This window comes from Actinophytocola sp. (assembly GCF_050699935.1).
Taxonomy (GTDB): Bacteria; Actinomycetota; Actinomycetes; order Mycobacteriales; family Pseudonocardiaceae; genus Actinophytocola.
In genome coordinates this window covers 1-57026 of record NZ_JBOHGB010000030.1, presented here as the reverse complement: position 1 = coordinate 57026, position 57026 = coordinate 1, and the positions used below count along the sequence as shown (strand labels likewise).

General features: G+C 70.8%; 54 protein-coding genes and 1 tRNA gene. 25 read left to right on the top strand and 30 right to left on the bottom strand.

What is annotated here, in order from left to right; genetic code table 11:
* Positions 1-147: 147 nt before the first annotated feature.
* Positions 148-903, bottom strand: a complete 756-nt coding sequence (locus ACRDTB_RS13240; RefSeq protein WP_431430461.1) for a DUF4097 family beta strand repeat-containing protein — start codon at positions 901-903, stop codon at positions 148-150.
* Between the two features lie 186 nt (positions 904-1089).
* Here ACRDTB_RS13240 and ACRDTB_RS13235 point away from each other — a divergent pair, with 186 nt between their 5' ends.
* A complete protein-coding gene (locus ACRDTB_RS13235; RefSeq protein WP_431430460.1) occupies positions 1090-2274 on the top strand; it encodes an MFS transporter in 1185 nt (394 codons plus the stop codon).
* On the opposite strand, the gene dcd is transcribed toward ACRDTB_RS13235, so the two are convergent.
* Positions 2243-2824 (bottom strand): dCTP deaminase, encoded by a 582-nt coding sequence (gene dcd / locus ACRDTB_RS13230; RefSeq protein WP_431430459.1) that lies wholly within the window; start codon positions 2822-2824, stop codon positions 2243-2245. The genes ACRDTB_RS13235 and dcd overlap by 32 nt on opposite strands.
* A 57-nt stretch (positions 2825-2881) precedes the next feature.
* Between dcd and ACRDTB_RS13225 the strand changes: the two genes are divergently transcribed.
* A tRNA-Gly gene (locus ACRDTB_RS13225) sits at positions 2882-2952 on the top strand.
* Positions 2953-3774: 822 nt separating this feature from the next.
* On the opposite strand, the gene ACRDTB_RS13220 is transcribed toward ACRDTB_RS13225, so the two are convergent.
* Positions 3775-4233: a DUF4304 domain-containing protein gene (locus tag ACRDTB_RS13220; RefSeq protein WP_431430458.1), complete on the bottom strand. Its 459-nt coding sequence runs from the start codon at positions 4231-4233 to the stop codon at positions 3775-3777.
* A 140-nt stretch (positions 4234-4373) separates the two neighbouring features.
* Between ACRDTB_RS13220 and ACRDTB_RS13215 the strand changes: the two genes are divergently transcribed.
* From ACRDTB_RS13215 to ACRDTB_RS13205, 3 genes are all read left to right on the top strand, one after another.
* The gene (locus tag ACRDTB_RS13215; RefSeq protein WP_431430456.1) at positions 4374-5084 is read left to right on the top strand and encodes a response regulator transcription factor; all 711 of its coding nucleotides are present in this window, start codon (positions 4374-4376) and stop codon (positions 5082-5084) included.
* Positions 5085-5228: 144 nt separating this feature from the next.
* On the top strand, positions 5229-7061 hold the full coding sequence (locus ACRDTB_RS13210) for an acyl-CoA dehydrogenase (RefSeq protein ID WP_431430455.1): 1833 nt from the start codon (positions 5229-5231) through the stop codon (positions 7059-7061).
* 68 nt (positions 7062-7129) lie between these two features.
* Entirely contained in the window at positions 7130-7408 is a 279-nt protein-coding gene (locus tag ACRDTB_RS13205) for a GlsB/YeaQ/YmgE family stress response membrane protein (RefSeq protein WP_431430454.1), read from the top strand.
* 49 nt (positions 7409-7457) lie between these two features.
* Here ACRDTB_RS13205 and ACRDTB_RS13200 read toward each other — a convergent pair whose 3' ends face one another.
* A complete protein-coding gene (locus ACRDTB_RS13200) occupies positions 7458-9305 on the bottom strand; it encodes a VanW family protein (RefSeq protein ID WP_431430453.1) in 1848 nt (615 codons plus the stop codon).
* 15 nt (positions 9306-9320) lie between these two features.
* Positions 9321-9614, bottom strand: a complete 294-nt coding sequence (locus ACRDTB_RS13195; protein WP_431430465.1) for a GroES family chaperonin — start codon at positions 9612-9614, stop codon at positions 9321-9323.
* 468 nt (positions 9615-10082) lie between these two features.
* Here ACRDTB_RS13195 and ACRDTB_RS13190 point away from each other — a divergent pair, with 468 nt between their 5' ends.
* Positions 10083-10448 carry a YciI family protein gene (locus ACRDTB_RS13190; RefSeq protein WP_431430451.1) on the top strand — a complete coding sequence of 122 codons (366 nt, stop codon included), beginning with the start codon at positions 10083-10085 and terminating at the stop codon, positions 10446-10448.
* A 266-nt stretch (positions 10449-10714) separates the two neighbouring features.
* Here the strand turns inward: ACRDTB_RS13190 and ACRDTB_RS13185 are convergent, their stop codons facing one another.
* From ACRDTB_RS13185 to ACRDTB_RS13150, 8 genes are all read right to left on the bottom strand, one after another.
* Positions 10715-12931, bottom strand: a complete 2217-nt coding sequence (locus ACRDTB_RS13185) for a hypothetical protein (RefSeq protein WP_431430450.1) — start codon at positions 12929-12931, stop codon at positions 10715-10717.
* Positions 12932-13046: 115 nt separating this feature from the next.
* Positions 13047-13829 (bottom strand): amino acid ABC transporter ATP-binding protein, encoded by a 783-nt coding sequence (locus ACRDTB_RS13180; RefSeq protein WP_431430448.1) that lies wholly within the window; start codon positions 13827-13829, stop codon positions 13047-13049.
* Positions 13826-14785 carry an amino acid ABC transporter permease gene (locus ACRDTB_RS13175; protein WP_431430447.1) on the bottom strand — a complete coding sequence of 320 codons (960 nt, stop codon included), beginning with the start codon at positions 14783-14785 and terminating at the stop codon, positions 13826-13828. The genes ACRDTB_RS13180 and ACRDTB_RS13175 overlap by 4 nt, the downstream gene beginning before the upstream one ends.
* A 3-nt stretch (positions 14786-14788) precedes the next feature.
* Positions 14789-15775, bottom strand: a complete 987-nt coding sequence (locus tag ACRDTB_RS13170; protein ID WP_431430446.1) for an ABC transporter substrate-binding protein — start codon at positions 15773-15775, stop codon at positions 14789-14791.
* A 78-nt stretch (positions 15776-15853) separates the two neighbouring features.
* Positions 15854-17002: an MFS transporter gene (locus tag ACRDTB_RS13165; RefSeq protein WP_431430444.1), complete on the bottom strand. Its 1149-nt coding sequence runs from the start codon at positions 17000-17002 to the stop codon at positions 15854-15856.
* A 265-nt stretch (positions 17003-17267) separates the two neighbouring features.
* Entirely contained in the window at positions 17268-17786 is a 519-nt protein-coding gene (locus tag ACRDTB_RS13160) for a hypothetical protein (protein ID WP_431430443.1), read from the bottom strand.
* Between the two features lie 348 nt (positions 17787-18134).
* Positions 18135-19568: a M20/M25/M40 family metallo-hydrolase gene (locus ACRDTB_RS13155; RefSeq protein ID WP_431430464.1), complete on the bottom strand. Its 1434-nt coding sequence runs from the start codon at positions 19566-19568 to the stop codon at positions 18135-18137.
* Positions 19569-19596: 28 nt separating this feature from the next.
* A complete protein-coding gene (locus ACRDTB_RS13150; RefSeq protein ID WP_431430442.1) occupies positions 19597-19791 on the bottom strand; it encodes a hypothetical protein in 195 nt (64 codons plus the stop codon).
* A 445-nt stretch (positions 19792-20236) separates the two neighbouring features.
* On the opposite strand from ACRDTB_RS13150, the gene pdhA reads away from it, so the two are divergent.
* From pdhA to ACRDTB_RS13135, 3 genes are read left to right on the top strand one after another with little or no spacing between them, the layout of a single operon-like run.
* Positions 20237-21460, top strand: coding sequence for a pyruvate dehydrogenase (acetyl-transferring) E1 component subunit alpha (gene pdhA / locus ACRDTB_RS13145; protein ID WP_431430440.1), 1224 nt, complete (start codon positions 20237-20239; stop codon positions 21458-21460).
* A complete protein-coding gene (locus ACRDTB_RS13140) occupies positions 21460-22488 on the top strand; it encodes an alpha-ketoacid dehydrogenase subunit beta (RefSeq protein ID WP_431430439.1) in 1029 nt (342 codons plus the stop codon). The genes pdhA and ACRDTB_RS13140 overlap by 1 nt, the downstream gene beginning before the upstream one ends.
* 3 nt (positions 22489-22491) lie before the next feature.
* Positions 22492-23838 (top strand): dihydrolipoamide acetyltransferase family protein, encoded by a 1347-nt coding sequence (locus tag ACRDTB_RS13135; protein WP_431430438.1) that lies wholly within the window; start codon positions 22492-22494, stop codon positions 23836-23838.
* Between the two features lie 41 nt (positions 23839-23879).
* On the opposite strand, the gene ACRDTB_RS13130 is transcribed toward ACRDTB_RS13135, so the two are convergent.
* Complete coding sequence (locus ACRDTB_RS13130) at positions 23880-24485, bottom strand: SCP2 sterol-binding domain-containing protein (RefSeq protein ID WP_431430436.1); 606 nt, start codon at positions 24483-24485, stop codon at positions 23880-23882.
* Between the two features lie 73 nt (positions 24486-24558).
* Between ACRDTB_RS13130 and ACRDTB_RS13125 the strand changes: the two genes are divergently transcribed.
* On the top strand, positions 24559-25197 hold the full coding sequence (locus tag ACRDTB_RS13125; protein WP_431430435.1) for a TetR/AcrR family transcriptional regulator: 639 nt from the start codon (positions 24559-24561) through the stop codon (positions 25195-25197).
* On the opposite strand, the gene ACRDTB_RS13120 is transcribed toward ACRDTB_RS13125, so the two are convergent.
* The 4 genes from ACRDTB_RS13120 to ACRDTB_RS13105 form a co-directional block, all read right to left on the bottom strand.
* On the bottom strand, positions 25194-25559 hold the full coding sequence (locus ACRDTB_RS13120; RefSeq protein ID WP_431430434.1) for a VOC family protein: 366 nt from the start codon (positions 25557-25559) through the stop codon (positions 25194-25196). The two genes, ACRDTB_RS13125 and ACRDTB_RS13120, sit on opposite strands and share 4 nt — an antisense overlap.
* Positions 25560-25634: 75 nt before the next feature.
* Positions 25635-26339: a helix-turn-helix transcriptional regulator gene (locus ACRDTB_RS13115; RefSeq protein ID WP_431430433.1), complete on the bottom strand. Its 705-nt coding sequence runs from the start codon at positions 26337-26339 to the stop codon at positions 25635-25637.
* A 48-nt stretch (positions 26340-26387) separates the two neighbouring features.
* Entirely contained in the window at positions 26388-27239 is an 852-nt protein-coding gene (locus tag ACRDTB_RS13110; protein ID WP_431430432.1) for a MaoC family dehydratase, read from the bottom strand.
* Between the two features lies 1 nt (position 27240).
* The gene (locus ACRDTB_RS13105) at positions 27241-28620 is read right to left on the bottom strand and encodes a 3-oxoacyl-ACP reductase (protein ID WP_431430431.1); all 1380 of its coding nucleotides are present in this window, start codon (positions 28618-28620) and stop codon (positions 27241-27243) included.
* Positions 28621-28719: 99 nt separating this feature from the next.
* On the opposite strand from ACRDTB_RS13105, the gene ACRDTB_RS13100 reads away from it, so the two are divergent.
* The 5 genes from ACRDTB_RS13100 to ACRDTB_RS13080 all read left to right on the top strand — a co-directional run bounded on the left by ACRDTB_RS13100 (position 28720) and on the right by ACRDTB_RS13080 (position 33623).
* Positions 28720-29997 carry an acetyl-CoA C-acetyltransferase gene (locus ACRDTB_RS13100; RefSeq protein WP_431430429.1) on the top strand — a complete coding sequence of 426 codons (1278 nt, stop codon included), beginning with the start codon at positions 28720-28722 and terminating at the stop codon, positions 29995-29997.
* 284 nt (positions 29998-30281) lie between these two features.
* On the top strand, positions 30282-31478 hold the full coding sequence (locus ACRDTB_RS13095; RefSeq protein WP_431430428.1) for an AAA family ATPase: 1197 nt from the start codon (positions 30282-30284) through the stop codon (positions 31476-31478).
* 232 nt (positions 31479-31710) lie between these two features.
* Entirely contained in the window at positions 31711-31851 is a 141-nt protein-coding gene (locus ACRDTB_RS13090) for a hypothetical protein (protein ID WP_431430427.1), read from the top strand.
* Positions 31852-32103: 252 nt separating this feature from the next.
* Positions 32104-32697, top strand: a complete 594-nt coding sequence (locus tag ACRDTB_RS13085) for a hypothetical protein (RefSeq protein WP_431430426.1) — start codon at positions 32104-32106, stop codon at positions 32695-32697.
* Positions 32697-33623 (top strand): bifunctional helix-turn-helix transcriptional regulator/GNAT family N-acetyltransferase, encoded by a 927-nt coding sequence (locus tag ACRDTB_RS13080; RefSeq protein ID WP_431430425.1) that lies wholly within the window; start codon positions 32697-32699, stop codon positions 33621-33623. Before ACRDTB_RS13085 ends, ACRDTB_RS13080 begins: the two co-directional genes overlap by 1 nt.
* 17 nt (positions 33624-33640) lie before the next feature.
* On the opposite strand, the gene ACRDTB_RS13075 is transcribed toward ACRDTB_RS13080, so the two are convergent.
* Positions 33641-34219: a peroxidase-related enzyme gene (locus tag ACRDTB_RS13075; protein ID WP_431430424.1), complete on the bottom strand. Its 579-nt coding sequence runs from the start codon at positions 34217-34219 to the stop codon at positions 33641-33643.
* A 282-nt stretch (positions 34220-34501) separates the two neighbouring features.
* Here ACRDTB_RS13075 and ACRDTB_RS13070 point away from each other — a divergent pair, with 282 nt between their 5' ends.
* On the top strand, positions 34502-34858 hold the full coding sequence (locus ACRDTB_RS13070) for a YciI family protein (RefSeq protein ID WP_431430423.1): 357 nt from the start codon (positions 34502-34504) through the stop codon (positions 34856-34858).
* A complete protein-coding gene (locus ACRDTB_RS13065) occupies positions 34858-36162 on the top strand; it encodes an RNA polymerase sigma factor (RefSeq protein WP_431430422.1) in 1305 nt (434 codons plus the stop codon). Before ACRDTB_RS13070 ends, ACRDTB_RS13065 begins: the two co-directional genes overlap by 1 nt.
* Before the next feature lie 165 nt (positions 36163-36327).
* Here ACRDTB_RS13065 and ACRDTB_RS13060 read toward each other — a convergent pair whose 3' ends face one another.
* From ACRDTB_RS13060 to ACRDTB_RS13025, 8 genes are all read right to left on the bottom strand, one after another.
* Complete coding sequence (locus tag ACRDTB_RS13060) at positions 36328-36561, bottom strand: hypothetical protein (RefSeq protein ID WP_431430420.1); 234 nt, start codon at positions 36559-36561, stop codon at positions 36328-36330.
* Between the two features lie 127 nt (positions 36562-36688).
* Entirely contained in the window at positions 36689-38512 is a 1824-nt protein-coding gene (locus tag ACRDTB_RS13055) for a phosphoenolpyruvate carboxykinase (GTP) (protein WP_431430419.1), read from the bottom strand.
* A gap of 311 nt (positions 38513-38823) precedes the next feature.
* Positions 38824-39624 carry a hypothetical protein gene (locus tag ACRDTB_RS13050; RefSeq protein ID WP_431430418.1) on the bottom strand — a complete coding sequence of 267 codons (801 nt, stop codon included), beginning with the start codon at positions 39622-39624 and terminating at the stop codon, positions 38824-38826.
* 85 nt (positions 39625-39709) lie between these two features.
* On the bottom strand, positions 39710-41572 hold the full coding sequence (locus ACRDTB_RS13045) for a dynamin family protein (RefSeq protein ID WP_431430417.1): 1863 nt from the start codon (positions 41570-41572) through the stop codon (positions 39710-39712).
* Positions 41569-42102: a nucleotide exchange factor GrpE gene (gene grpE / locus ACRDTB_RS13040; protein ID WP_431430416.1), complete on the bottom strand. Its 534-nt coding sequence runs from the start codon at positions 42100-42102 to the stop codon at positions 41569-41571. Before grpE ends, ACRDTB_RS13045 begins: the two co-directional genes overlap by 4 nt.
* A 9-nt stretch (positions 42103-42111) precedes the next feature.
* Positions 42112-43698 carry a dynamin family protein gene (locus ACRDTB_RS13035; protein ID WP_431430415.1) on the bottom strand — a complete coding sequence of 529 codons (1587 nt, stop codon included), beginning with the start codon at positions 43696-43698 and terminating at the stop codon, positions 42112-42114.
* A gap of 34 nt (positions 43699-43732) precedes the next feature.
* Entirely contained in the window at positions 43733-44173 is a 441-nt protein-coding gene (locus tag ACRDTB_RS13030; protein WP_431430414.1) for a GntR family transcriptional regulator, read from the bottom strand.
* A complete protein-coding gene (locus ACRDTB_RS13025; protein WP_431430413.1) occupies positions 44170-45111 on the bottom strand; it encodes a hypothetical protein in 942 nt (313 codons plus the stop codon). The genes ACRDTB_RS13030 and ACRDTB_RS13025 overlap by 4 nt, the downstream gene beginning before the upstream one ends.
* Before the next feature lie 144 nt (positions 45112-45255).
* On the opposite strand from ACRDTB_RS13025, the gene ACRDTB_RS13020 reads away from it, so the two are divergent.
* From ACRDTB_RS13020 to ACRDTB_RS12985, 8 genes are all read left to right on the top strand, one after another.
* Positions 45256-46413 (top strand): sensor histidine kinase, encoded by a 1158-nt coding sequence (locus ACRDTB_RS13020; protein ID WP_431430463.1) that lies wholly within the window; start codon positions 45256-45258, stop codon positions 46411-46413.
* An 18-nt stretch (positions 46414-46431) separates the two neighbouring features.
* Positions 46432-47088: a response regulator gene (locus ACRDTB_RS13015; RefSeq protein ID WP_431430412.1), complete on the top strand. Its 657-nt coding sequence runs from the start codon at positions 46432-46434 to the stop codon at positions 47086-47088.
* Positions 47089-47313: 225 nt separating this feature from the next.
* On the top strand, positions 47314-48270 hold the full coding sequence (locus tag ACRDTB_RS13010) for an ABC transporter ATP-binding protein (protein WP_431430411.1): 957 nt from the start codon (positions 47314-47316) through the stop codon (positions 48268-48270).
* A gap of 4 nt (positions 48271-48274) precedes the next feature.
* Positions 48275-49036, top strand: coding sequence for an ABC transporter permease (locus tag ACRDTB_RS13005; RefSeq protein WP_431430410.1), 762 nt, complete (start codon positions 48275-48277; stop codon positions 49034-49036).
* A gap of 482 nt (positions 49037-49518) precedes the next feature.
* Positions 49519-50058, top strand: coding sequence for a hypothetical protein (locus ACRDTB_RS13000; protein WP_431430409.1), 540 nt, complete (start codon positions 49519-49521; stop codon positions 50056-50058).
* Positions 50059-50068: 10 nt separating this feature from the next.
* Complete coding sequence (gene trmB, locus ACRDTB_RS12995; protein ID WP_431430407.1) at positions 50069-50776, top strand: tRNA (guanosine(46)-N7)-methyltransferase TrmB; 708 nt, start codon at positions 50069-50071, stop codon at positions 50774-50776.
* A gap of 98 nt (positions 50777-50874) precedes the next feature.
* Complete coding sequence (locus ACRDTB_RS12990) at positions 50875-51954, top strand: nitric oxide synthase oxygenase (RefSeq protein ID WP_431430406.1); 1080 nt, start codon at positions 50875-50877, stop codon at positions 51952-51954.
* Positions 51955-51976: 22 nt separating this feature from the next.
* A complete protein-coding gene (locus ACRDTB_RS12985) occupies positions 51977-53275 on the top strand; it encodes an amidohydrolase family protein (protein ID WP_431430405.1) in 1299 nt (432 codons plus the stop codon).
* Positions 53276-53583: 308 nt separating this feature from the next.
* Here the strand turns inward: ACRDTB_RS12985 and ACRDTB_RS12980 are convergent, their stop codons facing one another.
* The 3 genes from ACRDTB_RS12980 to ACRDTB_RS12970 all read right to left on the bottom strand — a co-directional run.
* Positions 53584-54264 carry an SDR family oxidoreductase gene (locus ACRDTB_RS12980; RefSeq protein WP_431430404.1) on the bottom strand — a complete coding sequence of 227 codons (681 nt, stop codon included), beginning with the start codon at positions 54262-54264 and terminating at the stop codon, positions 53584-53586.
* Between the two features lie 50 nt (positions 54265-54314).
* Entirely contained in the window at positions 54315-56366 is a 2052-nt protein-coding gene (locus tag ACRDTB_RS12975; protein WP_431430403.1) for a PhoX family protein, read from the bottom strand.
* Between the two features lie 92 nt (positions 56367-56458).
* Positions 56459-57026: hypothetical protein (locus ACRDTB_RS12970; protein ID WP_431430402.1), on the bottom strand; the 568-nt coding region annotated here is incomplete at its 5' end.

Genomic DNA, 57026 nt, shown 5'->3' with positions numbered 1-57026 from the left:
GCTGTGCTTCTCCTGTGTGGGTTGAGTACTACGCGCTCAAGTCTGCCGACGAATCCGATCAGGCGTCAAACCAGACTTGAGCCGTGCCCGCTCAACCTTCCTGCCTGCCTCAACGCGGGAACCGTGCCGAAGGTTCCCGGCCGCGGCTCAGGCTCGCGTGACCGTGATGTTCCCGCTGTCGGTGTGCAGGTCGAGGTGGTGGTCGCCGGCCGCGTCGTCGGTCACGTCGCTCTCGACGTCGCCGCTGTCCGTGTCAGCCGTGACCTGGTAGGCACCGTCCGGAACGGCCACCTCGACGTTGCCCGACTCGGCCTTCACCCGCACGTCCCGCGCGGCCGCGAGCTCCACCCCGACGTTGCCGGAGGACGCCTGCAGCGTGACGTCGCCGCGCACGTCATCGGCGTGCACGTTGCCCGACTCGGCCTTCGCGACGACCGCGCCGCCGATGTCGGACAGGTTCACCGACCCGGACTCGGCCTCGATGTTGACCGCGCCCGCCACGTCCTCGACCGTCACCTCGCCGGAGCTCGCCCGCACGTTGACCTCGGCCACCCCGGAGACGGTGGTGGTGCCCGAGTCGAGCTGGCCGGACACGGTCGTGCCGGCCGGCACGGTGACCTCGTAGTCGATCCAGCATTGGGGCTCGCCGCACGAGTCCAGCTCCAGAACCCCGTCCCGGACCCGGAAGGTGTCCCCGCCGGGCTTGTCGCCGCCGTGGTGGACCGTGCGGTGCACGCTGGCCTCGTCCCCGGCCCGGATGGTCATGTCGCCCGAGTCGTTGGCGAACCGCACGCTCGTGAAGGCCGCGTCGATCCCCTTGTCGTCGGTGTACGAGGAGGTCGCGATGCCCCAGCCGCACCCGGCCAGCACACCCACACCGGCGACGCCGATCGCGACCGCCACCGTAGCCCGTCCTATGCCCATGTCGGCGCCCCTCCGCTCAGTAAAGCTGCGTCTGCTCGACGCTATGGCGCAAGTGAGCGACGCGACATCAGGGACGCCCCCGAATCGACCCTGGGGCCCGCCCTACCCATCCAGAATGCGGGAATGTGTTCCCAAGATATAGAAGCAATTGGCTAGCGTGCGGTCATGAGCAGACGGTGGTTCATCCTCGCCGTGGGGATCGCCGCGCAGGCGTCCGCGTCGAGCTTCCTGTCCGGGCTGCCGTTCCTGATCCCCGAGCTGCAACGCGGCGCGGGGCTCTCGCTGCCCGAGGCGGGCGTGCTGGTGTCGGCGCCGCTGCTCGGACTGCTGCTGGCGCTGATCGCGTGGGGCGCGGCCGCCGACCGCCACGGCGAGCGGAACGTGATGGCGGCCGGGCTGGCGGCGACCGGCGTGCTGGTGCTGGTGAGTCTCACGCTGCCGGGTCTGGCGTGGTTCGGCGCGGGGGTGTTCGTGGCCGGGATGTGCGCGGCGTCGGTGAACGCGGCGAGCGGGCGGGTCGTGCTGGGCTGGTTCGGGGCGTCGGAACGCGGGCTGGCGATGGGTATCCGGCAGACCGCGCAACCGATCGGCGTCGGCATCGCGGCGGCGACCCTGCCGGCGATCGCGCAGCGGTGGGGCTTCGCGGCGGCGGTCGCGCTGCCGGCGGTGCTGTGCCTGGTGGCCGCGGCGCTGGTGCTGCTCGCGGTGGTCGACCCACCACGGCCCGCGCCCTCGGCATCGTCGACCGCCTCGCCCTACCGCGACGAGCCGGCGCCGACCCTCGTGCGGGTGCACACGGCGAGCGCGCTGCTGGTCGCTCCGCAGTTCGTGGCGTTGACGTTCGCCGTGACGTTCCTGGTGTCCGAGCACGGCTGGAGCCCGGTGCAGGCGGGGCAGCTGGTGGCGGTGATGCAGATCGTCGGAGCGGGCGGGCGGATCGCGGCGGGTGTGTGGTCGGACCGGGTCGGCAACCGGATGGGGCCGATGCGGGTGGTGGCCGTGCTGGCGATGCTGACCATGGTGCTGTGGGGGCTCGGCGGGTCCTCGTGGCTGTCGGTGGCCGCGCTGGTGGCGGCGCTGGTCGTGACGGTGACCGACAACGGCCTGGGCTTCACGGCGACGGCGGAGCTGGCCGGACCGTTCTGGGCGGGCCGGGCGCTGGGCGTGCAGAACACGGCACAGAACATCGTCGCGATGTCGACCGCGCCGGTGTTCGGCGCGTTGATCACGGTGCTCGGCTATCCGGCGGCCCTGCTGATCGCCGCGGCGTTCCCGCTGGCCGGCGCGGTCCTGACGCCGGTGGCGGGCGAGCGCCGGCTCAGCGCCGCGTGTCCACGCGGTGGAAGTTGAGGTACGCGCGCGAGGGCGTCGGGCCGCGCTGACCCTGGTAGCGGGAGCCGGCGGCGGTCGAGCCGTAGGGGTTCTCGGCGGCGCTGGAGAGTCGGAAGAGGCAGAGCTGGCCGATCTTCATGCCGGGCCAGAGGGTGATCGGCAGGTTGGCGACGTTCGACAGCTCGAGGGTGATGTGCCCGCCGAAGCCCGGGTCGATGAAGCCCGCGGTGGAGTGGGTGAGCAGCCCGAGACGCCCGAGGCTGGACTTGCCCTCGAGCCGGCCGGCGAGGTCGTCGGGGAGGCTCACGGTCTCGAAGGTCGACCCGAGCACGAACTCCCCGGGATGCAGGACGAACGGCCCGTCGTCGTCAGCCTCGACGAGCGAGGTGAGGTCGTCCTGCTGCCGGCTGGGGTCGATGTGGGTGTACCGCGTGTTGTTGAAGACCCGGAAGAACCGGTCGAGCCGGATGTCGATGCTGGACGGCTGGAGCATGGCCACGTCGAACGGGTCGAGCCCGAGTCGCCCGGACTCCAGCTCCTTGCGTAGATCCCGATCGCTCAACAACACCCGCTCACCCTAACCAGGCAGCCGTGTATCCTCAGCCTGGCCCGCCTCGCGGGCCGCGCGGATGTAGTTCAATGGTAGAACATCAGCTTCCCAAGCTGAGAACGCGGGTTCGATTCCCGTCATCCGCTCTGAGGCAAGAAGCCCCAGTTCACAGCATGTCCACTGTGGACCTGGGGCTTCCGTCATTTCACGATCGGTCGTTGGCTCCAGCAACATCCAAGCAATCGTGGGAAGGCGGTCCACACCCCCGCGCATTCACGGTCATTCCCTGTTGCCAGGCGGCTTCAAGGCCCGTGCTTGGGGACAACTCTCGCAGGATCCAAGATGGCAACGGTCATCCGCTCTGACCTCACGTAGCACGACGCGCGTGGACCCATCGAGAGAGGATCGCGAGCGTTCACGCCAGTGCCACTCGCACCCGGCTCGGACAGACGTACGCTTGACGGGCGCGAGGCGTCGTCAGCGTGTGCGTGATGGCGTCGGGCATCACCGGTTGCTCCCCCTCACGTAGCAGGTGCCGAGGGCCGGCCGAGCGAGCCGTACCGGTTGGGTCGATGTCGTCGGTCAACTGGCGGCCTCGCGGGCCAGCTCACGGCAGAACTTGGCCAGCAGCTGCGCACCGCCCGGGAACGGCGGGAGCTGGCGGGCCATGTTCACCGGATCTGAGGCTGCACTCGCTCCGTCACAGCGAGGCGAAGGACCAAGGCAGCGGTCACACCACACGTATCAGGGACCGCCAGGAAGGGCGCCCTTCCCGGCACGGGGCTCATCATCATGTTGCGCCGGCCCTCCGCGACCACAGCGATCGCCACAATCGCCGGAGGCGCCATAAGACCACCGGAGCCCCCGGTCACGGCATGTCTACTGTGGACCCATGCTGCGATGGGCGTCCGGGGACGCCTCGTTTCACGGCTCGGCGAACAGGTCCCTGCTCGACCTCGAACGACGTCTCAGGCCATGCGGTCGCGCATGGCCGGCAGCGCGAACTCCCGCACCGCGGTCAGCACCTCACGGGCCAGCGAGTCGAACGGCCGGCCCACCTCGAGCTCCCACCACAGCTCGCCGATCGGGTGGCCGGCGACCGTCACGAGCTCGCCGATCGGGGCCTGCCAGCCGGCGGCGCCGGTCTGGACGGGTGCCGGCTTACTGGCGGGGTAGTACGGGCGCACACGCAGCTGCTGGGCCCACTCGTCGCGGGAGATCACTCCAACATGGACAGTGAAGCGGACCGCTCGCGCGGTGAAGGAGCGCGTCTGCTCGACGACGACCTCGCCCCAGTGCCGGTTGCTCTCGATCCGGAACCGGCGGCCGACCCCGAAGAACCCGAGCGCGCGCAGACCCGGGGCCAGGTTGGTGTCCACCATGAACCTGAACCATTCTTGGGCGTTGCGCTCGAGCTCGGATTCCACAGTGCCACCAAGAGTAGCTGGCCGATCCCGCAAAGTGCTAAGGGTTCGCTATCCCGGTTCGGGTGCAAATCTCCTTCATGAACGGCGTCACACGCCGCCTGCCTCCTCGTTCCTGAGTTGAGACACGTCAGGAGGACGGGATGCCCGTGAGTACGCAGCAACCACCCGCGCACGCGACCGGCACGATCGGCGTCGCGCTCATCGACGGCACCCCGCTCGTCCGGGAGGGTCTGACCTCTCTCGTCAACCGCACCACCGGGCTGCGCTTCGTCGGCTCGGCGGAGGCCGCCGGCGTCGGCCTGAGACTGTGCCAGCGGCTGCGTCCCGACGTCATCCTCGTCGACGCCGCGCTCGACCCGCGGGGGCAGCTCGCCCACACCCTGTCCGCCCTCAGCCGGGACATCCGGGTCCTTCTGCTGATCGACGACGCCCGCCGCACCAACCAGTACCTCGCCGGCGCGGTCGCCGCCGGGGTGGCCGGGGTCATCCGCCGCGCCGCCCAGCCCGCGGAGCTCCTCCGCGCGATCCAGTCCGTCCACACCGAGGGCCGCTACCTCGACCCCGCGCTCGCTCCCACGCTCAGCACGCCCACTCCCCGCGTCCGGCAGCCGCCCCGCCAGCCCCTGTCCAAGCGCGAGCACCAGGTCCTGCAGCTGATCGCGGACGGGTTGGAGAACCAGGCGATCGCGGATGTCCTGTACGTCTCCGTCGAGACCGTGCGCACCCACGTGAAGAGCATCCTGCGCAAGCTCTCCTCGCGGGACCGCACGCACGCGGTCGCCATCGCCTTCCGGTCCGGTGTGCTGGTCGTGGACGACTCCGTCCCGGAGTCGAGGCCCACTCGCGACTGATCTCGCGCGCCCGCCCGGCGCGGTCCAATGAACTCGGTTCATCGAACCGGGTTCCAGAACTTTCCTTGCCGGCGCTACCGGCAGGTAATACTCTGGATGTTACCGCCGAGTAGGGGACCACAGGAAGAACGGGGAGCCACGACCATGGGCCACTACCAGAGCAACGTCCGGGACCTGGAGTTCAACCTCTTCGAGGTGCTCAACGTCCAGGACCGGCTGGGCAAGGGCGTGCTGGCCGAGGCTGACGAGGACACGGTCCGCGGCGTGCTGGGCGAGCTCGACAACTTGGCCACCGGCCCTCTCGCGGAGTCCTTCGTCGCGGGCGACCGCAACCCGCCCGTGTTCGACCCCAAGACCCACTCGGTGCGCATCCCCGAGGCGTTCCGCAAGTCCTTCCGGCAGCTGTGGGACGGCGAGTGGTGGCGGCTCGGGCTCACCAACGACCTGGGCGGCTTCGGGCTGCCGCCGTCGGTGCAGTGGGCCGCCTCGGAGCTGATCCTCGGCTCGAACCCGGCGCTGTTCATGTACCTGTCCGGCCCGAGCATGGCGCAGGTGCTGTACCACAACGGCACCGAGGAGCAGCAGGGCTGGAGCCGGCTCATGATCGAGAAGGGCTGGGGCGCCACGATGGTGCTGACCGAGCCCGACGCGGGCTCGGACGTCGGCGCCGGCCGCACCAAGGCGATCAAGCAGGACGACGGCTCCTGGCACATCGAGGGCGTCAAGCGGTTCATCACGTCCGCGGAGCACGACCTGTCCGAGAACATCGTGCACATGGTGCTGGCCCGGCCGGAGGGCCACGGTCCGGGCACCAAGGGCCTGTCGATGTTCGTCGTGCCCAAGTTCCGCTTCGACCCGCGGACCGGTGAGCTGGGCGAGCGCAACGGCGCCTTCGTCACCGGCGTCGAGCACAAGATGGGCATCAAGGTCTCCACCACCTGCGAGCTCTCCTTCGGCCAGAACGGCGTCCCGGCCAAGGGCTGGCTCGTCGGCGAGGTGCACGACGGCATCGCGCAGATGTTCCAGATCATCGAGTACGCCCGGATGATGGTCGGCACCAAGGCGATCGCCACGCTGTCCACCGGCTACCTGAACGCGCTGAACTACGCCAAGGACCGCGTGCAGGGCGCCGACCTCACGCAGATGCTCGACAAGACCGCGCCGCGGGTCGCGATCACCCGCCACCCGGACGTGCGCCGCAGCCTGATGCTGCAGAAGTGCTACGCCGAGGGCCTGCGCGCGGTGTACCTATACACGGCGTCGCTGCAGGATCAGGCGTGGACCGGCGAGGGCGACGACGCGTCGCGCGACGTGGCCGCGCGCCTCAACGACCTGCTGCTGCCGATCGTCAAGGGGGTCGGCTCCGAGCGGGCCTACGAGCAGCTGGCGCAGTCGCTGCAAACGCTGGGTGGCTCGGGCTTCCTGCAGGACTACCCGATCGAGCAGTACATTCGCGACTCCAAGATCGACTCCCTGTACGAGGGCACCACGGCGATCCAGTCGCTCGACTTCTTCTTCCGCAAGATCGTCCGGGACAAGGGCGCGGCGCTGACCCACCTGGCCGGCGAGATCTCGACGTTCATCGAGGCGGAGAGCGGCAACGGCCGGCTCAAGGAGGAGCGCGCGCTGCTCAAGCAGGCCCTCGAGGACGTGCAGGGCATGCTCGGCGCGATGATCGGCTTCCTGACCGACTCGCGGAACGACCCGAAGAGCGTCTACAAGGTCGGCCAGCACACCGTGCGGCTGCTCATGTCCACCGGCGACCTGCTGGTCGGCTGGCTGCTGCAGCGGCAGGCCGAGGTGGCGATCGCCGCACTGGACGCGGGCGCGTCGGGCCGGGACAAGGCGTTCTACGAGGGCAAGCTGGGCGCCGCGTCGTTCTTCGCGCGAACCGTGCTGCCGGAGCTGTCCGCTCGCCGCAAGATCGTCGAGTCGGCCGACAACTCGCTGATGGAACTCGACGAGGCCGCGTTCTGACCACAACGTGTAGCCGCGGCCGATCGGTGGTATCTGTTGGAGACCACTCGATCTGCTGAGGAGCACCCATGTGGTCTGTCGGCTCAATAATCGGCCTGCTCATCGCGGGGATCGTGCTGGGCATCCTGGGGCGGCTCGTCGCCCCCGGTGCCCAGAAGATCCCGTTCTGGTTGACCATCCTCGCCGGCATCGTCGGCGCACTGGTGGGCAACTGGCTGGCGTCCGTGTTCGGAGTCCGCGACACCGCGGGCATCGACTGGATCCGGCACGTCTTCCAGGTGGTCGTGGCGGCCGTGGCCGTGGTCCTCGCGGCGTCACTCTACGGCCGGTCCCGCACGAAAACCTGATCTGACGCGACCTGAGGGCCCCCGGCATCGCGCTGGGGGCCCTCACGCGTTACCTGGGCGGTTTCTTCGAACAGACGATCTTGGGCTGCGGGTTGTAGCTGACCGTGCGGGTCTGGCGGTCGACCTCCGCGCCCGTCTTGACGTCCTTGATGATCCGCGTGTCGCTCGTCGTGAAGCCCTGGGCGCCCTCGCTCGCGTTACAGTCCTCGGCGGGGCCCTGCTTGGTCGGGGGGTTGGTGAAGTCGCTGCGCCCGCCGGTGACGGACTGGACCTGGTATTGCTTGGTGCCCCAGATCTTGACCGTGATCGACTCGGGCGTCCAGACAGTCTGGATGGCGACGCCGGTCGACGAGTCGTTGGTGAACTTCAGGTCGATCACGCTGCTGCCGTCGTGGTTCTGGAACACCGTCGCCTCGCGTGCGGCGGGGTAGCGGCTGATGTAGTAGCTGTGCTCCTGGTGGCCCGCGTCGGTCATCGCGGCGAAGTACGCGGCGTTGTACAGCGTGGTCGCGAACTGCGAGATGCCGCCGCCGACCTCGCGGCTCGGCGCGCCGTCCTGGATCACGCCGGCCTCGATGTAGCCCTGCGCGGCGGTCCGGGGGCCGGTGTGGCCGTTGAGGCTGAAGGTGTCGCCCGGCTTGACGATCGCGCCGTTTACCTCCGCGGCCACGGTACGGATGTTGACGCCGGAGTCGGAGGCGAAGCCGCTGGTGGCGAACTCGCCGATGACCTCCTTGATGCCCAGCTGGTTCGCGTCCTCGGTGGTGACCTTCGCCGGCATGGCCTTGTAGCTGGCGGTGATCTCGCGGTCCTCGGTCTGCCTCAGCACGTCCAGCAGCGGCGTCAGGCTCTTCTTCCAGTCCACGCCCTTGCCCTCCACCGACGGCTCGATGGCCGGCGACCCGCCGCTGAACACGACCTGCGCGTCCTTGCCCACGACCTCGGTCGACTTGAGCTGCGGCCCCACCGCGCCGACGACCTTCTTCTGGTCGACCCTCGGGGTCAGCCCGCCCTTGCCGTCCGGCTCGAACGACAGCGCCTTCGCGATGGCCGGTGGCTCGAGCTCGGCGTCCTTGCCCTCGCCGTGCACGACGACCGGGCCGGACACGGCCGGCTCCGCGATCTCGTCGATGGCCCGCCGCACGGCGTCGGCCGTCGTCTTCACCGGCGTGGTGGCGGCCGGCAGCTCGACGGTGTCGCCGGTCGCCCACTCGGCCACGAGCGCGTCGCGTGCGCCGGGCGCGTCGAGCTTGATGCCCTGCTTGGGTTCGATGGCGATCGGCGTGACGCCCTCGAACTTGATGCCGCCCTCGGACGGCTCGCGGTCGGTCTTCTCGCGCAGAACCTCCACGGCCGCGGTGAGCGCGGCGTTGTCGGTCGTGGTGACGACGCCGACCTCGCTGGTGGTGAAGAACGAGGCGAGCCGCGTGAACGGGTTCATCGGCTGGTCGCCCGCGCGGTCGAGGGTGCCCTGCCAGTCGATGGTCAGGCCGGCCTTGACCGGGTCGACCCGCTCCTCCACGTCGGCGACCCGGACGTCGACCGGCTCGGTCATCCGGGGCTCGATCGCCGCGCGGAGCGTCTGCTCGGCCTCCTCGCGCGACTGGCCGCCGACGTCCACACCCGTGACGGTGACCCCGCGCGGCACGTCGCCGCCGGAGATGATCAGGTCGGCGGCGTACAACACCACCAGCGCACCGAACACCGCGCCGGTGATGATCCCGGCTCTGCGCAGCCCGGGTCTGCCCTCGCCCCTGGGCCGCTTGATCTTGACGGTCGGCTCCTCACCGGTCGCCGGCGCCGGACCGGGCGTCGCCGGCGCGAGCCCGGGCGGTGGCGGCGCGGGCCGGAACACGTCAGTCTGGTCCGCGTGCGACTGCGGCCACTGGTAGTCCACGGGTCGCCCTTCCCCTTACAGATACAAGCCTGTGCCGTGCTCTGTCCGCTCACTGGCGATCGCGTGCAGGTCGCGCTCGCGGATCACCAGGTAGGTCTGCCCCTTGACCTCGACCTCGAACTGGTCGTCCGGGTTGAACAGCACCCGGTCGCCAACCTTGACATTCCGCACGTTCGTGCCGGCGCCGAGCACGTCGCCCCACGCCAGTCGCCTCGCCATCTGCGCCGTAGCGGGGATGACGATGCCACCGCTGCTCCGCCGTTCCCCCTCCTCGGGAGTCAGCCGCACCAGGACCCGGTCGTGCAGCATCTGAATCTCGAGTTTGAGTTCTGGCACCGACGCATGTTAACCGCCGCTCTCCCGCACGCTGCGACGTGTCAGGCTCTCCCCGCGGCGGCGGCCGCGAAGGGTGGCGGCGTTCGCTCGAGGTTGCGCCGGTTGGCCTCGACCAGGTCGCGAACGCTGGTACCGAGGCGTCCGATCGGCCGGAACCAGGCCGGGGTGAACCTCGGCCACGGCTCGGCGTCGCAATCATCGGCCACTCCTCGGCAGGGTTCGGATGAAGCCGAGGACATCCAACCAGCCACTCGCGCGCGTGCGCAGGTCCTATCGGCCGGAATGAGCAGGTGCGTTGCGATTGTGACGGCATGCGCGGCCACCGAGGACGCTGATGCGGAAAGGTGTCGAAACGGTGTGCCGTCGTTCGACGCGGGGGTGACGGCCGGTCGTCCCGTCCAGGACCGGCCGGACCCGACCCGAGACGACAAGGGAGCAGAGATGCGGTTTCTGATGATGCACCGGCTCGACGAGCGCCAGCCGGAGGCATGGAACCCCAGCCAGGAGTTCATCGAGAAGATGGGCGCGTTCATCCAGGACGCGATCGACAAGGACATCCTGATCACGGCCGAAGGCGTCTTCCCGTCGGTGAAAGGCTCGCTCGTGCGCAAGGGCCGCAGGTCGGCGACCACCGTGACCGACGGCCCGTTCACCGAGGCCAAGGAGGTCATCGGTGGCTTCGCGCTGATCAACGCCAAGGACCGGGCCGAGGCCGTCGAGTTCGCGCGACGCTACGCCGAGCTGTTCGACGAGGTCGAGGTCGAGGTGCGCCAGGTCGTCGAGGCCGAGGACCTGCCACAGTCCTGACCCGGCCGTCGGTGTGGTGGGCGTCCCCTCGTGAGCCGTCGCCCCGTGGATGGCGGCCCCCACCCTCTCCGGGGGCCACCCCACCACGCCAGTCTACCGAGGAAACAGGCTGGTCAGTGGGGGTGGTGGTGGGTTGTGGACTACTTCGGGGTGCGAGTGGCGGAATTGGTCGGGGGTCCTCGAGCCATCGCAGCCGTGTTCGGCTGCGGCACCCGGTCGAACCACTCGTGGCGGCGGCGGGCGAAGTGCGCCGGGACGAACCCGCGCTAGCTGGACCGGCGCAGCATCCGGGCCAACCCGGCGGCCACGGTCGTCGCGAGGATCCAGCCCGAGGCGATCAGGCCGGCGGTGACCCACTGCGACGCCCCGTGGACCTGCCAGCGGTTCTTGAAGCCGAAGTCCACGATCGGCACCAGCTGGTCGATGGTGAACAGGTACGGGTTCCACGCCAGGTGGTCGTCCGCGTTCACCACCGTCGGCGCCGGCTGCGTCGCGAACCAGATCGCGCCCAGGACGAGCAGCAGCGCGAGCGACAGCAGCGCCCGCATCGGCTTGTAGCCGTAGCCCACGACGTACCGCTGCAGCCAGCTCCAGGTCCGCACCGCCGGGCCGAGCACGCGGTAGCCCTCGGCGAGCGAGTGGTACCGCCACCGCTGCTTGGCAATCAGCACCGTCGACGCGTGCTCCTCGTTCCCGCTGGCACGCAGCATCGCGGCGAACTGGTCGTAGGGGCCCGGCCGGTAGCTGCCCCCCATCGCCTTGCGCAGCAGGCGAAGGCGCCGCACGATCTGCGGGTCGTCGTCCAGCTCGATGGGGACCGCGAGCGCGTCGTAGCGGAAGTCGTCGAGCTCGATGTGGCCGGTGGCGTCCCAGAACGTGTCGTTGTCGAGCAGCGAGGCGCACCGCGCGTGCCGCAGGTTGACCTTGCCACGTGGCGCCACGGCCACGTCCAGCCGCAGCTCCTGGGTGATCAGGCCGAACGCGTTGATCGCCGTGCCGTCCAGGTTCGAGCCGACCTCGGCGCCCTGGAAGTTGGTCTGCCGGCCGACCTCCGCGCGCCGGATGCGGATCTCGCCGTGCGCGGAGAACGCCTGGTTCTCCCGTTCCCCGACGGCACACACCAGGTCCCGGCCGATCTGCGCGGACCTCAGGTCGACCGACGGCTTGCGCGAGCGGTCCCGCCGGTACCGGCCGGGGTCGACGAACCGGCTGGCCCGCAGGTCGACGTTCGCGCCGATGGTGGCCTCGGGCAGCAGCACCGAGCCGAGCACGGTCAGGCCGCGCGCGTCGAGGTTGCCGCCCGTGGAGAACCGCCGGCCCTCGACGACGTCGCCGTTGCGGTTGCACAGCACGGCGCCGTCGAGGATGACGCTGCCCCGCGCGGACACGTCCACGAGCCGGATCTGGCCGGCGATCCGCGCGTTCCGCCCGTCGATGCCGCCGTCGACCTGCGAGCCGTCCAGGTGCAGCGCGCGGTAGGGGTAGGGGCCGGGCGCGGGCTTGCCGGTCAGCTCGGCGAACGGCTCGGCGCCTTCGGACATGTCGATCGTCGCGCCGGTGAGCCGCATCGAGCCTCCGACGCGCGCGTTGACCATGCGGATGGTGCCGGTCGAGGTGAACCCGCGGTCGAGGTCGACGTTGCCGGACACCTGGAAACGGTCGGCGATCAGTGCGACGCGCGGGTCGAAGAACCGTTCGTGACCGCCGTCGCTGGAGGAGTTCTCGGTGGCGGGCGTCAACGTCGCGCCCCGCAGGGAGAAGTCGCTCTCGATCCGCGCGCTCGGCAGGTAGAGCCAGCCGGTCGAGGTGAACGGGCGCTTCTGGCTCGGCACGCACTGCAGGTTCCCGCCGACGTGCAGGCCGTTGCCGTCCAGGGCGAACTCGTCGGGGTTGTACAGCGTGGCGCCGGCCAGGTTCACGTTGCCGCCGGTACGCACGCCCGGGATCCGCAGCTGACCGTTGACCTCGATGTTCGCCGCGAGCAGCGCGCCGTCGAGCTGCAGGCGGTCGGCGTGCAACGCGTAGCCGCCCTCGTTGTCCAGTCGGGAGTCGGTGAGCTCGAGCGAGCCCGAGATCTCCGCGTCGGTGAAGTCGAGCGGGCCACTGACCCGCGTGCCGCCGATGAGCCGCACGTCGTTGTCGCTGTAGAGGTTGTGCGCGTCCAGGCCGGGAAGCCAGCACTCGTAGAACTCGCAGCCGTTGAGCTTGGTCTGCCGAAGGTCGGGCGGCGAGTCGAAGCGGCAGCGGACGAACTCCAACAAGTGCGGGAACTCCACCGCGCGCAGGTCGAGCACGCCGACGATGTGGCTGTCGGTGAACCGCAGCACCGGCGGCGTGGTGGCCCGACGCCGGATCAGCCCGCTGGTGCCCGGCTCGAAGTCGAAGATCTGCCGGACGATGTCCTCCGCGCGCGCGATCGCCCAGGCGGGTGGCCGCGACTCGAAGGGGTCCAGCCATCGGCCGGACCGGTCATCCTCGGTCATCGAATTTGCCCCCATGCACGAGAAAGGTCCGCCCGATCGGACGGATCATGTCACACACGGTTCCGTGTCGGCCGCGCGCTGTGTCCATGCTCTCGCGGCCGGTCCGGGAGGGTCCCTAGATCAGAACCTTGCCCAGGAAGGACTTCGTGCGCTCGTGTCGCGGGTTGGCCAGCACCTCCCGCGGGTGACCCTGCTCGACGATCACGCCGTCGTCCATGAACACCAACGTGTCGCCGACCTCGCGGGCGAAGCCCACCTCGTGGGTCACCACGATCATGGTCATGCCGTCCTCGGCGAGCCCGCGCATGACGGCGAGCACCTCGCCGACGAGCTCGGGGTCGAGCGCCGAGGTGGGCTCGTCGAAGAGCATCAGCTTGGGGTCCATGGCGAGCGCCCGGGCGATCGCCACCCGCTGCTGCTGTCCGCCGGAGAGCTCGCGCGGGTAGGCCTTGGCCTTCTCCGCCAGGCCGACCCGCTCCAACAGCGCCGTCGCCCGCTCCCGGGCCGCCGACCGGGTCTGGCCACGGACCTGGATCGGTGCCTCCATCACGTTCTCGCACGCGGTCATGTGCGGGAACAGGTTGAACCGCTGGAAGACCATGCCGATCTCGCGCCGCTTCGCGGCCACCTCGCGGTCGCGCAGCTCGTGGAGCTTGTCGCCCTTCTGCCGGTAGCCGACGAGCTCGCCGTCGACCCAGAGCTTGCCGGCGGTGATCTTCTCGAGGTGGTTGATACAGCGCAGGAACGTGGACTTGCCCGACCCGGACGGGCCGATCACGCACATCACCTCGCCGGGCATGACCTGCAGATCGATGCCCTTGAGCACCTCGAGCCGGCCGAAGTACTTGTGCACGCCCTCGGACGCGACCATGGGCGTGACGGTGTCGGTCGCGGTCATGCCATCCCAGCTTTCGGCCGGCCGAACCCGAAGAAGCCGCCCTCCCGGACAGGGACGGTGCCGCGGGAGTACCGGCGTTCGATGAAGTACTGCGCGACCGACAGCAGCGAGGTCAGCACCAGGTACCAGATGCTCGCCACCACCAGCAGCGGGATCTGCTGCAGGTTCCCGCCGTAGATCAGCTGCACCTCGGTGAACAGGTCACCGGCCGCGATGACGCTGGCGATCGAGGTGGTCTTGAGCATCGAGATGGTCTCGTTGCTGGTCGGCGGGATGATCACCCGCATCGCCTGCGGCAGCACGATACGGCGCAGGATCTTCAGCCGCGTCATGCCGAGCGCCTCGGCCGCCTCGGTCTGCCCCGCGTCGACCGACAGGATGCCGGCGCGGACGATCTCGGACATGTACGCGGCCTCGTTGAGCCCGAAGCCGAGCACCGCGCCGACGAAGATCGGGATCAGCAGGTTCGCGTCGAAGAAGACGAACTCAGGCCCGAACGGGATGCCCAGCGAGATGACCGGGTACAGGATCGCGATGAACGACCAGAAGATCACCTGCACCAGCACCGGTGTACCGCGGAAGAACCAGGCGTAGAGCCAGGCGATCATCGAGACGATCGGGTTCGTCGACAGCCGCATCACCGCGATGATGATGCCCAGCACGATGCCGATGACCATGGCGAGCGCGGTCAGTTCGATGGTGAGCAACAGCCCGCCGAGCACACGGGTGTTGAACATGAAATGCCACACCACGTCCCAGCGCCACGCCGGGTTGGTGAGCAGGCTGTTGACCAGCATGGCCGCGAGCACGAGCAGGACGCCGGCCGCCACCCATCTCCCGGGGTGGCGGACCGGCACCGCGACGATCTTCTCCGGCGGCGTCCGGCTCTCAGCCGGGGCCTCGGTCGCCTCGGTGTCCGGCCCGGTCTCGGTCGTCCTATCAGGACCGTCGGTCATGACTCAGTAGATCGCGCCGTTGATCTTGGCTTCCTCGATCCCGCCGGTGAGTCCCCAGTTGTCGAGGATCTTCTGGTAGTTGCCGTCGCTCATGAGCTGCTGCACGGCGCCCTGCACGGCGTCCTTCATGGTGCCGGCCGTCTTCGGGATCGCGATGCCGTACGGCGCGGTGTCGGCGTCCTCGCCGACCTTCTCGAACGCGTTGCCGGTGGTCTTCACCGCGTAGTTCACGACGGGGGTGTCGGCGAGGTAGGCGTCGATCCGGTTGGCCTGCAGCGCCGCGTTGACGTCGGTCTGCTTCGGGAAACCCTGTCCCTTCACGGGATCCTTGCCCGCGTCGGTGCACGTCTTCACCAGGGAGCCCTCGGCCTCGGCCTTGGTCAGCTGGTCGAGCTGGATCGTCCCGTTCTGGGCACCGACCGTCTTGCCACACAGGTCCTCGAGGGTCTCGATGCCCTTCGGGTTGCACTTGCGGACCATGGTCGACGTGCCGGCCTCGAAGTAGGTGACGAAGTCGACGATCTGCTCGCGCTCCTTGGTGTCGGTGAACGACGACATGGCGAGCTCGTAGCGGCCGGCCTGCAGACCGGCGAGGATGCCGTCGAATGAGGCGTTGACGAACTCGGCCTCGACGCCGAGCGCCTTGCCGATGGCGTTGCCCAGGTCGACATCCATGCCGATGATGTCGTCGGAGCCCTCGAGGGTGAACTCGTTGGGCGGGTAGGACGCGTCGGTCGCGATGGTCAGCTTGCCGTCGGACTTGACCTTGGCGGGCACCATGTTCGCGAGAGCGTCGTCCGCGGGCACGTCGACCACGAGCGGCTCGGGCACGGGCACGTCTGACACCTCGCCCGGGGTGCACTCGGCGGCGCCACCGTCGCCGCCGTCGTCCTGGCCCTGCGGCCTCTCGGTGGTCGCGCCACACCCGGCGACGAGCAAGCTCGCGGCGCACAGCGCGATGAGGACGGACAGTCGGGTTCGTCGGGACACTTCGTCACTCCCTCGGCCTTACGGTCTGAGCCCAGCGAATCCTGCCATTTGGGACGCGCGGGGCACAGCATCGGCAGGTTACGGACGGGTCACCATGTCCGGTCCGCCCCGCCCCCGCCGCCAGGTCGAGGCGACGAACACGACGGCGACCAGCACGTACAGTGCCATCGCCATGGTGAGGCCGTGATGGTCGGTGACCAGGCCGATCGCGAGCGGGGTCAGCACGCCGACGTTGCTCACCGCATCCGCGACCGCGGACGTCGTGCCCGCCTGGCCGGGGCGCAGGGTCAGGTAGCCGGCCTGCAGGATGATCCACGCGAGGTTCACCGCCGCGCCGACGGCCGCCGTGCCCAGCGCGGCAGCGACGACGTTCGGCACGAGCAGGAGCAGCAGCACGCCCGCGAGCAGCAGCAGCGCGCAGGGGCGCAGGCCGATCCGCCGGCGGTTGGCGCGGCTAGCCCACGCCGCCGCGACGATCCCTCCCGCCATGCCGGCACCCGCGGCGAGCGTGGCGACGGCCGGGCTCAGGCCGCGGTCGGTGGTGAGGAACGCGACCGCGAAGCCGACGAACGTCTCGTCGAACGCCACGAGCACCGCGACCAGCAGGCCCGCCACGAGCACCCGGCGGTCCCGGGCCACGTCGAGGAAGCCCCGCCACGCCCGGCGTTCCTCACCGTCGGCACCGTCGGCGCCGTGGGGGCGCGGCAGTGGCTGGGTGGCGAGGACGACGCCGTACGCGATCATCATCGCGCCGGCCACCCAGAACGCACCCCGCCAGCCGAACCCGAACGCGAGCGACGCGGCGAGCAGCAGCGGACCGACGAGGTCGCCGACCGCGCCGAGCAGGTTCGACCGGGCGAGCGCGGGCTCGAGCTTGTCACCGGCGACGTCGACCAGCGCCACCTCGACGGCCCGCACGAGCATGTCGCCGATGAGACCCATCACGACGACGGCGACGAAGAGGGACGTGAAGTTGCCGGCGACCGCGAACAGCCAGAGGCCGATGCCGTACCCGATCCCGCCGACCGCCGCCATCACCCGGCGGCTGACGTAGTCGACGATCACGCCGAGCGGGGTGGCGAGCAGGCCGATGCCCGGGTAGAGCGCGAGCAGGAAACCTGCCTGGACGTAGCTGATGCCGACGTCCGCACGGATCGACTCGACGGCTCCGTAGGGCAGGAACGCCACCGTCTCGTCGGCGAAACCGACGAGCAGCAGCGACGCCACCAACGTCGCCGGGAAGCGGGGTGCTAGGTCAGTTCACCATCGAAACCAGGCGCGCATGATCACATCGTACGCGCCCGCGCGACCGAATAACGGCAACCAGCAAACGCCCCTGACCCCGAGCCAGAACCGTGCCTCAACACCCCCGCGCGCGTGCAGAACCCGACTACGCAGGCCCCAACCCTCTCCCAGGGCGCCGTCAATGTCTGTTTGGTTGCTGGTTGTGGGTGGATTCCGAGCAGGGTGAGTGGTCGGGTGATGTCTCGGCTCATGGTTCGGAGGGCTTGGGTGGGGTTGGTGTGGCCGGTGTGGCGCAGGCGCTGATGGCGGGTTTGCGCGGGGTGGCCATGGTGCGGGGTGCTTGTCCGGTGCGGACGCGGCTGGTCAGGTAGCCGGCGTGGTCGGCGGTGGTGTGCGGGGCGTCGGCGGTGACGACCAACCTGGTGCGGATCCAGCGGGTCCAGCAGGGGCTGTAGCCAGGCGATCTCACTGGGCCTGCGGCCACCTGCCGTTGCCCGGCCACGAGCCCGCCGCCGTGCACGAGCCGGCCAGCAGGTGTGTTCCGGTGCCACCGGAGCGGCCGAACCGTGCCCCGCAACGACGTGCCGTCCACCGCGATCGCGTTCGGCGCACCGTCTGGCCGGTCCCGCCACCGGACACGGCTGGTGATCCACGTGGCGACCGCGGTGTCCAGCTCGTCGGCGTCGACCAGCGTCAACGCCCGGCGCAGCGTGGCCTCGCTGGGCGCGACACAGCGGCCCTGTCCGCGGTCGGACCAGGCACCCACCGCCCCGTAACGCCCACGGTGGCAGCTCCCCGCCCATTCCCAGACCGCGGTCAGCGACCGCGCTCCCGCAGTAACCGCGACAGCATGCGCCAGACCAACAGCACCCACCAGATCGGACAGCACAGCAACGGGAACGATGACACAGCGGACACGGCACCTCACATGATCATGTGACAACGACGCTCACACGATCAATGCGAGACCGCGCCCACTCCCACATAGATGATCGACTTTGACGGTGCCCTGCCATCCTCTCCGGGGCACCCCTCGATGCCAGTCTACTTGTGGGCGCTGACAAAACGGCTGGTCGTCGTGGGGCTGTGGACAGCTTCGCCGGTTGTGGACAGGTCAGGAACGGGCGTGGGCGGACAGGATGTGGGCCACCGCCTCCGTGATGCGCTTGGCCTGGGCCACGTTCAACCACTCGTCCGGGACGTGGGCGTTGCTGTCCGCCGCCAGTGCGCCCATGACCACGAACTGGGCCCGCGGGTAGTGCTCGGCGAGCGTGCCCATGAACGGGATCGAGCCGCCCAGCCGGATCGTCAGCCACTGGTTGCCGCCGAACACCGCCTCACTCACCGAGTCCAAAGTGGACTTCAGCCACGGAGCCGTCACCGGGGCGTTCCAGCCCGGGCCCTCCTCCGAGCGCGACAGCTCGACGTGCGCGCCGTACGGCACGTCCGTGGTCAGCGTCTTCTCCAGCGCCGCGAGCGCCGCCTTCGGGTCGGCCGTCGGCGGCAGCCGGAAACTCAGCGAGAACGTCGTCTCCGGGCGCAGCACGTTGCCGGCCTCCGCTGGCAGCGGGAGACCCGCGCCGCCGATCACCGACAGGGTCGGTCGCCACGAGTTGTTCAGCATCAGCTCGACGTCGTCGTCCGACACCGCGCTCATGCCCGTCAGCAACGGAAACACCGCGCGCGCCGCGCCGGGCGCGAGCGCGGCCAGGTCGCGGATCTCCGCCAGTCGCTCCGCCGGGATCTCGCCGTGCATCTCGGGCACCAGCACCTCGCCCGTCGCGGCGTCCTCCACCCGGTCCAGCAGCATCCGCATGATCCGGAACGAGCTCGGCACGATCCCCGACGCCATCCCCGAGTGCTGGCCCGACTCCAGCACCCGCACCGTGACCGTCGTCGACACGAGCCCGCGCAGCGACGTCGTCAGCCACAGCCGCTCGTAGTCCTGGCCACCCGAGTCCAGGCACACCACGAGCGACACCTCGCCCAGCCGGTCCGCGTACCGCTCGAGGTAGGCCGGCAGGTCGGGGCTGCCGGACTCCTCACTCGTCTCCAGCAGCACGACGCACCGGGTGTGCGAACCGCCGGCCGCGCGCACGGCCTCGATCGCCGCGGTCGCCGCGTAGCCCGAGTAGCCGTCGTCGGCCGCGCCCCGGCCGTAGAGCCGGCCGTCACGCAGGACCGGGGTCCACGGGCCGAGCCCCTCGCTCCAACCGCCGACCGGAGGCTGCTTGTCGAGATGGCCGTACAGCAGCACGGTGCCCGCGTCGGCGCCGACCTCGCCGGCCGGCGGGACGTCGAACAACAGCACCGGGCTCTTCCCGGGCAGCCGCAGGACTTCCGCGGTCGCGCCCTCGATGTCCCGCGCGACCAGCCAGCGCCGGACGTGCTCGACGGCGGCGTCGAGGTGCCCGGAGGCCGCCCAGTTCGCGTCGAAGATCGGCGAGAGCGCGGGGATCGTGACGAACTCGGCGAGGCTGGTCAGGACCGCGTCGTCCCACACTCGCTCGACGGTGCCGCGTACCAAGGAGTTGTCCACCCGGCCGATACTGCCACGGCCGGTGACCGGCGGGTGGCTACCAGGCGTCGTGCAGGATCGGCCACCCCGGGTCGTCCGGCCGGTCGTCCGACGGGTCCGGCGAGGTGGGCGGCGCCGGTGCGGCGACGGCGCGCTGCGCGTCGGCAATGATCTCGTCGGCGGTACGCGCGGCGACGGCCAACTCCTCCTCCGCCTGGCGGACGCGAGCGTCCTTCCAGCTGTCGTCGGCCATGGCGGGCAGCGTATGCGGATCGGTCACCGAGCCCGCCGGACTAGGATGGTTGTGACACACATCACCGGCACTCGGCCGTTGTCGTCGCGACGGCCGCGACGGGCCTCGGGGCCGGGGCGACCCCGTGGCAGGACCGGCTCGCGACGGCCGCGCTGAACAGCCGCGTTCACCGCTCGTCACGAGGAGGTCGCCCGTCATCCAGATGCTTCGCGCTGACGCCCTAATGTCGGTTGTCCTACGGTTTCCGCAGCTCAGCGCATCACGGAAGGGCATCCACCGACACTCGGACCTCACCGCGTCGAGGTAACGCATGCCAGGATGGAGCCCGAAACCGTCAGCGCCGCCAGTGGCTCAGCCGCCCCTTACCCGGGCCGGTGGCCGCCGTCGGCGCGGCCGGTAGCGACGCCACAAGCGAGCGCCCGGCGCCGACATTCAAGGAGAACGCATGTCGTCCCCAGAACAGTGGACGCACCCGGAGCCGGGGGCCGGGGTGGCCGCCACCGCGGCCAAACCCTCGGCCGAGCAGGTGATCGCGGGATTGCGCGCGACGAGCGAGGGCGGACCGGATCTGGTGCAGCTCCTCACGCCCGAGGGCGAACGGCTCGAGAACCCCGAATGGGACCCCTTCGTCGCCGACGTCACCGCCGAGGATCTTCGTAACCTCTACCGCGACATGGTCCTCACCCGCCGGGCGGACCGCGAGGCGAACGCCTTGCAGCGGCAGGGACAGCTCGGTATCTGGGTGCCGCTGCTCGGCCAGGAGGCCGCGCAGGTCGGTGCCGGCCGGGCGCTCAAACCGAACGACATGGTCTTCCCCAGCTACCGCGAACACGGCGTCGCGTGGTGCCGGGGCGTGCACCCGAGCCAGCTGCTCGGTATCTTCCGTGGCACCGACCACGGCAGCTGGGACCCGATCGCCACCCGGTTCCACCTGTACACCATCGTGATCGGCAACCAGGTGCTCAACGCCGCCGGATACGCGATGGGGCAACGGTTCGAGGGCAGAGTGGGCAACAGCGGCGACGACGCTGACGAACAGAACGAGGCCACGATGGTCTTCTTCGGCGACGGCGCGACCAGCCAGGGCGACGTGCACGAGGGCTTCGTGTGGGCGTCGGTGTACGACGCGCCGCTCGTCTTCTTCTGCCAGAACAACCAGTGGGCGATCTCCGAGCCGACCGAGCGGCAGAGCCGGCTCCCGCTCTACCAGCGCGCCCGCGGCTACGGCTTCCCCGGCGTGCGGGTCGACGGCAACGACGTGCTCGCCTCGCTCGCGGTGTCCCGCTGGGCGCTCCGGGAATGCCGCCAGGGCAACGGTCCGGTGCTCATCGAGGCCTACACGTACCGGATGGACGCGCACACCACGACCGACGACCCGAGCCGCTACCGGCTCGCCGACGAGCTCGAGGCGTGGAAGTTGAAGGACCCGATCGAGAGGGTCCGGGTGAACCTGGTCCGGCACGAGAACGCCGACAAGGACTTCTTCGACTCGGTGCAGGCCGACGCCGACCAGCTCGCCGAGGAGCTGCGCGACTTCTGCGTGAACATGCCCGACCCGCCCAAGGAGCGGATGTTCTCCCAGGTCTACGAGGACGGCAGCCCCGTGCTGGCCGCCCAGCGCGACGCGTTCCTCGACTACGCCGCCGGATTCGCGGGAGGTGAGCACTGATGGCTACTCCGGTCATGAACCAGGTCGGCGGCGCCGCCGCGTCGGCCACGCGCACGGTGACGCTCGGCAAGGGCCTCAACCTGGGGCTGCGGGCGGCGATGGAGGCCGACCCGAAGGTCCTCGTGATGGGCGAGGACGTCGGCAAGCTCGGCGGCGTCTTCCGCATCACCGACGGGCTGCAGAAGGACTTCGGGGAGCACCGCGTGCTGGACACCCCGCTCGCCGAGTCCGGCATCGTCGGCACCGCGGTCGGCCTCGCCATCCGCGGCTTCCGCCCGGTGTGTGAGATCCAGTTCGACGGCTTCATCTTCCCGGCGTTCGACCAGCTGGTCTCGCAGGTGGCGAAGCTGCACTACCGCAGCCAGGGCAAGGTCAAGCTGCCCATGGTCGTCCGGGTGCCCTTCGGCGGCGGGATCGGCGCCGTTGAGCACCACTCCGAGTCGCCGGAGTCGTACTTCGCGCACACCGCGGGGCTCAAGGTCGTCTCGTGCTCCAACGCGGTCGACGCGTACTGGATGATCCAGCAGGCCATCCGCTGCGACGACCCGGTGCTGTTCTTCGAGCCGAAGCGGCGCTACTACGAGAAGGGCGAGCTCGACGTCGACGCGAAGCCGGAGCCGCTGTTCTCCTCGCGTGTGCTGCGCTCGGCCGCCGAAGCGGTGGCGACGCTCGTCACCTACGGCCCGATGGTCAAGACCTGCCTCGAGTCCGCCGCGGCGGCCGCCGAGGAGGGCACCGAGCTCGAGGTGATCGACCTGCGCACGCTGTCGCCGATGGACCTGGCGCCGGTGTTCGAGTCGGTGCGCCGGACCGGTCACCTCGTGGTCGTCAGCGAGGCGCCGGGCGAGGCGTCGCTGTCCTCGGACATCGCCGCGCGGGTGCAGCAGGAGTGCTTCTACTCGCTGGAGGCGCCGGTGCTGCGGGTGACGGGGTTCGACACGCCGTACCCGCCGTCGAAGCTCGAGGAGGACTTCCTCCCCGACCTCGACCGGGTGCTGGATGCCGTCGACCGCTCGCTGGGCTGGTGAGGCATGCCTGACTTCAAGGTCTTCCCCCTGCCCGACACGGCCGAGGGTCTGGTCGACGCCGAGATCCTGGCCTGGCACGTCAAGCCGGGCGACGAGGTCGCGGTCAACCAGATCATCGTCGAGATCGAGACGGCCAAGGCGGCCGTGGAGCTGCCCTGCCCGTGGGCCGGGGTCGTCACCGAGCTGCACGCGCGGGCCGGCGAGACGGTCAACGTGGGCAGCCCGATCGTGACCATCGACGTCGACCCCGGTGGCAAGGCCGCTCCCGAGACCGCGGCTCCCGAGACCGCGACGACGGCCGCGCCGGCCGCCGCCGAGCAGAACGGCCAGAACGCCATGCTCGTCGGCTACGGCCCGAAGACGACGACCGCGAAACGTCGCCCGCGCAAGGCATCCGTGGCCGCGCCGGCCGCCGCGGCGCAGGCCCCGCAGGCGGCCCCGGAGCCGCCCGCACTGGTCGTGCCGGACACACCGGCCGCGCTGCTGGAGACGCGCGGCCTGGTGCCGCTGGCGAAGCCGCCGGTCCGCAAGCTGGCCAAGGACCTGGGCATCGACCTGCGCACGCTGACCGGGTCCGGCGACAACGGCGTGATCACGCGTGAGGACGTCGAGCGGGCGGCCGCCCCCGCGCCTGAACTGTCCACTGTGGAACCCGCCGCTCGCGAGCGGCGGGTTCCGGTCAAGGGCGTGCGCAAGATGACCGCGCGGGCCATGGTCGAGTCGGCGTTCACCGCGCCGCACGTCACGGAGTTCCTGACCGTCGACGTGACGCCGATGATGGAGCTGCGTGCGCGGCTCAAGGAGCACCCGACGTTGCGCGACGTGAAGGTCACCCCGCTGACGTTCGCCGCGAAGGCCGTGTGCCTGGCGGCGAAACGGACCCCGGACGTGAACGCGACGTGGGACGGCGAGGAGATCGTCTACAAGGACTACGTGCACCTGGGCATCGCGGCGGCGACCCCCCGCGGCCTGGTGGTGCCCAAGGTCCGCGACGCCGACCGGATGTCCCTGCGTGAGCTGGCCGAGGCGATCGACACGCTGACCGTGACCGCCCGAGACGGCAAGACACCGCCCGCGGACATGCTGGGCGGCACGATCACCATTACCAATGTCGGCGTGTTCGGCGTGGACACCGGCACGCCGATCATCAACCCGGGCGAGTCCGCGATCCTGGCGCTCGGCGCGATCCGGGACATGCCGTGGGTCGTGGACGGTCAGATCGTGCCGCGCAAGGCGTGCCAGCTGTCGCTGAGCTTCGACCACCGCGTGGTCGACGGCCAGCAGGGCTCCCGGTTCCTGGCGGACGTGGGCGCCATCCTTGCCGACCCGGCCATGGCGATCACCTACTGATCGCCAGGGGAGTGCCGCCCGCTGCGCGGCACTCCCCTTTCTCAGGGTTTGGGCAGGTCGAAGTAGTTGATCAGACCGGCGGCGAAGGCGAGGTCGCCGCGGACCTTGACCTTGCCGCGCATGAAGAGCAGGGCCACGTTGACGGTGCCCGTGACGGCGCGGAGGAAGTCCACCGGGGAGAGGGTCAGCGTGACCCGGGCGTCGGCGGTCGGGTGGCGGCCGGAGGTGGCTTCGCCGGACTCGATCATCGTCTGGAACCTGTCGTAACCACCGTCGCCGCTGCCGCCGGTGAAGCGCCAGTGGACCACCGCGTGCAGGTCGGCCGCGCGGACCGGGTCGACGTGCGCGCTCATCCGGCGGAAGATCTCGCCGAACACCACGTGCCGCAGGTGGCCGTGCGCCATGAGGTGCTCCAGCTGCGCGGTCGACGCCCGGGAGACGAACCAGACGAACGTATCCGTGCGCATCCCCGCCAGCTCGATGCCGGTGCCGGCGCGGCCCAGCATGTCGAGCACGTCGACGAGCTGCACGAACTGCGCCTCGTCGAGGCGCTGCGGATCCACCGCCCGCGCGAACGCGTCGATGTCCACACCAGGCGCGGCCGTCTCCCGGACCGGCGCGGGCCGTGCCTTCCGCCTGAATCGCATGGCCAATTGTCTACTCACCGGTAAACCTACGTATTGGTAGGTACCCTGAGCCGGGGAGCATTCAGGAGGGCCAGTGACGGTAGGAGAGCGGCGGCGGGTCAAGCGCCTACCCCGCGAGGTGCGTGAACGGCAGATCCTCGACGCCGCGGTCCGGGTGTTCTCCGAGCGCGGCTACCACAGCGCCTCGATGGACGAGATCTCCGACGTCGCGGGCGTCTCCAAGCCGATGATCTACGCCTACCTCGGCTCCAAGGAAGACCTCTTCGCCGCGTGCATGCACCGCGAGGCGGCCAACCTGCTCGACGCCGTGACCCGCGGCGTCCGCCTCGAGCTGCCGCCGGACATGCAGCTCTGGCACGGCCTGCGCGCGTTCTTCGACTTCGTCGGCGAGCAGCGGGAGAGCTGGCAGGTCCTGCACCGCCAAGCGATCTCCCAGGGCGGACCGTTCAGCGAGGAGGTCCTCGCCATGCGTGACCAGGCGATCAACCTGGTCCACACGCTGCTCGCCCGCGTGGCCGCGAAGCGGGGCCTCGACGACAACGCCACCGAGGCCCTCGCCGCCGCGCTGGTCGGTGCCGCCGAGTCCCTCGCCGACTGGTGGCTCGATCATCCCGACGTGCCCAGCAAGGTCGTCGCCTCCCGGCTGATGAATCTCGCCTGGATGGGCTTCGGCGGCCTCGTCGAGGGCAACGTCTGGCACCCCGCCGACTAGGCCGGGGGCTTGAACACCCCGAAGTGGTTGCCGGACGGGTCCTGCAGGTCCGCGAACGTCAGCCCCGTCGGCGTGGTGGTCGGCGGCGTGACGACCTTGCCGCCCAGCCGCTCCGCCTCCGCGACCGCGGCGACGACGTCCGACACGATCACGAGGAAGATCGCGCGACCCGGCGAGTTGCCCTCGGTGTCGGCGATCCCGCCGTGCGGCCCGTCCGCGCCGGACCGGGTGGCCAGGTGGTACTTGCCGCCGCCGTTCGGGTCCGCCGCGAACGTCCAGTCGAACAGCTCGCCGTAGAACCGCTTGGCGCCCTCGGGGTCGTCGGTGTCCACCTGCACCCAGCCGACCGTTCCGTGTGTCATCGCTGCCTCCCTGTCATGGGTGATCGTTGGTGACACAAGGATCGGAGGGCTTCGCGACAGCACCCTGTCGGTGTTTCAGGCGAATGCGGCGGCTCGTGTCACGTGGCCCGGCAGCCGGACGGCGACCGACTCGGCGGGCCGCGCGGGCGCGGGTTCGCCGGTGTCGCGGAAGGTGACGATGCGGTCGACCCGGAACGCACGCAGGTCGTCACGTAATCGGCACCAGGCGACGAGGTACCAGCCGTGCACGCCGGCGAGGAACATCACCGGCTCGACCGCACGCTCGGTCGGCATGCCGTTCTTGTCCACGTAGTCGATGCGCAGTACCCGCTTCGCGGCGACCGCGTCCTCGATGACCAGCGGGATGCCCTCCGGCTCGCTCGCGTCCGGAGACGCGAGGAACCGCACGCGTTCGGCCAGGTCGTGCGCCGCCGACGCGTGCCGTGCGGGCATGGCGGCCATGATCTTGTGCAGCGCGCCGCGTGCCTCGCGGGCGAACGGCGAGCCGGCCGCGCCGCGTAAGGCGACCGACACCGCGACCGCCTCGGCGGGCGTGAAGTTCAGTGGTGGCAAGGTCATCGCCGGGTCGAGCGTGTACCCGCCGCGGCGGCCCAGGTCCGCGTAGATCGGCACGCCGGCCTGCTGCAGCGCGCCGATGTCGCGCTCGATGGTGCGCACGCTGACCTCGTACCGCTCCGCCAGACAGCGCGCCGAGCGCCGCCGCGGCGCGACCGCCCGGAGGTCCTCGACGATGGCGTACAACCGGTCCGTTCGGTTCATGCCGCGGACGCTAGCCGTGGCCACCGACAAAACCGGGCCACGGACCGGCTACGAGATCGTCCCCTCCAGGTGCGGCTTTCCGCCGCGCGCGCCGAAGAGCTCGAACCGCCACCCGCCCGAGTCGTCCGGACCGGCCGCGAAGCCGACCCGCGCCGGCAGCGGCACGGGTGTCTTGAACCGGACGTCGACCGTGTACGCGTCCGGCAGCCGGCCCTCGAACGCGGCCAGGCAGCGCGCCTTGGTCCACATGCCGTGCGCGATCGCCCGCGGGTAGCCGAACATCTTCGCGGTCAGCTGGTGCAGGTGGATCGGGTTGCGGTCGCCGGACACCTCGCCGTAGCGCCGGCCGATGTCCGCCGGAACCCGCCAGATCGCCGTCGGCGTGGGCGGTTCCCGCCGCTCTCGGGGCCCGGACGAGCCGGAGCCACCGCCGCGGCGCAGGTAGGTCGACACGTCGGTCCACACGACCTCACCGCCTCCCGCACCGCCGACGAGCGCCTCGGAGATCATGTCGAACTGCTTGCCGCGCGGATGGTCCCGCAGGTTCGCCACCCGCACGCGCAGCTCCAGCTCGTCGCCGAGCAGCAGCGGGCGGGTCAGCGTGATCCGGTTCGCCACGTGCACCGAGCCGGCCAGCGGGAACGGGAAGTCGCCGGCGGCCATCAGCTTGACCTGCAAGGGAAACGTCAGCAGGTGCGGGTAGGTGGCCGGCAGCTCGTCACCGAGCCGGAACCCGCAGACCCGGTTGTAGGCCGCGAGACGCGCGGGGTCGACCCGCACGCCGGTGAGTGCGTACGCGGTGTCCGGCAGCTCGCCGCCCTTGTGCCGCAACCCCGACAGCACGGCCTTCGGGTACAGCGTCGCGAGGTTCGGCGGGCTCGACAGCCGGGTGATCGCCATGTCAGGCCCCCAGCAGGCTCTGGCCGCACACGCGCACGACGTTGCCGTTGACCGCGGCCGACCCGGGGTTCGCGTACCAGGCGATCGTCTCCGCCACGTCGACCGGCAGGCCGCCCTGGGACAGGGAGTTCATCCGCCGGCCGGCCTCGCGGAGGAACAGTGGGACGGCCGCGGTCATCCTCGTCTCGATGAACCCGGGCGCCACCGCGTTGATCGTCGCCCCGCGCTCGGCGAGCACCGGGGCGTAGGTGCGGACCATGCCGATGACGCCGGCTTTGCTCGTGGCGTAGTTGGTCTGGCCGACGTTCCCGGCGATGCCCGCGATCGACGAGACCCCGATGATCCTGCCGCCCTCCCGCAGGACGTTCGCCTCGAGGAGCGCGTCGTTGATCGCCAGCTGGCTCGCCAGGTTGACCGCCAGCACGGCGTCCCAGGCCTGCTCCTTCATCCTGCCCAGCGTCTTGTCCCGGGTGATGCCGGCGTTGTGCACGAGGACGTCGACCCCACCGTGCCGATCGGTCAGGTGCTCGACGAGCCGCGCCGGGGCGTCGGCGGCGGTGACGTCCAGCTGCAATGCGGTGCCGCGGACCCGGTTGGCCACGGCGGACAGCTCGTCGCCCTGGGCCGGGATGTCGAGCGCCACGACGTGGGCGCCGTCGCGGGCCAGCACGTCCGCGATCGACGCACCGATGCCCCGGGACGCACCGGTCACCAGCGCGACCTTGCCGGCGAGCGGCCGCGCCCAGTCGTCCGGTTCCACGACGGGCGCGTCGAACGTGCCGACCCGGATCACCTGCGCGTCGACGTAGGCGGACTTCGCCGACAGCAGGAACCGCAGCGTCGACTCGACGCCCGCCTCCGCGCCCGGCGTGACGTAGACCAGCCCGACCGTGGCGCCGCGCTTGAGCTCCTTGCCGACCGAGCGGGTGAAGCCCTCCAGCGCGCGCTGCGCGATCGCCGCGCGGCCGCCGGCCGACTCCGGCGGCGTGCCGAGCACGACCACCCGGCCGCACGTGCCAACGGTGCGGATCACCGGCCGGAAGAAGTCGTACAGCTCCCGCAGCCGCTCCGGCCGGTCGATGCCGGTGGCGTCGAAGACGAGCGCCGCGTGCTTCGCCGAGGTGGCTGGGCGTTCGCCCTCGGCCTGGGTCGACGGCTCGGTCACCGGTTCGGTCAGCGCCTCGATCCCGGCCGACTTGAGTACGGCGTGCACGGTGTCGGCGAGCCGTCCGCCCTCGGCCGCGCCGACCAGCGCCGGACCGCCCAGCGCCGGTTCGCCGGGCCGGTAGCGGCGCAGCGGGGTCGGGTTCGGCAGGCCCAGCCGGCGAACGATCTGCCGGCCGAGACCGGAGCGAGCAAACTGCTGGTACCGGTCGGTCATGATGCTCCGTTTCCGGTTCGGGGCCCATTCGACGCCGAGCCTACTCGTGAGTAGGTTAGGATTGCCAGCCGGGACAAGTCGAGTACGGGAGTGGGACACATGGCGCAGGTGCGCAGGGTCGCGATCGTCGGGGGCAACCGGATCCCGTTCGCGCGGTCCAACGGTCAGTACGCCACCGCCTCCAACCAGGACATGTTCACCGCCACCCTCGATGGTCTCGTGAGCCGGTTCGGTCTGCAGGACGAGCGGCTCGGCGAGGTCGCGGCGGGCGCGGTGCTCAAGCACAGCCGGGACTTCAACCTCGCGCGGGAGAGCGTGCTCGGCTCGAAGCTGTCTCCGCAGACGCCGGCCAACGACGTGCAACAGGCGTGCGGCACCGGTCTGCAGGCGGTGTTCCAGGTGGCGAACAAGATCGCGCTGGGCCAGCTCGACTCGGGCGTCGCCGGCGGCGTGGACACCACGAGCGACGCGCCACTCGGAGTGAACGAGGACCTGCGGCAGATCTTTCTGGAGCTCAACCGGGCCCGCGGCATCGGCGCGCGGCTGCGCGCGCTCGCGAAGATCCGGCCGACGCAGATCGTGCCGGACATCCCGCGCAACGCCGAGCCGCGCACGGGACTGTCGATGGGCGAGCACGCCGCGATCACCGCCGTCGAGTGGGGCGTCGGCCGAGAGGCGCAGGACGAGCTGGCCGCCGCCTCGCACCAGAAGCTCGCGGCGGCCTACGAGCGCGGCTTCTTCGGCGACCTGCTGACGCCCTACCTCGGTCTGACCCGCGACGCGAACCTGCGGCCGGACTCGGCGGCCGACAAGCTAGCGAAGCTCAAGCCGGTGTTCGGCGGCAAGGACGCCACGATGACCGCCGGCAACTCCACGCCGCTGACCGACGGCGCGTCGACCGTGCTGCTGGCGACGGAGGAGTGGGCGGCCGCGCGGCGGTTGCCCGTGCTCGCGTACCTGACGCACTCGCAGACGGCGGCGGTGGACTACGTGCACGGCCGCGAGGGTCTGCTGATGGCGCCGGCGTACGCGGTGCCACGGATGCTCGCGCGGGCCGGGTTGTCGTTGCAGGACTTCGACTTCTACGAGATGCACGAGGCGTTCGCCTCGCAGGTGCTGGCCACGCTGGCGGCGTGGGAGAGCGTGGACTTCGCGAAGGAGCGGCTGGGCATGGACGAGCCGCTGGGTCCGGTCGACCGCTCCCGCCTGAACGTCAACGGGTCCTCGCTCGCGGCGGGCCACCCGTTCGCCGCGACCGGCGGGCGGATCGTCGCCACCCTGGCCAAACTGTTGGCGGAGAAGGGATCGGGCCGGGGCCTGATCTCCATCTGCGCCGCGGGCGGCCAGGGTGTCACCGCGATCCTGGAGGCCGCATAGCCGCCGACGTTGTCCACAACGCGGCCCACTGTCCACAGAACACCCGTGACCACCAATTTCGTCAGCCCCCGCCAGTAGACTGGCGTGGTGGGGTGGCCCCCGGAGAGGGTGGGGGCCGCCATCCACGGGGATGCGTGGTTCGCGTCTGGGTGGGCGATTGCGGGCGGGATTTGGGGGCGGTTGGTTCGGGGGTGTCCGGTGGCTTGTCCCGGCGCGGGCGACACGCCGTAGGTGTTTCTGGCGCAATATCGGGCTCGCGCTAGAAACCCGGATACGGTGCGATCGTGGACCCGGTGCGCAATCCGTTCGCCCCCGGAGCGGGGCAGCGCCCTCCCGAGCTCGCCGGCCGGGAGAAGGAGGTCGCCGCGTTCGACGTCGTGCTCGAGCGGGTCGCGCGCGGGCGGCCCGAGCGCAGCCTGGTGCTGACCGGTCTGCGCGGCGTGGGCAAGACCGTGCTGCTGGGCGAGCTGCGCTCGATGGCGGTGCGCCGCGGCTGGGGTGCCGGCAAGATCGAGGCGCGGCCGGACGCCGGGTTGCGCCGGCCGCTGTCCGCCGCGCTGCACCGGGCCGTGCGGGATCTCGCCGTGCGCCACCGCGCGCCGGACCGGGTCGAGCACGTGCTCGGCGTGCTCAAGGCGTTCGCGCTGCGGGCGAATCCCAGCGACTCCAAGATGCGCGACCGCTGGCAGCCCGGCATCGACGTGCCGCCGACGCAGGGGCGGGCCGACTCCGGGGACATCGAGATCGACCTGGTCGAGCTGTTCACGGACGTGGCCGAGCTGGCGCAGGACGTCGGAACGGGCGTGGCGCTGCTGATCGACGAGATGCAGGATGTCGTCGCCGACGACGTGTCCGCGCTGTGCGCCGCGTGCCACGAGCTGTCCCAGTCGAGCGCGCCGTTCGTGGTGGTCGGCGCCGGGCTGCCGCACCTGCCGGCCGTGCTGTCCGCGTCGAAGTCGTACTCGGAGCGGCTGTTCCGGTACGTGCGCATCGACCGGCTCGACCGGACCGACGCCGACCGCGCGGTGCTGGCCCCGGTCTCGCGCGAGGACGCGAGCATCACCGACGAGGCCCTCGACGCGCTGTACGACGCGGCGGGCGGGTACCCGTACTTCATCCAGGCGTATGGCAAGGCGGCCTGGGACGCGGCGCCGAGCGACCCGATCACCGTGGAGGACGTGGGCGTCGCGGCACCGGAGGCGGAGTCGGAGCTCGCGGTGGGCTTCTTCGGCTCCCGCTACGAGCGCGCGACCCCGGCCGAGCGGGAGTACCTGCGTGCGATAGCCGAGCTGACGAAGGGCAAGACCGACGAGGGCGCGGCGACCGCGGACATCGCGTCGCACCTGAGCCGCAAGCCGTCGTCGTTGTCGCCCGCGCGGGACTCGCTGATCAAGAAGGGCCTCATCTACTCGGCCGAGCGAGGCCGGATCGCGTTCACCGTGCCGCACTTCGGCCGGTACCTGCTGAACATGGACGACTAGCGTCCTCTGCCACAATCTCCGGCCGTCTAGCAAGATCACTAGACGCCTAGATACTCCTGCATCGACCTCGCCTCCGCCCATCCATGCGTCCTGTCTGATCATCATGACACCGGGGAATCCCCGGCATGTGTTGCGGTTCACCGATGAATCACGCGACTTCCAGCGATGGAATCGGCATAATGGTCAGTAGCTGGAGGAACCAGCGAAGTCATCGAGGGGAGTACCGAAAACCATGAACATCACCGCCAAGCTCCGCGCCCGCCGCGTCGAGTCCCGCAACCGCCGGGCGGTGAACCGCGCGCTCGCTGAGGCCAAGACGCCGGCCATGCGTGAGGAGATCATCGCGGTCGCGCAGCGGCAGTCCATCCGATAAGTCGCAGAAACTTCTCCGTGGCCGTGTAACACCCTGGGTACGGCCCACGATGAACGTGTTGACCCCGTAGTGCTGGCGGACCCCCGACCTGGCAGCACTGCGGGGTTTCCACATGTCGGCGCCTGGCCTTCCGGCAGCCCGCTCACCACCGAAACCGCACGCCCCGGCGCACCGCGCCTCCACTTCTGCCGGTGATCGAATCACGACGAGGTTGGGTTGTGCGGAGGTGATCAACCAAGCACAGTGCCAGACATGGCTGCAGTGTCCGCGGAGTCGACCGAGTTGTTCGTCGGGACGGTCGACGCACCGCTTCAGGTTGTTCGGGTGTCTTTCACCGGATCGGGGTCGGCCCGGGTGCACGTCGAGGGCGCGGGCGTCGACACGCCGGAGCCCGTCGACCTCGCCGTCACGGGGCAGGCCGGGGTCGAGGTCGCGGTGGACACCCACGGCGCCGCACCCGGGACGACGTTGCCCACCCGTGCCGTCGTGGCCCGCGGGGCGGACCGGTTCGAGGTGGACTTCGAGCTCGTCGTCGCCGAGCCGGGGTGGACCATGCACATGGTCAGCCACTTCCACTACGACCCCGTCTGGTGGAACACGCAGGCCGCGTACACGATCGCCTGGGACGAGCTCGACTTCCAAGCACGCACCGCGGCGCCCGCCGGCTCGCCGGGTTCGACCTCGTCCGCGCGCACCTCGATCTCGCGCTCGCCGAGCCCGAGTACCCTGCCGAGCTCGGGACGCAGGCCGGGCTGGCCGGGGCGGCGGCACTGGCATTCCACGCCCTGTGAGACATACGCTTGCCTTGGTCAAGTAATTGTTTCACGGGAAACGAGGCACCTCTGATGGCCACCGAAGTACCGGTAGATCGCATCGCAACCGTTCGCGCGTTCAACCGTAGCTACACCAAGTTCCTCGGTGCGCTCAACGGTCACCTGCTCAGCACACCATATTCATTGACCGAAGCAAGGGTTCTGTTCGAGCTGGGGCAGCGGGACGAGACCGAGGTCGCGGAGCTGCGGCGGGTGATCGGGCTCGACGCCGGATACCTGAGCCGGCTGCTCGGCCGGTTCGAGGAGAGCGGGCTGGTCCGGCGGGAGCGGTCCACATCGGACGCGCGGCGCCAGCTGATCCGTCTGACCAACAAGGGGCGGGACACGTTCCGCGTGCTCGACACCAAGTCGGCCGCGCAGATCCGGGCGCTCCTGGCCGACCTCACCGACGACGAGCAGCGGCGCCTGGTCGACGCGATGGACATGATCCGCACGCGGCTGACCAACGCGGGGGCAGGACCTGACGTGCGGCTACGCACGCCCGAGGCCGGCGACTACGGCTGGGTCATCGAGCGCAACGGCGCACTGTACGCGCAGGAGCACGGCTGGGACTCCTCGTACGAGGCACTCGTCGCGCGGATCGTCGCGGGCTTCCTGGACGAACACGACCCGAAGCGCGAGGCGGCGTGGATCGCGGAGCTGCACGGAGAGCGTGCCGGCGCGATCTTCTGTGTCCGCAAGGACGACGAGACCGCGAAGCTGCGGTTGCTGCACGTGGAGCCGAGCGTGCGGGGGGCCGGTGTGGGCACGGTTCTGGTCGACGAGTGTGTCCGGTTCGCACGGGCGGCCGGGTACCGGGCGATGGAGCTGTGGACGGTGTCGGTGCTGGCGCCGGCCCGGCGGATCTACCAGCGTGCCGGGTTCGAGCTGGTCGAGGAGGACACGGCCGATCGGTTCGGGCACCGGCTGACCGGGCAGACCTGGCGGCTGGAGCTGTGATTCGTCGCGGATTCCGCTCAACCGCGCGGCAACCGGCCCATCAGGTAGAACTCGTCGTTGGGCCGCAGGGCGGTGAGGTGCGCGATCCGGTTGGAGAGCGCGAAGAGCGCGGTGATCGCGCCGACGTCCCAGATCTCCTCCTCGGTGAGGCCGGCGTCGCGGGCCGCGTCGAGGTCGTCGGAGTTGAACGTGGCGGGGTCGACGGCGAGCGCGAGGGCCAGGTCGACGATCGCCCGCTCGCGATCGGTGAGCTCGACGGTCCACGGGTTGGCGGCGACGCGGTCGGCGATCTGGGCGTCCTTGGCGCGGATGCGCAGGATCGCCCCGTGCGCGACGACGCAGTAGGTGCAGCTGTTAGCGCCGGAGGTGGCGACGACGACGAGCTCGCGCTCGGCCTTGCTGAGTCCGGAGTCGCGTTCCATGACCGCGTCGTGGTAATCCATGAACGCACGCAACTCGGCGGGCCGGTGGGCGAGCGCTCGGAAGACGTTCGGCACGAACCCGGACTTCTCCGCGACGGCACCCACCCGCTCCCGGAGATCACCGGGCAGCTCGGCCACCTCGGCGACGGGAAATCTGCTCACTTCCTCAGCCACGGCGCTCACGTTACCCGCCCAACCCCGACAACCCGCCGACCTGGGAAAACACCTACCCCACGCGTCCGCCCTACCCTCGCGGCCCCCACCGCCCGTGGATGGCGGCCCCCACCCTCTCCGGGGGCCACCCCACCACGCCAGTCTAGTGGTGGGGGCTGACGGGTGGGGGGTTCAAGATCGACTTGTGGACAAGTCGGCGGGTTGTGGGCAAGTCTTCTTGGAGTGTCGATTTTCTGTCGGGGTGGCCGTCTAGGTCTCAGTCACGACAGCGAGGAGGATGACATGGCCAACTTCGTCGGGTTCCTTCGGGGGACCGAGGACGCGCAGAGCCACCTGAGCCCGGACGAGGCGCAGCGCACGCTGGAGCGGTACATCCGGTGGAGCGAGGACCTCGAGAAGGCCGGCAACCCGCCGGACGGCGGCGGGCTGTCCTTCCGGGGACGTGTGGTGCGGCGGGGCGGCGGCGGGCTCGACGTCACCGACGGCCCGTTCGTGGAGGGGACGGAGATTCTCGGCGGCTTCATCACCGTCGAAGCGACGGACCTCGACGAGGCGGAGAAGATCTTCTCCAGCCACCCGCACCTGGACTTCGGCTCCATCGAGGTCCGCAAGATCGGCGAGCAGGGGTGCGAGCCCTGATGCCGAACGCCGGAGGATCTCCCGCCGCCGACTCCGGCGCGCGGGAGGCCCCGGCGAGCGAGCGGTCGGCCGGCGGCGCGGGCCCGGAGGCCGGGCGGTCCCGGCAGCTCGTCGAGCAGCTGTTCCGGCACAGCGCCGGCCGGATCGTGGCCACGCTCGCGCGGGTGCTCGGGCCGGCGCGGCTCGACGTCGCCGAGGAGGCCGTGCAGGAGGCGCTGCTGCGCGCCCTACAACGCTGGCCGTACTCGGGCGTGCCGGACAACCCCGCCGGGTGGCTCTTCCAGGTCGCGCGGAACAGCGCGCTCGACCGGGTCCGGCACGACGACGTCGTGCGGGCGCGGTTGCCGCTGCTGCTCCCGCCCGAGCGGATGGACGAACCCGGCACCGACGACGAGCTCGCGCTCATGTTCCTCTGCTGCCATCCGGGACTGCCCGTCGCCTCGCAAGTGGTGCTCACGCTGCGGACCGTCGGCGGGCTCGGCGTCGGCGAGATCGGGGCGGCGCTGCTCACCCGGCCGGCGACCGTGGCGCAGCGGCTCGTGCGGGCAAAGCGGTGGTTGCGGGACAACGACTCCCTGCTCGACGTCGATCCGTCCCGAGTGGACAGTGTGTTGGCCGTCCTCTACCTGCTCTTCAACGCCGGGTACGACGCGGTCGAGGGGGACAGCGCCGTCCGCGGCGAGCTGTGCGGGGAGGCGATCCGGCTGTGCCGGCTGCTCCGCGCGGACCGCCGGACCGACCTGCCGCGAACGCGGGCGCTGCTCGCGCTGATGTTGTTGCAGGGCAGCCGCCTGCGAGCCCGGACCGATCCGGACGGGGACGTCCTGCTGCTGTCCGACCAGGACCGGACGCGCTGGGACCAGGGCATGATCGCCGAGGGGACACGCACGTTCGCCTCCTCGTGCACCGGCGACGAGCGGTCCGCCTTCCACGTCGAGGCCGCCATCGCGCTCTGCCACGCCATGGCGCCGGACGTCGAGCGCACCGACTGGGCTCGCGTCGTGACCCTCTACGACGACCTGCTTGTCCTGCGACCCTCGCCCGTGGCCGCGCTGAACCGGGCGATCGCCGCTGCCATGGTGGGCGACGTCGACCACCGCGAGTTCGAACGGCTCGAACGCGAGCCCGCGCTACGCGACTACCACCTGCTGCCCGCCGCTCTCGGCGCGCTCTGGCTGCGGGCCGGCGAACCGGAGACCGCCGCGGCCTACTACCGGACCGCGCTCACCAAGCAGACCTCCGCACCCACCCGCCGCTTCCTCGAACGGCAGCTCGACCGGTGCCTGAACCATCCGCCCGGGTGAGGTCCGCGAGGCGTCCACACCACTGTGGACAACAACGGCATGCCGACGTGAACGGGACATGACGGGCAGGTTGTCGCCGCGTTGGCTTCGGGTTGTGCCGCAACCGAATTCCACACAGGCTGTGCACAGCTTCGTCCACAGCCTGTGGACAACCCACGTGGACAACTAGATACCGGCACCCAGCTGGTGGTGTTGGGCCAGGTGATCGCCCACGATCAGCAAGCACGCGACGCATCGCGAGCCCGCGTGCGACTTCATGATCTTGTCGATCGGCACGCTGTGAGTACACGCCGCCTCGACGAAGCTCGCCGGCCGCTCGTGGCTCACGAACGCGTGCACGCGGTCGTCGTAGCGGGACAACCGCCAGCTCCACTTGTCGCATCTGTCGGTCTCGCACATGGCACGACCTCCCACGATCACGGCGCTACGTACAGAGTGGACGCCGCGACCCCACCGACCATGATGCAACTTGCAGAATTCGGGGGGACCACTGTCGCGAGTGGTCCCCCCGAATCGATACCAAACCTCAGCCGAGTCGCTGCTTGAGCACCTCCAGCTCGGCACGCAGCACGGTCGGCAGCTTGTCGCCGACCTTCTCGAACCACTCCTCGATCAGCGGAAGCTCGGCGCGCCACTCGTCCTCGTCGACCTTCAGTGCTGCCTCGACGTTCTCGCGCGAGGTGTCCAGGCCGGACAGGTCGAGGTCGTCCGCGGTCGGCACGTAGCCGATCGAGGTCTCGGTGGCGGCCGCCTTGCCCTCGATGCGCTCGATGGCCCACTTCAGCACCCGGGAGTTCTCCCCGAAGCCCGGCCACAGGAACTTACGGTCCGCGTCGCGCCGGAACCAGTTCACGTAGAAGATCTTCGGCAACTTGTCGGCGTCGGCCCGCTTGCCGGTGTCGATCCAGTGCTGGAAGTAGTCACCCGCGTGGTAGCCGATGAACGGAAGCATCGCCATCGGGTCCCGCCGGACCACGCCGACCTTGCCCTTCGCGGCGGCCGTGGTCTCCGACGACAGCGTGGCGCCCATGAAGGTGCCGTGCTGCCAGTCGCGCGACTCGGTGACCAGCGGGATCGTCGTGGCGCGACGGCCGCCGAAGAAGATCGCCGAGATCGGCACGCCCTTCGGGTCGTCCCACTCCGGGGCGAGGATCGGGCACTGCGCCATCGGCGTGCAGTACCGCGAGTTCGGGTGCGAGGACGGCTCGTCCGCGTCCGGCGTCCAGTCCCGCTTCTTCCACGACGTCAGGTGGGCGGGCGGCTCACCCATGCCCTCCCACCAGATGTCGCCGTCGTCGGTCAGCGCGACGTTGGTGAACAGCGAGTTCCCGCGCGCGACGGTCCGCATCGCGTTCGGGTTCGTGTGCCAGTCGGTGCCGGGGGCGACGCCGAAGAAGCCGGCCTCGGGGTTGACCGCGTAGAGCCGGCCGTCCTCTCCGAAGCGCATCCACGCGATGTCGTCGCCGAGCGTCTCGACCTTCCAGCCCGGGATGGTCGGCTCGAGCATGGCGAGGTTGGTCTTGCCGCACGCGCTCGGGAACGCCGCCGCGACGTAGTAGACTTTCTGCTCCGGCGAGATCAGCTTCAGGATCAGCATGTGCTCGGCGAGCCAGCCCTCGTCCCGCCCGATCACCGAGGCGATCCGCAGCGAGTAGCACTTCTTGCCGAGCAGCGCGTTGCCGCCGTAGCCGGAGCCGTAGCTCCAGATGAGCCGCTCCTCGGGGAAGTGGGTGATGTACTTCGTCTCGCTGCACGGCCACGGCACGTCCTGCTCGCCGGGCTGGAGCGGCTTGCCGACCGAGTGCAGGGCCGGCACGAAGTCGCGCTCGTCGCCGTCGTCGTCGAAGAACTTGTCCAGGACCCGGGTGCCCATCCGCGTCATGATCTTCATCGACAGGACGACGTAGGCGGAGTCGGTGATCTCCACGCCCAGCATCGGCGTGGCCGCGGACAGCGGGCCCATGCAGAACGGGATCACGTACATCGTCCGACCACGCATCGAGCCGCGGTACAGCTCGGTCATGATCGACTTCATCTCGACCGGGTCCATCCAGTTGTTGGTGGGCCCGGCGTCGGCGGGGTCGACCGAGCAGATGAACGTCCGCTCCTCGACCCGGGCGACGTCGTCGGGGTCGGACGCGGCCCAGAACGAGTTCGGCTTCTTGGCCAGGCGCGTGAAGGTGCCCGCCTCGACGAGCCCGCTGGTCAGCCGGTTCCACTCGTCCTCGGAACCGTCGACCCAGACCACCTCGTCCGGCGTGGTCAGCTCAGCCACCTCACGTACCCATGACAGGAGCCGCCGGTGCTTCGTCGGTGCGTTCTCCACACCCGGGATTGCCACTGCCGTCATCTCGTCTCGTCTCCTGACTGACGCCGAAAGTCAACAGGACGCCGTCGTCCAAGGCCGGACATCGGCGTCCTGAAAGAACGGCGAAGACCCCGCCCGGGCCTAGGACGGGGCATGCCGCGTTGGGATATAAAGAGGTTAACCAGATCGACGGCGACTAACCGAGTCCGATCGTGTCGGTTCTCTCACAAGACCGATTCGGGAATCGATTCAGCACACAATCGTACGAGTCGGGGATCTGAACATGACCGATCCCGACGTCCGAGGACGCCGGGATCGATGGCCTGTTCGATTGTGGGGGCAGCTGGTCCGACTCAGCGCTCGGCCCAGACCGAGTCCGACCCGGCACTCGTGTCGGCGCCCGTGTCCGAGCCGGTGTCCGAGCCGGTGTCGACCCCGGAGTCCGAACCCGTGCCCGATCCGGTGTTCTCCGACTCGTACGTACCGTCCGAGTTGATCTGACCCTCCTCGGTGACGGTCCACTCGTCCTCACCGGTGTGCTCGGCCACGGTCACGCCGCCGTCCGACTCGATCACGACGGCCTGGTCGGCTGAGCCGTCGCCGTCGGTGTCGGTGAACGCGTAGGTCGTGCCGTCGGTGTCGGTGACGACCGCGGTGTCGTTGGTGCCGTCGCCGTCGGTGTCGTAGGTGGCCGGGCCCGCGTTGACGTCCTGGCCCGGCATGTCGACGGTGATGTCCCCCTCGGCGGCGGACGTGTCGTCGGAGGTCTCCGACGCGTCGGTCGTGTCCGTGGTGTCGGAGCCGGAGGCGTCGTCCGCGCCGTCACCGGTCGGCGTCGGCAGCGTGTCGACGTTCTCCGCGCGCCACTCGCCGGTGCTCGCGTCGTACTCGGCCCCCGCGACGATGTTGCCCTCGGCGTCGTACTGCACCGCGACGTCGGCCGTGCCGTCGGCGTCCGTGTCCGCGTACGCGAGGTAGCCGCCGTCCTCGCTCTCGACGACCGCCGTGTCGTTGGCGCCGTCGCCGTCCATGTCGTAGTTCTCCTCGACCTCATACTCCGTGCCGTCGACCTCGACGGTCAGCTCGTCCTGACCAGCGGCGTCAGTGTCGGTCGTCGAGGTGTCGTCGGTCGAGGTGTCGTCGTCCACGTACACGGGTTGCCCCCTCTTGGGAAGAAGTCCTGACTGTGTTGTTGCGCCACTATGGGACTGACCGTAGACCCGTCCGGTTCCCGAACCTTCAGGCACGGTCCCGGACCACACGGATGCTGGCGAGGAGTTTCTCCGCACGTTCCCGCCCGGAGGTGACCTCCGTCAGGCGCTTGTTTACCACGCCCAGCCGCTTCGAGCGCTCCGACGCGTCAAGTCGCAAGGCTTTGTCAACCTCTCGGAGTTCCTCCTCGATACCCGCGATGCGCTTGCCGAGCGCCTCGTCGAGCGCGAGCGCGAGCTGGGACTCCGCCTCGATCAGCTGCTCCGACACCAGTTGGTCCAATGTGGACCGTGCATCGAGGATCGACTCCGACAGCCACTGCTTCATGTGCTGCTTGTCCGCGGTGTGCTTGCGGGTCCGCTGCAGCCACCAGCCCGCACCGAGGCCGATGACCGCGACCGGGGCCAGCGCCAGCATCGTGGCACCCAGGCTCGCCCCCGCGCCGACCGCGCCGACCCCCGGCAGGAACCGCGCCATCATCGAGCCCGCGCCGAGCCCACCGGTCGCACCGGTGAACACGAGCAGCTTGTCCTCGGTGGTCGGTTGCCGCTTCTCCGGAGGGCGCAACACGATCGGCGGATGACCCGCGCGGGCGAACTGCGCGCGGATCATCTCCAGCTCCTCGGCGGAGAACAGGTCGGCGAGCACGGTGTCGGTGACCCGGTTCAGCCGCGCGTTGACCGACGCGCCGACCCGGCCCGACACCATCTGCATGGCGGCGTCGACCTGGGCCGGCAGTGTGGGCAGCGCGTCGCGGTCCGCGGCGTCGATGGCCTGGCGGAACCACGACTGCAGGTCACGCATCTGGCGGGCGACCTCGTGGTTGTTCTCCAGCCGGGCGCGCTGGACCTCGCTGCGCATCCGGACCTGCCAGCCCTTGGTCGAGGAGCGCCGCTCACCGGTCAGCTCCTCCTTGCGGGCGCGCAGCGACTCGGCCTCCTCCTCGCCGGTGGACAGCGCCCGCCGCTCGGACTCGAGCTTGATGCCCAGCTGGCCGAGCGCGGTCGACAGCGCGCGCATGGTGTTCGCCTCGGTCAGCATGACCGACCGGTCGACGAGCAGGTTGGTGAGCGCGGAGCGCAGCGCCTCGACGCCGGACCGGTCGCGCAGCATGGCGGCGGCCTCCGCGTTGGGCGCCTTGGCGGCCATGTCATACATCCGCGCGGACACCGGGTGGAACGTCGCGCCGGCGAAGCGTGGCGCGTGCTCGGCGAGCAAGGCCTGGTCGGCCTCGAGCACCTGCCGCCAGCCGCGGTACTGGTCCACCTTGGACAGGGCGAACATGATCGTCTCGACGCGCTCGCCCACCCCGGCCAGGAAGTTCAGCTCGCCCAGCGTGAACGGCGCGGAGGCGTCGACGACGAACAGCAGCGCGGTGGCCGACGAGGCGGCCTCGGCGGCGAGCTCACCGTGCACCGAGTCGAGCCCACCGACGCCCGGCGTGTCCACAATGGACAACTTCTCGAGCAGCTCGACCGGGCCGTCGACCTCGACGTAGCGCGGCGGCAGCTGACCGGCCGGCAGCTGGTGGCCGGCGGACACCCAGTGGACCAGCTCGCCGATGTCCACCGGGACCGGCGCCAGCTGCCCGGGGTAGCAGGCGCGCGCCTCCCACTGCTCGGCGTGGCTGAACAGGAGGTAGGTCGCGGTGGCCACGTCAGCGTCCACAGGGGACAGACCGGGCCGCCCGAGCAGCGCGTTGACCAGCGAGCTCTTGCCCCGGTTGGTTTCGCCGACGACGACCGCGGACGGCTTGGCCCGCCGCTTGGCCCGGATCTCCTCGACCCACTTGGCGGCGTCCTCGTCGGACTCGCGCAACATCTTGAGCAGCTGCTCCCGTGCCTGCGCGACCTGCTTGGGCAGCGAGAGTTGCTTGGCCGGGGCACTCATTGCGCCGCCTTGCTGTAGACGGTGACGATCGGGGCTCGGAGCACCTCGCCGCGGTCGGCGAAGCCCACCACCTCGGTCTCCGCGACCACGCCGTCGAGCGTCTCGTCGGTGGTCGCCACCGTGCCGCCGGCCTCGTGGAACGCCGGGTCGAAGCGGACGCCGTCCGGCCGCAGCGCGGTGACGCCGATGCCGGCGAGCCCTTCCTCGAGCCGCTCGGCCACGCCCGCGCTGCGTGCCCGGTCGAGCGCGTAGAGGCACAGCTGCACCAGGGATCTGCGCTCGGCCAGGGCCTGGTCGAGCAGCGGGCCGCCCTCCTTCGCGGGCTGGCTGTCGGCCGTGAGGTCGCCGCCGGTCACCAGGCCGTCCGCGGCGATGCCCGCCCGCGTCTGCCCGGTCTGCCCTCCGGTCTGCTGTCCGGCCGTACGGGCCGCGTCCGCGATCACCGACGCCTTGACCTCGACCGTGGACTCGGACGAGTCACCGCCGCGCACGCCCGAGTCGTCCTTGCCGCGTTTGAACCAGGAAGCCATCGTCCCCACTCACCCCGCCTGCTCGCGAAGTTGCTGCCAGATCAGGAAGTATGCGCGATGCACGACGTGCGCGACCCGGCTTTGCGCAGGTGTGGCACCGAACGACGCGAACGAGCGCCACCAGCCGGCCCGCTCGAGCGCGTACGCGGACAGCTCCTTGTGCGGGCGGCCCTTCAACCCGAGCTGTTCGCCGACGTCCGCGGTGCTGCCGACCCGCAGCACCTCCTCGGCCAGGTCCTCGGGCATCGCCACCGCCCCGGACGTGACCAACGTGAGGGCCTCGAGCAACCGCAGCTGGTGCGCCTCGGGCTTGGCCAGCAACACCTCGATGGCGTCGTGCACGCGCTGCCGCTCACCCGGGTCGCCCGACGCGTGCGCGAGCGCGGTGACCGACGCCAGGGCGGCGGCCGCCTTGATGCCGTCGGCCCGCGCGCGGAACACCGCGTCGAGCCGGATGCGCACGCCCGCGAGACCGGAGGCGTTGAGCAGCGTGCGGCGCAGCGAGCCGGCGGTGAGCTCCGGGTCGGCCCGCAGCGCGTCGACGGCGCACCGGATGCCGTACAGGTCCAGCGTCTCCAGCAGCCGCGCGCGGGTGCCGCTGGGAACCTCGCACTCCCAGGTGGTGAAGATGTCCGCGGACACCAACATCGTCTCCCAGGTCGCGTCGTCCAATTTGGACAGCGACCGCAGCGCGTCGGCGTCCGCGGAGGTGAACCCGCCGGACTCGGCGGACTCGGCCAAGAGCCCGATCACCGGGATGACGTCGGCCACCCGCGGCTTGAGCGTCTGCGCCTGCTTCTCGGCGAGCAGGCTCGCGGCCTTCCACACGTCGCCGTCGGACCCGGTGACCGACTCGGGCGTGATCGTGTCGGCCTTGTTCAGCACGGCGATGGCGTTGACCGGGCCGGCGTCGCGGCTCGCGGTGGCGGCCGTGAACGCGGCGAGCGCCTGCTGGTCGTCGGCACGCACGCCCTGGGTGACGACGTAGAGCACGGCCTCGGCGCCGGCGACGGCGTTGCGCGAGGTCGGATCGAGCTCGTCATCGGACTCCTCGCCGTCGGACCCGCCGTCGGACTCGTCGGGCTTGCGGTGCTTGGCGGCGCCGAGCAGCTGCTCGGTGCGCTTGACCGAGGCGTCGTCCAGCGAGCCGAGGCCCGGGGTGTCGATCACCGTGAGGTCGCGCAGCACGGCGTTGGTGAGGTAGGCCTCCAGGTGCGACACCTGGTCGAAGTCGACCTCGAGGTCGCCCGGGATCATCCCGCCCGCGTCGAACGGCAGCACCTGCTTGCGGCCGTCGAAGAACACCAGCTCGACGCGGTCGACCGTGCCGTACTGGAAACGGGTGACCAGCCGGGTGCACTCGCCGACGTCGGTGGGCGCGACCCGGCGCCCGATCAGCGCGTTGACGAGCGTCGACTTGCCCGACTTGATCCGCCCGGCCACCGCGACCTGCAGCGGCGCGGACAGCCGGCGCAGCACCTCGCGGAAACCGGCCGCGGTACGCGCGGAGACCTGCGGCTGCAGCCGGGTGCACAGGTGGGCCACCGCGGCCGACAACGGACCGGCGACATGCTGCTGCTCGGTAGCCGTCGTCACGCGTCACTCCCCTCGTGAAAGGCACCACCGTGCATCAGTGATCGTGCCATGACCGCTCAGTCACCGGCGCCTGGTACCGCACATCCAGCGGCCAGGCGGCGAGGACCGCGTCGGCCGCGGACCGCGCGTCGGCACCGAGTGCGGCGGCGCGGGCGGCGTAGTCGGCGGCGAGGCGGGCGAGGGCGTCGGCACGCGGGTCGGCACACGGGTCCGTGGCCGGCTCGCCGGGCACGGCCGCGACCACGGTGCCCGCCCGGCGCGCGGTGCGCAGCACGCCCGCCGCCTCCAGCTCGCGGTAGACCCGCGCGACCGTGCCCGCGGCGAGCCCGAGGTCGCCGGCCAGTTGGCGGATGGCCGGCAGCCGGCTGCCCACCGGCAGCGCGCCGACCCGTACGAGGTGCAGCAGCTGGTCACGAACCTGGCGCCACGGCGCGACCCCGCTGTCCGGGTCGACGACGATTCTCGGCGCGGTCACCGCGGGACGCGCTCGAGCGAGCGCCGGCTCGGCACGGCGAGCCACATCCAGCAGACGAGCGCGCCGGCCAGCACGACGAGGTCGACGATCTCCACGAGGTGGCCGAAGTCGTGCGTGAGCCAGCCGGGCGCGCGCGGCAGCGGCAGCCCGTCGCCACCGTGGCCGGCCAGCATGGCGATCCGCTGCTGGCCGTCGTGGACCAGGCCGGTGAGCCACGGGAACCCGATGGCCACGGCGACCCGCGCGGTCCTGGTTCGCAGCGCGACGTCGACCTCCGCGTCGGACACCGACGGCCGGCGGACCGCGAGGTACACCAGCGCGCTCACGACGGCCAGGCAGCAGGCGACGCCGCCGAGCGTGAACCAGCCGCTCGGCTCGGCCAGCGCGGCGCGGACGTCCGGGTCGAGGTCGATAGTCCAGTCGGTGGGCGGCTGCGGGACACCGTCGGGTGGCAGCGCGGCGAGGTACCGGTCGGCCCACGGCTGTGCCGACAGACCGAGCACGGCGAGCACCGCGGCCCAGCCGGCGAGGACGGCGGTCACGGCGATCGCCCAGGGCGGCACCAGGTCGCGCCAGCCGCGCGGGTCCAGCGTGGCGACCCGGATCCCGCTCACCGGCCGCAGCGTCGCGACGAGCTCGGCGATCAGCATGGCGGCGAGCAGCGGCAGCAGGATGTCGCCCGGCGTCCCGTCGTCGTCCCCGGTGGGCCAGACCAGCCCGGCCACCGGCGGCAGCAGGAGGAACAGCGCGACGTAGAGGACCCGGCGCTGGCGCAGGTACCGGACCGCCTCCCGGATCTGCGGCGCGGTCGGCTCGGCGATGCCCCACGTCCGCAGCACCCGCCGGCCGCTGTGCTCGGTCGGCCAGAGCAGGAGCAGCAGCAGCGCGGCCACGATGACCGAGGGCACGAGCACGCTCGTCACCCAGTGGGAGTCCACAACGGCACCTCTTTGTATCGCCTGATTGATACAAAGCTAGCGGACCCTGTCCACCTCACGGCGTAGCGACCGTACGACCTGCGCCTGACGACGGCCCGCGATCACCTTGCCTACGCTTTGCCCGTGCGCCGGTTAAGCCTGTGGATGAAGGCACACCCGATGGTGGGTGACAGCCTCCTCGCCGGCGCGGTCGCGCTGTTCGATGTGCTGATCTTCGTGGCCCGGGTGGCCAGTCCCGCGGACGAGCCGCCGCCCTGGTACGTCAACGTCCTGATCGTCGTGGGCGTCGTCGTGCCGCTGGTGTTCCGCCGCAAGTACCCGATCCCGGCCGCGTGGGTGGTGCTTGTCGTCGGCATCCCGCACTCGGCGCTCCAGCTGGGCGTGGCGGCCCTGTCCGCCACGTGCATCGCGCTGTACACGCTGGTCGCCTACGTCGGCCGCCGGCCGGCCCTGCTGTACGCGGTGGCGAACGTGGTGATCAGCGTCGTGCAGCTGGGGATCCAGTCGAACACGACCGGGACATGGCTGGTCTCGACGACCGTGTCGATCCTGTCGATCGCGCTGTGCTGGACGCTGGGCGAGTTCGCCGGTGCGCGCCGGGCCTACCACGCGGAGGTCGAGCAGCGGCTGGCGCTGCTGGAGGTCGAGCGGGACCACCAGGCGCAGATGGCGGTGGCGGCCGAGCGCGCGCGGATCGCCCGCGAGCTGCACGACGTCGTGGCGCACGCGGTGAGCGTGATCGTCGTGCAGGCCGACGGCGCCGCGTACGCGATCCACTCGCAACCGGAGCTGGCGGAGCGCGCGGTCAAGACGATCTCCGCGACCGGGCGCGAGGCCCTGACCGAGCTGCGCCGGCTGCTCGGTGTGCTGCGCAGCGAGGAGGCGGGCGAGGAGCGGACCCCGCAGCCGGCGGGCACGCAGTCGCTGTCCGAGCTCGCCGAGCGGGTACGCGCGGTCGGGCTGCCGGTGCGGCTGGAGATCGTCGGCGACGTGGACGACCTGCCGGCCGGTGTGGGGCTCGGGATCTACCGGATCGTGCAGGAGGCGCTGACGAACTCGCTCAAGCACGCCGGCCCCGGCACGAAGGCCGTGGTGCGGGTGGAGCGGACGAACGACGAGGTGCGGCTGAACATCGCCGACGACGGCCGGCAGTCGGTGGGCACGCTGGTCGGGGTGTCCGGCGGCAACGGGCTGATCGGCATGCGCGAGCGGGCACTGGTGTTCGGCGGCTCGCTCGACGCCGGGCCGCGACCGGGCGGCGGCTGGCTGGTTCACGCACGGCTGCCCCTCGCCGTGGACTGAGGCGCTACGTTGGCCCACGTGATCAGGGTGGTGCTCGTCGACGACCAGGAGCTGATGCGCGTCGGGTTCCGGATGGTGCTCGGCGCGCAGGAGGACATGACCGTCGTCGGCGAGGCCGGCAACGGCAAGGAGGCCGTCGAGCTCGCGGGGGAGCTGCGCCCGGACGTGGTGCTGATGGACGTGCGGATGCCGGTGCTGGACGGCGTCGAGGCGACCAGGCTGATCACCGAGCAGGGCTTCGCCAAGGTGCTCGTGATGACGACGTTCGACCTCGACGAGTACGCGCTGTCCGCCCTGCGCAACGGGGCCAGCGGGTTCCTGCTCAAGGACACGCCGTCGGTGCAGCTGGTGTCCGCGTTGCGCTCGGTGGCGAGCGGCGACGCGGTCGTCTCGCCGAGCGTGACCAAGCGGCTGCTGGACCGCTTCCTCGGGGCCGCCGGCGGTCAGCTGCGCGACGCCGCCGTGCTCGACGTGCTGACCGAGCGCGAGCGTGAGGTCCTGCTGTTGATCGCGCAGGGACTGTCCAACACCGAGATCGCCCGCAAGCTGTTCCTGTCCGAGGCGACGGTGAAGACGCACGTGGGCCGCGTTTTGTCCAAACTGGACCTTCGGGACCGCGTGCAGGCCGTCGTGCTCGCGTACGAGACCGGTCTCGTCCGTCCCGGGGAACACTGAGAACTCACTCAGCCACCCTGCGCGAGACTCCCGCCGGAACCCCTACTTCAGGGTGACCACGAATCAGGGTCGGTTTCAGGGTCGTAACGGATACAACCAACCTTTCGGCTGATGGACGCTACTCCCAGAAGTTGACCTGAACTGGCGACCACAGGTGGACGTGCGGAACCCCCGTGTACCGACACCATTTGCGTCAAGGGGAATCAGAACAACCAGGGAGAGACCATGATTGAGGCAGTCGGCCTCAGCAAGCGCTACGGGAAGACGGTCGCGGTGGACGATCTGTCGTTCACCGTCCAGGCCGGACGGGTCACCGGCTTCCTCGGCCCGAACGGCGCCGGCAAGTCGACCACGATGCGGATGATCCTCGGGCTGGACGCGCCGACCGCCGGCGGCGTCCGTATCGACGGCATGCGCTACCGGGAGCTGCACGACCCGCTCCGCACGGTCGGCGCGTTGCTCGACGCGAAGTGGATGCACCCCAACCGAACCGCTCGCGCGCACCTGCGCTGGCTCGCCAGGTCCAACAAGCTTCCGGTCAAGCGCGTCGACGAGGTGCTCGACCTCGTGGGCCTGACCAACGTCGCGAACCGCCGCGCGGGCGGGTTCTCGCTCGGCATGTCCCAGCGGCTCGGCATCGCCGCGGCGCTGCTCGGCGACCCGCAGGTGCTGCTGTTCGACGAGCCGGTCAACGGTCTCGACCCGGAGGGCATCCTGTGGATTCGCCGGTTCATGCACCGGCTGGCCGACGAGGGCCGGACCGTGTTCGTGTCCAGCCACCTGCTCTCGGAGATGGCGCTGACCGCGCAGGAGCTCGTCGTGATCGGCCGTGGCCGGCTGATCGCGCAGTGCAGCACCGAGGAGTTCGTGGCGCAGGCGACCGAGAACACCGTCCTGGTGCGCAGCCCGCAGCTCGCGCAGCTGCGCTCGGCGCTGGGCCAGAAGGGCGCCACCGTCCGGGACGAGGGCGAGTGCCTCGTCGTGACCGGAATGGACAGTGCCACGATCGGTGAGCTGGCCGCGGCCGAGGGCGCCGTGCTGCACGAGCTGAGCCCGCAGCGTGGCTCGCTCGAGGAGGCCTTCATCCAGCTCACCGGCGACTCCGTCGAGTACCACGCCGCGGTCGGGGACGACGCCGACCCGGCCGCGACCGCCGCCGACCTCATGCCTGCCGGGAAGTGAACCGATGACTCTGCTCGCCGTTGAACGCATCAAGCTCTTCACCACTCGCTCGCCGATGTGGTGCACGCTGGTGGCCCTCGCGGTCACGATCGGGTTCGCCGCACTGATCGCCGGCGTCGACACCGAGAACCAACCGACGATCGCGTCGTCCCAGTTCGGTTACGGCTTCGGGCTCGTCGTGATCATGGTGATGGCGACGCTGGCGATCACCACGGAGTACCGCTTCGGCACGATCCGGGCGACGTTCCAGGCGGTCCCGAACCGGACCGCCGCCCTGCTCGCCAAGACCACCGTCGTGGCGCTGTTCGCCGGCCTGGTCGGCGAGGTCGTGGCGTTCGGCTCGGTCGCGATCTCGAAGCTGATCGAGCCCGGTGCCAACCTCGGCATCAACACCGCCTTCGAGTGGCGTGCCACGGCCGGCGTGGGTCTGGTCTACGCCGCGGCCGCGGTGATCGCGGTGGCGGTCGGCGTCCTGATCCGCCACTCCGCCGGCGCGGTGTCGCTGCTGCTGGTCTACTCGCAGCTCGTCGAGAGCCTGGTCGCGCTGATCCCGAAGGTCGGCGACGACATCCAGCAGTGGATGCCGTTCTACGTGGCCAACCGGTTCCTGACCGGTGACCCGGACCCGACGAGCCGGCTCGTCAGCGAGGGCCCGCCACCGTCGAACGCGACGCTGAGCCCGTGGTGGGCGGCCGCCTACTTCGTCGGCTTCGCGCTGGTGCTGCTGACCATCTCGATCTACACGGCCAACAAGCGGGACGCGTGACCGCGTCATGACCATGCCGCGGACCGCCGGGAGGGGAGGCGGATCGGGGCCGCGAACCGGCGGTCCGCGGTAGGCAGGGGGAGAGCCCGGGTCACCTTCGGGGGGTGGCCCGGGCTCCGTGCTGTTCGGATCCGCTCCGCTGTTCGGGTCCGCCGCCATTCGGATGAAGAACGCCGTTCAAGCGTGTGGAAAGTCGCGAGGCGGTAACGGGAGGACGGCCAGGTCCGATGAGTGAGATGGACGGGGCCACGTGCTTTACATCAAACGGTTGGGTTAAGACCACGTTAAGTGATTGTGACCTCGGCCATATGGGGCGGACAACGAGCTGCTCGTCGGGTCATATCGTGGTGAGCAGTCCCGACCGCGCCTCACTCCATAACGTGGGCGTCCTTGGAGGTTGACTTGTGACGGTGGTTGACACCGGCCCGTTTTTCGAAGCCGTCTCCGCGGCTGAGCAACGTCGCTCGTCCAACCCATCGTCGATGTCATCCTCGTCGGCCACCGGCGCCCTGCGCGTGGAGCCGCTGATCGGTCTCGAATGGTCGCAGGCGATCGAGCAGTGGGGCGACGAGGACGCGACGGCGCCCGCCCAGGCCCGGCGATCGTGGTTGCACCGCGCGCCGGAGCAGCAGGTGGTGGCGCTGTACCAGACGATCCGCAAGGCCGACCCGACCGCGCCGGCGCCGTGGTGGCTGCGCGCGATCGCGGCCGGCAACCTGCAGACCCGAGCCGAGGGCTTCGCCGTCGAGGACCGCGTGGCCAAGCTGCTGTCCAGCCGCACGGGTTGGGTCTACGTCCCGTGGAACACCGACGGCGACTCGGGCTACTGGGAGTACGTCCCCTCGGAGCGCACGCTGACCGAGCCGGGCGTGCCCACCACGCTGATGCTCACCGACCGCCACCCCGGCTGGATCGACGTGTACCGGGTGCACGCGGGCCCGGCGCCGGACCCGGTTGCCGTGCGCGGGCTCGCCGACCTGCGCGCGAACCTCGCGTACCTGGAGTCGCTGCCGCCCGCCTAGTGTCGTGCGGGTGGACACGCCCTCCGACATCGCCGGCACGCCGCGGCACCGCACGGTGGTCAGCTTCGTCAACCGCGGTGGGCGGGTGACGGTCGGCCAGGCCCGCGCGTGGGACCGGTTGTGGCCGACGCTGGGCCGCGACGTCACCTCGCTGCCGCCTGGCGCGCTCGACGTCGACGGCTGGTTCGGCCGGCCGGCACCGGTGATCCTGGAGATCGGGCCCGGGATGGGGGAGACGACGGCGGCCCTGGCGCAGGCGGACCCGTCGGTGAACCACCTGGCGGTCGACGTGTACCAGGCCGGCCTCGCGCAGCTGATGATGCGGGCCGAGGCGATGGGCATCGACAACCTCCGGCTCCTGCGCGGCGACGCGGTGGTGTTGCTGGAGCGGAACGTCCCGCCCGGCTCGCTCGCCGGCGTGCGGATCTTCTACCCGGACCCGTGGCCGAAGAAGAAGCACCACAAGCGCCGGCTGGTGCGGCCCGGGTTCATGGCGCTGGTGGCGTCCCGCCTCGAGCCCGGGGCGCGAGTGCATCTCGCGACCGACTGGGCCGACTACGCCGAGCAGATGCTCGCGGTCTGCGAGGCGGAGCCGCTGCTGCGCAACGTCCACGCGTCGTGGGCCCCACGACCGCGGTGGCGGCCGCGGACGAAGTTCGAGAGCCGGGCCGAGGAGGAGGGACGCGTCAGCCGCGATCTGATCTTCGAACGGGTATGAACCGTTCGTCGACCATCCACGGTGCGTAGTGGCCCCTTGGCAGACAACACACGACCAGGTAATCGAGCCTGTCCCCAGTTGGGCCGATATCCACGAACGTGACCGCACTGCGCGACGAGGCCCTCCCGCCCCCACGACCCCTCGCCGCCGCCGGACGACAGTCGCAGCGTGCCGGCGATCCCGCGGCGGCCGGCCGCCGGTCCATGTCCACATATCTCGCCGCCGAGGAGTTCCTGCGCGCGTTCCACCGCGCGCGCCCGAAGGCCGGCCAGGTGGAGGCGCGACTCGCGAAGGTGCGCGCGGAGATCGCCGCGACCGGCACCTACCGGCACAAGCCGGCCGAGCTGGCGTTCGGGGCCCGGCTCGCGCTGCGCGACAGCGGCTGGTGCCCGGCCGACGTGCCGTGGCGCGGCCTGCTCGTGCGGGACCTGCGGGAGATCCGCGACAGCGCGGAGGTGGCCGCACAGTGCGTGCAACACCTGCGCGCGGCGACCAACGGCGGCCGGGTTCGCCCGATGGTCAGCGTGTTCGCGCCGGACACCCCGTGGCGGCCGGGCCCGCGGATCCGCAACGATCAGCTGGTGCGCTACGCGGGCTACGCCGAGCCCGGCCGCGTGGTCGGCGACCGGCGTTATGTCGAGTTCACGAACGCCGTGTGCCGGCTCGGCTGGCGGCCACCGACCGGGCGCGGCGCGTTCGACAAGCTCCCGCTGGTGGTGCAGACCGCGCACGAGGGCGTCTCGCTGCACCCGCTGCCGCGCGACGTCGTGCGTGAGGTGGCGCTAGAGCACCCGGAGCTGCCGTGGTTCGCCGGCCTGGGGCTGCGCTGGCACGCGGTGCCGGTGATCAGCAACATGCGGCTGGTGATCGGCGGCATCACGTACCCGGCCGCGCCGTTCAACGGCGTGTACATCTGCCAGGCGATCGGCGAGGACGTGTTCGCGGATGACGGCGCGTACGGCCTGGTCCGGCACATCGCCGAGCGGCTGGGCCTGGACGTGTCCTCGGAGCGCACGCTGTGGCGGGACCGGGCGACCGTGGAGCTCAACCGCGCGGTGGTGCACTCCTTCGACGCGGCCGGCGTGACCATCCAGCACACCGTGGCCGGCTTCCTGCCCGCGACCGTCGCGCCGAACCGCCCGGCGTTCGTGGCATGGGACGACGAATCGGTGCGGTGAGCCGCCTGGCAGGATCGCGCGCATGCGTCTCCGTGCCCCGATCGTCCTGCCCTGTGACCAGGCCTGCTCGGTACTGCGCGACGCGGTCGTCGACGTCACCCCCGACGGCCGCCTGGGCTACGTCGGCCCGCTCGCCGGCGCGCCGGCATCCGACGCTCCGGTCCGCTCGCTGCCCGGCATCCTGCTCCCGGGCCTGATCAACGCGCACGCACACAGCCCGATGACCGTGCTGCGCGGGATGGGCGGCGACCTGCCGCTGATGCGCTGGCTGACCGAGGTCGTCTGGCCGGCCGAGGCGAAGCTGACACCGGCGGACATCGAGGCGGGCATGCTGCTGGGTTCGGTGGAGATGCTCCGCGGCGGCATCACCACGAGCGTGGAGCAGTACTTCCAGACCGACCACCTGGTGCGCGCGCTCTCCGCGACGGGCCAGCGGGCCGTGGTAGGCGCGGCGGTCGTGGACACACCGGGCCACAACTGGCGAGCGCAGCTGGACGAGATCAGTGCCAGGATCGACGTCGACGGCCGGTTCTGCGACCGGGCCGGCCGAGTCGAGCTGGCCTACGGCCCGCACGCGGCGTACACGCTGTCGCCGGAGGCGCTGACACTGGTCGGCGAGGCGGCACGGGCGCGGGACGCGCTCGTGCTGATCCACGTGGCGGAGTCGGCGGAGGAGGATGCCGCGCAGCGGGCGAAGTACGGTTCGGTGCCCCGCATGCTGCGGGAGGTCGGGCTGTTCGGCGGCCGGGTGCTGGCCGCGCACTCGATCCATCTGTCCGATGAGGACATAGCCGAGCTCGCCGCCGCCGGAGTCGGGGCGGCGCACTGCCCCGGCTCGAACGCGAAGCTGGCCTCGGGCATCGCGCGGGTGACGGCCATGCGGGCGGCGGGCGTGGCGGTGGGCCTGGGCACTGACGGCCCCGCGAGCAACGACGACCTGGACCTCTGGGAGGAGATGCGCCTGGCCGCCATGTTCGCCCGCTTGTCCACAATGGACTCATCCGCGCTGGTGGCGGCGGACGTGCTGCTGATGGCCACGAGGGACGGCGCCGAGGCGATCGGCCGCGACGACGTCGGCGTGCTGGAGACGGGCCGCTGGGCGGACCTGGTGCACGTCGGCGTGGACGACCCGGCGTTCGCCGCGGGCCTGGACGTCCCCGACGAGCACCTACTGGCGAACCTGGTGTGGGCCGCGGGTGCCCGCCTGGTGCGGGATGTCTGGGTCGGCGGCGAGAAGGTGGTCGCCGACCACGAACCGACCACAGTGGACAGAGCAAAGGTCCAGGCTACGGCCGGAGAGGTGACCAGCCGCCTCCGCTGACACCGGCACTCGCGCGCGGCCGCGGGGTGGCCTCCGGCCCCCGAAATCCAGCGTACCGACCCCGACCGACGATTCCGGGGCGCGGACGCGGAACTGTGGACACCGGCCCGCATTGTGGACAACCTCGCGGGGGTCCCCCTGATTCCAGTCTACTTGCGACCACCGACACGAAGGGCCGGTGACGCCGAGACCTGTGGACAACTCGGGACTCGCGGGGGCCCCCCGCTTTCCAGTCTATTCGTGACCACCGACGGAAAGTGGGCGTCGGCGACGGCCTGTGGACAACCTCGCGGGAGTCAGCGCGGGAGTCAGGGGCGCTGGCGGATGATCAGTTCGTGGACGTGGGCGTCCGGCGGGGTCGCGATCGCTGCCTTGATCATGCCCGCCACCGAGGCCGGATCCATGTACTTCGCCGGCTCGAAGTCGCCGCCCTCGAAGGATCGGACCACGCGCTGCATGTCCGTCGCGGTGCGGCCCGGGTGGACCGACGTGACGCGCAGCGTCGGCTCCTCGGCGCGGAGGACGTCGGCATACGCACGAAGGGCGAACTTGCTCGCCGCGTACGGGCCCCAGCGGGGGTTCGCCTTCAGCCCGGAGCCGGAGTTGATCAGCACCACGTGGCCGGCGGCCGCGCGCAGGGCCGGCAGCAGCAGCCTGGTCAGCTCGGCCACCGCCACCACGTTGACCTCGTACGAGTCGCGCCAGTCGGCGGCCGACACGTCCGTCAGCGCGCCCAGGCGGGACACGCCCGCCGAGTGCACGAGAACCTCCAGACGACCAACCCCGGTGACCGCCTCGCGGACGGCGGCGAAGTCGGTCAGCTCGACCGGCCACGGGCGGGCACTCGGCAGGTCCGCCGCGACCGCGGCCAGCGCGGCCTCGTCTCGACCACCCAGCAGCAGGTCGTGCGTGTCCGCCAGGGCGGCGGCCACCGCCGCGCCGATGCCCCGGGACGCGCCGGTGATCAGGGCCAGTGGCCGGTCGGTCATGGCCCAACAGTACGAAAGGGCCGCGCTCCGCCGGAGCGCGGCCCGTTCCGCTACCGCTTCTCGTACACCGCCACGACCGACGGGCGTGGTTGGCTGTCGCCGCCCTCCGGCCAGTGGGACGCCGGATTGTCGGCACTCGCGTCGTCGACCTCGCCCGGGTGCTGCACCGACACCAGCACGAAGTCGTCCTCCACCACCGGACCGCAGGTCTCCGCGCCGATCGGCACCGTGAGGAACTGCTTGACGTACCCGCGCTCGCGCCCCTCCACCGGCACCGCGAACAACCCGTCGTTGGTCTCCAGCGCGTTGCCATCCGTGGAGATCCACAGGTTGCCCTTGCGGTCGAACGCCACGTTGTCCGGGCACGAGATCGGGCTGACCTGCGACTTGTCGTAGCCGGCGAAGTACGTGTCCGGCGAGTTCGGGTCGCCGCACACCAGCATCAGCTGCCAGGCGAACCGCGTGCCCGTGTTGTCCCGGCCGGACTCCGCCAGCTCCAGCACGTGCCCGTGCTTGTTCGCCACCCGCGGGTTGACCTCGGTCGCACCCTCCTTGTCCGGTGCGCCGCGGTCGGTGTTGTTCGTCAGCGCCGCGTACATCCGGCCGGTCTTCAGGCTGGGCTCGACGTCCTCCGGGCGGTCCATCTTCGTCGCGCCGACCGCATCCGCCGCCGTCCGGGTGAAGACGTAGACCTCCTCCGCGGTGAATTCGTCCACAAAGGACCTGTCGTTGTGGGCGAGCGGGATCCACTCGCCCACGCCGTCGAACTCGCCGTCGGACGGGAGGGTGCCGGAGCCGTCGATCTCCTCGGGCGGGCTGTCGCCGGTGAACTTCGCGACGTACAGCGTGCCCGTGTCGAGCAGGCGCTTGTTGTGCTCGCGCACGTGGCGGCCGCCGCCGCGCTTGAGCCGGCCGTCCGAGACGAACTTGTACAGGTACTCGAACCGCTCGTCGTCACCCATGTACGCGACGACCCGGCCGTCCTTCGCCACGATGACGTTCGCGCCCTCGTGCTTGAACCGGCCGAGCGCGGTGCGCTTGAGCGGGTTGCCGGTCGGATCCTGCGGGTCGATCTCCACGATCCAGCCGAACCGGTTGGCCTCGTTCGGGTCCTGCGCGAGGTCGAAGCGACGCTCGAAGCGCTCCCACTTGCGGTCCGACGCCTCTGCCGGGAATCCGTAGCGGGCCAGGCGTGCGCGCGCCTGCGGGTCGGTGACCGCGTCGGCGTTGCCGAAGTACTGGTGGATGTTCTCCTCGCCGGACAGGATCGTGCCCCACGGCGTGAGCCCGCCCGAGCAGTTGTTCATCGTGCCCAGCACGACGGTGCCGGTCGGGTCGGCTGAGGTCTTGAGCAGGTCGGACCCGGCGGCCGGGCCGCGCACGGTGAACGGGGTGTTGAGCGTGATCCGGCGGTTGTACCGCGGGTCCATCACCACCTCGAGGCGGCCGCGGCGGTTCTTCTCGACCACCACGACCGACAGCCCGTGCGCGGCGAGGCCGATCTCGAACTGCTCGCGGGTCGGGTTGTCGGCGTCGTAGCCGTGGAACATGAAGAGCTCGCTGGAGTACTCGTGGTTGTTGACCATGAACCAGCGGTTCCGGCGGCCGGGCACCTCGACGAGGCCGCAGTAGTCGTTGTTGAAGCCGAACTGCATGGCCTGGGCGGCCGCGGTCTGGTTCGCGAAGTCGAACTCCGGCGCGCCGGGCATCACCGGGTCACCCCACTTGATCAGCACCTCGTGCTCGTAGCCGCGAGCCACGACGACCGCGTCCTCGGTGTTGGGCGCGACCGGCTCGAAGTCGAGCCCGGTGCCGCCGTGGCCCTGGCCGGTGGCCTGGCCGTTCGGCCGGGGTGCGGCGGCGGCGCTGGAGCCGAGCGCGGCCACGCCGGCACCCGCGACGGCCAGCACGGCGCCGGCCTTGAGCAGCTTGCGCCGGGCGACGATCTCGCCGACGACGTCTCCGAAGTAGGTGTTGCCGGACGTGTTGGGCGCCTCGTGGGCACAGGCGTTCCCACACCGGTATCGGCAGGTCACCGCCGCCCGGCCCAGCGGATGGTTGGGCAGGAGCGGAAGGAGCCGGGACTTTTCGGGGGATGACACGCGAAGCCTCCTGGTCAGTCGGAACGGGGTGACCGTAGGAGAGCGGAACCAGTGGGACAAGGGCATCGCGTGAACGACGTGCGACCGAGGGGTCAGCCGATCGCTTCCGCCAGGACCCGGCCGCGGCCGTCCCGCGCCGTGTAGCCGAAGCCGACGACCGGGCCGGCGAAGTCGGCGAGGAACGCGGCCGCGTGCTCGTTGCGGTCGAACTCGGTCACCGTCACCGGTGACCCGTCGCCGCGCCTCGCGGTCAGCGTGACCACCCGCGGGTCGGTGAGGAAGACCAGCCGCTTCGCGAGCATCCCGGTGTCGTCGGCCGGGTCGCCGTTGAGCAGTTCGCGGCTGTGCACCAGCGAGTCGCCGGGCCAGGTCGGCACCGGCTCGCACGTCGGCCGGACGGTCGGCTCGCCGGGCGGCACGATCATCGTGCAGTACCGGTCGCCGCGCAGGTACCCGAACGCGCGTAGCGACTCGCCGTCCCGCACGACCTTGCCGAGCTCGGGGAGGTCCGGCTTGGCCTCGGCGGGCGCCGAGCCGGCTCCGGTCGGCCTGCGGGCCGGCCCGTCGCCCTGACTCACGAAGATCGGCGCGAACACCGCGGCCACGGCGACCACGGCGGCGGCCGCGGTGAGTGCCGGTGCGCGGCGGCGTGCCCGGCGC

Coding starts and splice junctions, on each gene's coding strand:
- ACRDTB_RS13235 (WP_431430460.1), top strand. CDS start 1,090: ATGAGCAGACGGTGGTTCATCCTCGCCGTGGGGATCGCCGCGCAGGCG.
- ACRDTB_RS13215 (WP_431430456.1), top strand. CDS start 4,374: ATGCCCGTGAGTACGCAGCAACCACCCGCGCACGCGACCGGCACGATC.
- ACRDTB_RS13210 (WP_431430455.1), top strand. CDS start 5,229: ATGGGCCACTACCAGAGCAACGTCCGGGACCTGGAGTTCAACCTCTTC.
- ACRDTB_RS13205 (WP_431430454.1), top strand. CDS start 7,130: ATGTGGTCTGTCGGCTCAATAATCGGCCTGCTCATCGCGGGGATCGTG.
- ACRDTB_RS13195 (WP_431430465.1), bottom strand. CDS start 9,614: ATGCTGCACGACCGGGTCCTGGTGCGGCTGACTCCCGAGGAGGGGGAA.
- ACRDTB_RS13190 (WP_431430451.1), top strand. CDS start 10,083: ATGCGGTTTCTGATGATGCACCGGCTCGACGAGCGCCAGCCGGAGGCA.
- ACRDTB_RS13185 (WP_431430450.1), bottom strand. CDS start 12,931: ATGACCGAGGATGACCGGTCCGGCCGATGGCTGGACCCCTTCGAGTCG.
- ACRDTB_RS13180 (WP_431430448.1), bottom strand. CDS start 13,829: ATGACCGCGACCGACACCGTCACGCCCATGGTCGCGTCCGAGGGCGTG.
- ACRDTB_RS13175 (WP_431430447.1), bottom strand. CDS start 14,785: ATGACCGACGGTCCTGATAGGACGACCGAGACCGGGCCGGACACCGAG.
- ACRDTB_RS13150 (WP_431430442.1), bottom strand. CDS start 19,791: ATGGCCGACGACAGCTGGAAGGACGCTCGCGTCCGCCAGGCGGAGGAG.
- pdhA (WP_431430440.1), top strand. CDS start 20,237: ATGTCGTCCCCAGAACAGTGGACGCACCCGGAGCCGGGGGCCGGGGTG.
- ACRDTB_RS13140 (WP_431430439.1), top strand. CDS start 21,460: ATGGCTACTCCGGTCATGAACCAGGTCGGCGGCGCCGCCGCGTCGGCC.
- ACRDTB_RS13135 (WP_431430438.1), top strand. CDS start 22,492: ATGCCTGACTTCAAGGTCTTCCCCCTGCCCGACACGGCCGAGGGTCTG.
- ACRDTB_RS13130 (WP_431430436.1), bottom strand. CDS start 24,485: ATGCGATTCAGGCGGAAGGCACGGCCCGCGCCGGTCCGGGAGACGGCC.
- ACRDTB_RS13120 (WP_431430434.1), bottom strand. CDS start 25,559: ATGACACACGGAACGGTCGGCTGGGTGCAGGTGGACACCGACGACCCC.
- ACRDTB_RS13115 (WP_431430433.1), bottom strand. CDS start 26,339: ATGAACCGAACGGACCGGTTGTACGCCATCGTCGAGGACCTCCGGGCG.
- ACRDTB_RS13110 (WP_431430432.1), bottom strand. CDS start 27,239: ATGGCGATCACCCGGCTGTCGAGCCCGCCGAACCTCGCGACGCTGTAC.
- ACRDTB_RS13105 (WP_431430431.1), bottom strand. CDS start 28,620: ATGACCGACCGGTACCAGCAGTTTGCTCGCTCCGGTCTCGGCCGGCAG.
- ACRDTB_RS13100 (WP_431430429.1), top strand. CDS start 28,720: ATGGCGCAGGTGCGCAGGGTCGCGATCGTCGGGGGCAACCGGATCCCG.
- ACRDTB_RS13090 (WP_431430427.1), top strand. CDS start 31,711: ATGAACATCACCGCCAAGCTCCGCGCCCGCCGCGTCGAGTCCCGCAAC.
- ACRDTB_RS13085 (WP_431430426.1), top strand. CDS start 32,104: ATGGCTGCAGTGTCCGCGGAGTCGACCGAGTTGTTCGTCGGGACGGTC.
- ACRDTB_RS13080 (WP_431430425.1), top strand. CDS start 32,697: ATGGCCACCGAAGTACCGGTAGATCGCATCGCAACCGTTCGCGCGTTC.
- ACRDTB_RS13070 (WP_431430423.1), top strand. CDS start 34,502: ATGGCCAACTTCGTCGGGTTCCTTCGGGGGACCGAGGACGCGCAGAGC.
- ACRDTB_RS13065 (WP_431430422.1), top strand. CDS start 34,858: ATGCCGAACGCCGGAGGATCTCCCGCCGCCGACTCCGGCGCGCGGGAG.
- ACRDTB_RS13060 (WP_431430420.1), bottom strand. CDS start 36,561: ATGTGCGAGACCGACAGATGCGACAAGTGGAGCTGGCGGTTGTCCCGC.
- ACRDTB_RS13055 (WP_431430419.1), bottom strand. CDS start 38,512: ATGACGGCAGTGGCAATCCCGGGTGTGGAGAACGCACCGACGAAGCAC.
- ACRDTB_RS13045 (WP_431430417.1), bottom strand. CDS start 41,572: ATGAGTGCCCCGGCCAAGCAACTCTCGCTGCCCAAGCAGGTCGCGCAG.
- grpE (WP_431430416.1), bottom strand. CDS start 42,102: ATGGCTTCCTGGTTCAAACGCGGCAAGGACGACTCGGGCGTGCGCGGC.
- ACRDTB_RS13020 (WP_431430463.1), top strand. CDS start 45,256: ATGAAGGCACACCCGATGGTGGGTGACAGCCTCCTCGCCGGCGCGGTC.
- ACRDTB_RS13010 (WP_431430411.1), top strand. CDS start 47,314: ATGATTGAGGCAGTCGGCCTCAGCAAGCGCTACGGGAAGACGGTCGCG.
- ACRDTB_RS13005 (WP_431430410.1), top strand. CDS start 48,275: ATGACTCTGCTCGCCGTTGAACGCATCAAGCTCTTCACCACTCGCTCG.
- ACRDTB_RS13000 (WP_431430409.1), top strand. CDS start 49,519: ATGTCATCCTCGTCGGCCACCGGCGCCCTGCGCGTGGAGCCGCTGATC.
- ACRDTB_RS12985 (WP_431430405.1), top strand. CDS start 51,977: ATGCGTCTCCGTGCCCCGATCGTCCTGCCCTGTGACCAGGCCTGCTCG.
- ACRDTB_RS12980 (WP_431430404.1), bottom strand. CDS start 54,264: ATGACCGACCGGCCACTGGCCCTGATCACCGGCGCGTCCCGGGGCATC.